Here is a 56,357-nt window from a genome sequence, read left to right on the forward strand (position 1 = left end):
ATCCGCAGGCACGTTCCGACTACTCGCCAACACCCGTAACTCAGCGACCTGTTCCACGGAGAGCTCCATGCCAGTACCAACGAGACACACGAGATTAAGTAACGCCAACGGGATCACGAGACACTAGTGCTTGGCTGACGCGGGCCTCCTCCACGGTCAGCGGCTCGAAGCGGCGCGGCCTGGGGGTGCCCATGCGGACGTTGCGGGCGACGTTGCGCGGTATCTCCTCTTCCCGGACGGCGTGCTCCAGGGCGGACTTGAGCACGGAGTGGACGTAGGCCATGGTTAGCGGTGAGAGGCGCTTGCGGCAGCAGGTGCCGGCGGCGCAGCACTGGGGTTGGGCGCCGGCGGTGTCGAGGCCGCGTGTGCAGCACTGGCAGTGGTGCGGAGTTGGTCGAGCCAGGTGCGGACGTCCTTGGCGGTGAGCTTGGCGAGCTTCTTCTTGCCCAGGCCGGGGATGACGTAGAGGCGCACGCAGGCGGTGTAGCGGGTGTGGGTGTTCTCGCGCAGCCGGTGAACGACGACGCTCTCCAGCCAGTAGGTCAGGAACACGCCGACGCTGCCCTGCGCATTGGGGGCCGGGACGCCGCGGTTGCTGGTGGCGATCTTCTCGGTGAGCTTGGCCAGGGCCTCCTTGCACGTTGCCCCGTAGACGCGGACGCGCCTGCGGGTGCCGCCTGCCGCGAGGACGTATCCGGCGGCTTCCCAGCCGCCGTCCTTGCGCTGGTAGACGGTGCCGTCTCCGTTGGCGCGGGCGCGGCGGGAGCTGGGGTTCGGGGTGGTCATCAGCTGGCCTCTTCAAGGTGGTGGTGGACAAGGGCGTTCAGGGCGTGGGCGGGGATGCGGCGGGAGCGGCCGATGGTGATGGAGGCGAGTTGCCGGGTGCGGATGAGGTCGTAGACGGTGGAGCGGCCGACCTTAACCGGGCCATGACCCCGGGGACGGTGAGGAGCTCGTCGGCAGCCACGCGCCGCCCCCGAGGTCCCTTGGTTACCTGGTGGTGGGGCCAGGGCGGAGTCGAGGCGGGCGAGTTCGGGGGTGAGTCCGATGCCGGAGAAGGCCCAGTGGGCGAGGATCAGTGTCGAGTCCTGGTCCGGTCCCGTCGTCGGCGTGCTGGCCTGGGCGCGTTGCCAGGCGGCGCGGGCGTCTCGTAGGACGGCCAGGGTGGTGGAGTACTGGCGGGTCTTGGTGGAGAAGTGGCCTCGGAAGCCGAGCATGTGTGCCCAGGTCCGTAGCTTGAGGTTGGCTAGTTCGGGGCGGGCTCCCAGGTTCCAGGCGGTGCGGACCATGCGTTCGGCGTGCGGGGGTATGTCGAACGCGTGGAGTTCGCCGATAGGGCGGAGTCGCCGGTCCAGGGTGCGGTCGACCCTTCGGCTCGCTTGGTGGCGTACTTGGCGATGTAGGCGGCCACGGCGCGTTCGGTGACGGGGGTTCCGGCTTCGAAGTCGCCGCCGCGGATGGGGCGGACGTCGAGCTGGGTGCCGAAGGCGAAGGCGGTCTGCTGGCCGTCGAGTGTCGGCCTGTCGATGCGGGTGCGGGTGGCGGCGGCGTGGATGGCGTCGGTCAGCATGCTGGTGCTGGCCCAGGCGGGTGGCGGGGTGCGGTGGCCGTCGGGTCCGTCAAGGCGGATGACGGCGTGGAAGTGGACCAGGCCGCGCCGCTGGTACTCGGCGACCTTGGCGTAGGAGACCTTGACGGCGGCGGACGTGTGCCGCTGGGTGAGTCCGGCCGCCTTGGCGATCTCGCGGCGCAGGTGGAGCATGAAGCGGGACCACAGGGCCGGGGCATGGGCGTTCCACAGGACCGATACCGGGTAGTCGTAGCGGTCGGGCGCCAGGGGTGAGCCGAGTTGCGGGTCGTCCTGGTCGTGGGTGCGTCCGCAGCGGCACCGGCCAGTCTGCTTGGCATCGGCGGTGGGTCGGTTGTGGACGGGGCCGAAGGAGGGGGCGGTGAAGGTCGCGAAGACGCGGGGGTGTGCGGTGATGGTGTCGGGGACGGTTTTGCCGCCGCGCAGTCCGGCGGCGCTCTCTACAAGGCAGCAGGGCAGAAGCTTCTGACGCTCACTGACATGGGCTACATCGGTGCCGGCATTGGCATCCGCACCCCGGTCAAGCGCCGCCCCGGCAACCAACTCGTCGAGCAACATCTCTCGTATCAACGCCGTCCAGACCGCCCTGCGAGCGATCGGTGAACGTGGAAACTCCCTGCTCAAGACCACTTTCAAGGCTCTGCGCCACGTCAGCCTGGACCCCAGCCGCATCGGCGACATCACGGCAGCAGCCCTCGTCATCCTGCACCTCAAAGATAACCGGACCACCTGAACCAATACCGTACGTAATCTCTGGTTACCGAGAAGGGCTCAGTAGGGCCGCCCTCGGCCAGTACGTCGATCCTTCCTCGACGAGATCCGCACTCACCGGATCCCCCTCGGCCGGCTTCAGCAGCCACAAGTTCCACCGATGGGTGGAGATTGGTGTTCCTCCTCATGCTGTGCATCCCAGCGTGCGACGCACAGCTCAACAAGGAAACCCCTATATCTCCAGCTCAACCGGTGAAACTACTGCAGTCGTGTTGACGGGCGCCGCCGCTCAGCTTTCGTCGGGGGCGAGGCGCAGGGAGATGCTGTTGATGCAGTAGCGCTGGTCGGTGGGGGTGCCGTAACCCTCGCCCTTGAAGAGGTGGCCGAGGTGAGAACCGCAAGTGGCGCAGCGGACCTCGGTGCGGGTCGTGCCCATGGAATGGTCTTCCAGAAGTTCTACGGCGTCTGAGTTGCGTGCATCCCAGAAGCTAGGCCAGCCGCAGTGGGACTCGAACTTCGTGTCCGAGCGGAAGAGCTCGGCGTCGCAGGCGCGGCAGGAGTAGACACCGGTGGTCTTGGTGTCGGTGTACTCGCCGACGAAGGGACGCTCGGTGCCGGCCTCGCGCAGGACGGCGTACTCCTGGGGGGACAGCTCCTCGCGCCACTGCTCGTCGGGCTTCTCGACTTCGTACGGCATGCCGTTGCTCCTCAGTTCTGGCTCTCCAGGCGGGACAGGATGAGCGGACCGAGGTCGGTCACGTCGCCCGCGCCCATAGTGAGAACAAGGTCCCCCGGCTTGGCCATTCCTGCGATCACGTCCGGGATCGCGTCCTTGTCGTGCTCGGCCGTCACATCGGCGCCCGCCGTGGTGGCCGCGTCGATGATCAGGGTGCTGGTGATGCCCGGGATCGGGTCCTCGCGGGCGGGGTAGATGTCGAGGACCACGGAGGCGTCGGCCAGGGCCAGCGCCTGCCCCATCTCCACGCCGAGCTCGCGGGTGCGGCTGAACAGGTGCGGCTGGAAGACCACCAGCACGCGGGCGGCACCGGCGGCGCCCCGGATGGCCTCCAGATCGGCGGTCATCTCGGTGGGGTGGTGGGCGTAGGAGTCGATCACCTGCACCCCGGCCGCCTCGCCCTTGAGCTGCAGGCGGCGCCGGACACCGGTGTACTTGGCGAGCGCCGAGGCGAGATTGCGCGCGGGCGTGCCGAGCGCGATGCCGGCGGCGAGCGCGGCCACCGCGTTGTGCGCGTAGTGGCGGCCGGGGACGGACACGGCGAAGGTGAGCATCCGCCCTTCGAGGACGACGGTGACCTCGCTGGTCAGACCCCGCTGGTTGATCTTGGTGATGCGCAGGTCGGCACCCTCGGACTCGCCGACGGTGACGATGTTCAGCTCGCCGATGTCACGGACCCGCGAGGTCAGCTCGCGGGCGCCCGCCTGGTCGGCGGAGACGATGAGCGTGCCGCCGGGACGGACCCGGCCGACGAACGTCTCGAAGGAGTCGTAGATCTCGTCCATCGAGGCGTAGTTCGCGTGATGGTCCAGCTCGACGTTGAGGATGATCGCGACTTCGGGGGCGTACTTGTGGAAGCTGCGGTCGCTTTCATCCGCCTCCGCTACGAAGATCTCGCCGCCGCCGTGGTGGGCGTTGGAGCCGGGCGCGTCGAGGTCGCCGCCGATGGCGTACGAGGGGTCGAGGCCGAGCGCGGTGAGGCTGACCGCGAGCATCGAGGTGGTGGTGGTCTTGCCGTGGGTGCCGGCCACCGCGATCGGGCGCTTGCCGTCCATGAGCGCGGCGAGCGCGTCGGAGCGGTGCACGACCGGGAGGCCGCGCTCGGCGGCGGCCACCAGCTCGGGGTTCTCCGCGCGGATGGCGCTGGAGACGACCACGCAGGTGGCGTCGGAGGCCAGGTGCCGGGCGTCATGGCCGATGCGCACCGCGACCCCGAGGGCGCGCAGCGCCTCGGCCGTCTCGGAGTCCTTCGCGTCGCTGCCCGCGACTTTGGCGCCGCGCTGCGCGAGGATCTTGGCGATCCCCGACATTCCGGCTCCGCCGATGCCGATGAAGTGCGGTCGGTCCATCGTGGAGGGAATGGTGGGGCTCATACGCGGGTCTCCCGGACGTCTCGAACGGTTTGCCTGACGGCTCCGATTCTCGCACCTTCCCGTAGACGTCCTGCGCCGCGCTGTCTGCCCGCGCAAGCGCACTTTTTTGGATCATGGTCGGTGCGCGGCCCTCACGAGGACCGGATCAGGCCGCTGCTGAGGCCCGCCGCGATGGCGCCCGTCCGGCTGTCCACGTCGAGCTTGCCGTAGATGTGCACGAGGTGGGTCTTGACGGTCGCCTCGCTGATGAACAGCCGTCGGGAGATCTGCTTGTTGGCGAGTCCCTCGGCGAGGAGCCGCAGGATCTCGGCCTCGCGCGGCGACAGGGTGGGCCGCCCGGACCTGACCCGTCCCAGCAGCCGGGCGGCGACCGGCGGGGCCAGTACGGTCTCGCCGCGCGCGGCGGCGCGGACGGCGGCGGCGACCTCCTCCGGAGGCGCGTCCTTGAGCAGATAGCCGGTGGCTCCGGCCTCGACGGCGGCCAGGATGTCGGCGTCGGTGCTGTAGGTGGTGAGGATGAGGACGGCGGGCGGGTCGGGCAGTGCGGTGATCCGCCGGGTCGCCTCGACACCGTGCATGCCGTCACCCATCTGGAGGTCCATGAGGATCACTTCGGGACGGGCCACGGTCCCGTCGGCCAGCAGGCGCAAGGCCTCGGCGCCGTCGGCGGCCTCGCCGACGGCTTCCAGTTCCGGCAGGTCGTCGACCATGGCGCGCAGGCCGCGCCGTACGACGGGGTGGTCGTCGACGATCAGGATCCGGATCACCGCTCCACGCTGACCACGGGCGTCGCGGCTGCTGCCGCTTCCGGCCGCCCCTGGCGCGGCACCGGCACCACCGCACGCACAGGCACGGGCTCGGACACCGGCTCGGGCAGCGGCGCCGACACCGGCCCCGACACCGGCCCCGACAGCGGCACCGGCAGCGCCGCCGCGACCGCCGTGCCCTCGCCCGGGGCGGACTCGACCGTCAGGGTGCCGCCGAGTTCGGCGATGCGCTCGCGCATGCCGTGCAGGCCGAAGGTGGCGCGCTCGCCGGCCGCGAGCGGGGCCTGCGGTGCCTTCGGGTCCTGCGGGGTGAAGCCGACCCCGTCGTCGTAGACGTCCAGCGTCACCTGTCCGTCGAGGAAGACGAGCGTCACGGCGGCGTTGCGGGCCCGCGCGTGCCGGGCGACGTTGGCCAGCGCCTCCTGGGTGAGCCGCAGCAGCGCGACCTCGGCCTCGATGGGCAGCGGGTAGGGGTCGCCGTCCAGGCGGAAGGCGACCTTCGGAGCGGTGTACGGGGCGGTCTGCGGGCCGGAGCCGAAACCGGCCGTGACGCGGCGCAGCGCCTCCGGCAGCGCGGCGTCCTCCAGGGCGGACGGGGTGAGGTCCTGTACGAAGCGGCGGGCCTCGGCGAGGTTCTCGGACGCGGTGCGCCCGGCTTCCTGGATCCGGGCCCTGGCCGTTTCGGTGCCCGCGCCTGCGGCCGGCAGTGCGCTGTCGGCGGCACGGGTCAGCAGCACGATGCTGGACAGTCCCTGGGCCAGGGTGTCGTGGATCTCCCGGGCGAGCCGCTGCCGCTCGGCGAGCCGGCCCGCCTCGCGCTGGGCCGCCGCCAGCTCGTCGCGCGTCGTCACCAGGTCGTCGATGAGCCGCCGGCGCTGCCGGCTCTCGCGGTACAGCGCCGCGTACCCGTAGGCGGTGAGTACGGCGACGGCCGCGCCGGCGGTCGGGCCGATGACCTTCGCGGCGGTGAACCCGTCGGGACCGTGGGACTGCACGACGACGATCAGCGCGGTCGCGGCGCCGACGGACGGCAGCGACCAGCGCGGCGGCAGTACGTGCAGATGGAGGAAGAACAGCGGGAAGACGACGTAGCTGAAGTCCCGGTCGGCGAGCAGCAGTCCGACCCACAGCGCGGTGACGACGGCCAGCCAGCCCCGGACCCAGGCCTGCGACGGCTCCCGGCGTTCGCGCAGCGCTCCGGCACCGTAGACCAGCCCGAGCGCGATGCCCGGCACGAGCAGCAACGCGGACTCGGTGCCGACCGCTGCGGGGCCGAGCGCCACCGCGAGCAGCACGAAGAACGTGCCGTGCAGGGCGGCGCGCATCAAGCGCAGTGCGGGGGTGTCCTCGGGTGTGCGACGGCCCGTAGGCAGGGATATGCCGGAGTTGCTCACCTCTCCGAGGGTACGGGGGCGGGGCAGCCGCGATGGGGCCGTGCCATCAACCTTTCGATGGATTCCGGTACCGCTCCTCTCCCTGATGGCAGCGGCGGCCGGGCCGGACAGCCTTGAGGGACAGCTGGAGAATGTCCGACCCAGGAGGGTCCAGAAGGTGTTCGTCGCACTCCGTGACATCAGATTCGCCAAGGGGCGGTTCGCCCTGATGGGCGCGGTCGTCACGCTCATCACCACGCTCGTCGTGTTCCTGTACGGCCTGACGGGCGGGCTCGGACGCGACGCCTCGTCGGCCATCGCCGAGCTGCCCGCGAACGACATCGTGTTCGGCGCCCCGGCCGGCGCCTCCGCCGGGGTGTCGTTCAGCAACAGCACCATCAGCGACCGCCAGGCCGCGGCCTGGGCCGCCACCGCCGGGGTGACCTCCGCCGAGCCGCTGGGGGTTGCGATGACCCGAGCCACCGGCGCCGCGGCCGCGGGCTCGGTGAGCCTGTTCGGCGGCTCCGCGAAGCTGCTGCCGCCGCTGGTCTCCGGCAGCGCGCCGAAGGACGGCCAGGTGGCCGTGAGCCAGTCCGTCGCGGACACGTACCAGCTGGTCCCGGGCAGCACGCTCGGGCTCGGTACCGAGCGGGTGACCGTGTCGGGGATCACCGCCACCCGCTCGTACGGGCACGCCGCGAGCGTGTGGACCACGCTGTCCACCTGGCAGCGGATCAGCGGGCAGCGGCAGGCCACCGCGCTCGCCGTCGGCCAGTCGGGGGCCGACCTCGGGGCGGCCGACGCCACGCAGGGCACCAGGGCCGTCGCGCGCGGCGACGCGCTCGCGGGGATCGACGGTTACCAGGCCGAGCACCTGAGCCTGCAGATGATCCAGGTGTTCCTGTTCGCGGTGAGCGCCCTGGTGACCGGCGCGTTCTTCACGGTGTGGACGGTGCAGCGCAAGCCGGACGTGGCGGTGCTCAAGGCCGTCGGCGCGAGCAGCGGCTACCTGGTGCGTGACGCGCTCGCGCAGGCGCTGGCCGTACTCGCCGGGGGAGCGCTGCTCGGCGGTGCGATCGGGGCCGGGGGAGGCGCGATCGCCTCGTCGGTGGTGCCGTTCGCGGTAGGCCCGGCCACCGTCGCCGTGCCGGTCGCCGTCATGGTGCTGCTCGGCCTGGCGGGTTCGGCCTTCGCGATCGCCCGCATCACCTCCGTCGACCCGCTGACCGCGCTGGGAGCCAACCGATGACCGCCCTGTCCCTTGCTTCCGTCCGTCTCACCTATCCGGACGGGGACGGCCGGCTCACCGCCCTCGACGACATCTCCCTGGAGGTCGGGGCAGGTGAGCTGCTGGCGGTGGCCGGGCCGTCGGGCTCCGGCAAGTCCAGCCTGCTGGCGGTGGCCGCGACACTGCTGCGGCCCGACGCCGGAAAGGTCGTCGTGGCCGGTCAGGACACCACCCGGCTGCGCGACAAGGAGCGCACCGCGCTGCGCCGCGAGCACATCGGCATCGTCTTCCAGCAGCCGAATCTGCTCGCCGCGCTGACCGCGGTGGAGCAGCTGCTCGCCGTCGAGCACCTGCGCGGCGGAAAGGTGCGCGCGGCTCGGGAGCGGGCCGAGGAACTGCTCGACTCGGTCGGTCTCGACGCCGCCCAGCGCGCCCGCCGTCCGCACCAGCTGTCCGGCGGGGAGCGCCAGCGGGTGAACATCGCCCGCGCGCTCTTCGGCCGCCCGGCCGTCCTGCTCGTCGATGAACCGACGTCCGCACTCGACCACGACCGCGGCGCGCGGATCGTGGAACTGCTGGCCCGCGTGACCCGCGAGCACGGCACGGCGACGGTCATGGTCACCCACGACCGCGGCCTCATGGACCACGCCGACCGCCTCCTGGAGATGACCGACGGTCGGCTGGATGGAGCTCCGACGGCAGCCGCCCTCCCATTGCCGGACCAGGCGGGTTGAACGGAAGGGGGACGGGGCCGCAGGGGTAGGGGTCCGAAATGCTGCCGTGTATTTGTGGGCCGCCAGGCCCGTACATATACGATTTCGGACCCCTGCCCTGGAGGCCCCGGCCCCCGACTCCCAGCGGACAGGCTCAGTCGTGCTGCGCGAAGAGCTTGAGCACTGGAACGCCGACCCTGTGGCGGGCGCGTGACGTCCAGTCGCGGTGGAAGAACTCCTCCACGAAGTGCGGAGCGGTCAGCACGATCACCTCGTCGGCATGGGTCTGCTCAACCACCGACTTGAGCAGGTCGAGCGGATGGTCCTCGACCACTTCGCCGACCGCTTCGGCGCCGGTGGCGCGCAGCGAGGCGAGTGAGTGGCTCAGGGCTCGTTCGGCCGGAAGAGTGGCCTCCTGGCCTTCGGGTTCCGCGCGCTCGTGGGCGGCGTCGTCCAGATAGCCGAGGGCCACGTCGTCCACGGCCCGCAGTAGCCGGTCCTGGTCGCCGCGTGGCTGCATGAGTACGACGAAGGAGACGGGCTCGTCGCCGTGCAGTGTGGTGACGAGCTCCACATCGGCGGGGGCGAGCGGCTTCTCGATCATGAGTACGGTCGTGAACACGGACGCGTCCTTCTTTCTCGTGGGCCACCGGGCCGGCACAGAATCCATCCTGCCCCGACTCCGTACAGGGCACGCGGTGTAAGTGTTCCCTCGCGGAGGCAAACGGAACGACATATTCCGCAGATTGTCAGCCGCGGGAGTAACGGGTGAACAGGAAGCCGTCCTCCTCCAGGATCGAGGTCGGGGAGAATCGTTTCGGCACGGCGATTCCGGGACCGTTCATGATCCGCGAGGCATCCCCCGCGGTGATCAGTGGAGCGATGGTCAGGCACAGTTCATCCACTACCCCGGCAACGGCGAACTGCGCCAGGACCTTCGGGCCGCCCTCGTGCAGCAGTCGCGTCAGCCCGAGGTCCGCCAGTGCGCGGACGGTCCGGGCCGGGTCGGCGCCGGCTCCGTCGCCCGCCACCACGACCCGCGCTCCGGCCTTCGTGGCGGCCGCCACCCGGTCGGCGGGCGCGGTCGCGCCGGTCACCACCAGCGTCTGCGTCACCGGCTCGGTGAACAGCGGCAGGGAGAAGTCCAGGTCAAGGCTTGCGCTGAGTACGGCGATCACCGGCGCGGGCGGCTGGCCGGCGGCCGCCCGCCGGTCGGCGAACGCCTCGCGCGCCTTCGCCGGCCGGTAACCCTCCTGACGAACCGTTTCCGCACCGACGACCACCACGTCCGCCAGTGCCCGCAGCACTCCGAACACCCGCAGATCGGCGGCCGACGACAACCCCTGCGACCGCCCCTCATGCCGGGCGGCCCCGTCCAGGGACGCGACCATGTTCGCCCGCAGCCACGGTCCGCGGGCCCGGTCCGGATACGCGTACGCGTCCGCCAGCCCGTCGAGGGAGTCCAGGGAGCCGGCGGATCCCGGGGAGTCGAGGGGATGCGCGGAACCGGCGGAATCGAACGCGGCGGCGGTCTCATCGGCACTGGGCACGGGATACAGGCGGCGCATGCCTCGCAGTCTGGCATGCGCCCCCTCTTCCGGGCGACGATCAGCGCGCCCGGTGTTCGACGTCCGGAGCCCGGCCCGCACCCCGCACGAGCCCGGCCCGCACCCCGCTCAAGGGCCGGGCGGAGTGGGGTCCACCACACTCCCGCGGCACTCCGTGCCGGAGGGACTAGGCTGAATGGTCGTGTCAACCCCTGTCTCCTCCCTCGCCCAGGCCACCGGTTCCCGCCCCACCGCCGGGGGTCCCGCGGCCCTCTGCGGCCGAATGCCGCAGGTGCCCGCCGACCGGCTGGTCGCCGAGATGGTGCCGCCGCCGCGCTTCGACACCGTGCGGTTCGACACCTACCTCCCGGACCCCGATGAGGCCAGCCAGACCGACGCGGTGAAGGCGCTCAGCGGCTTCGCGTCGACCCTGGGCGGGGCGACGGCGGTCAACGGCGGCCGGAAGCGCTGGTTCCGGCGCGAGCCCCAGGCCCCCGCGGGACCCGGCGGGGTCTACCTCGACGGCGGCTACGGCGTCGGCAAGACCCATCTGCTCGCCTCGCTGTGGCACGCGGTTCCGGCGCCGCGCGAACAGAAGGCGTTCGGCACCTTCGTGGAGCTGACCAACCTCGTCGGGGCGCTCGGATTCCAGCAGGCGGTCCAGGCCCTGAGCGGCCACCGGCTGGTCTGCATCGATGAGTTCGAGCTGGACGACCCGGGCGACACGGTGCTGGTGTCCTCGCTGCTCGGCAAGCTCGCCGACGCGGGCGTGAAGCTCGCCGCCACGTCGAACACGCTGCCCGGCAAGCTCGGCGAGGGCCGGTTCGCCGCCTCCGACTTCATGCGGGAGATCCAGGGGCTGTCCGCGCGTTTCCTGCCGCTGCGCATCGACGGCCAGGACTACCGGCACCGCGGACTGCCCGAGGCCCCGGCGCCGTACACCGACCGGCAGGTCAGCGAGACCGCGGAGCGCACGCAGGGAGCTTCGCTCGACGACTTCGGCCCGCTGCTGGACCATCTGGCGCGGGTCCACCCCAGCCGGTACGGCGCGCTGTGCGACGGCGTCGACGCCGTCTTCCTGCAGGACGTATGGCCGGTGACCGATCAGGCCACAGCGCTGCGGCTGGTGGTACTCGCCGACCGGCTGTACGACCGCGAGGTGCCGGTGATGGCCTCGGGCACACCGTTCGACCAGATATTCAGCGCGGAGATGCTCGCCGGTGGATACCGCAAGAAGTACTTCCGGGCCATCTCGAGGCTGACGGCGCTCGCGCGTGACGCCGAGCGGCTCCCGGGAGCTGGCGCCTCCGCCTGATCCGTCGCAGGATCGGGGCATGGCGAAGGACGACAAGAGCGGGAAGAACGACCAGAGCGACACGAGTGGGAAGAAGCAGGGCGGCGGGAAGAGCGGCGAGGACGAGTCGGCCGCCGACGTACGCACCCTGCTGCGCGTTCCGCCGGGCGGCGGTCCGGTCAAGCTCAAGACGTACGACACCTCCGGCACCCCCGGCGGCCCGCAGGACAAGAAGCGGGCACTCGCCGAGACCGCCGCGATGGGCCTGCGGCTCGCCGAGCTCCAGGAGAAGCTCTTCGCGCAGAGCAGCGCGGGCGACCCGCGCGCGATGCTGTTCGTGCTGCAGGGCATGGACACCTCCGGTAAGGGCGGCACCGTCAAACACGTGGTCGGGCAGTTCAACCCGGCCGGGCTGCGGATGCGCGCCTTCAAGGCGCCGACGGACGAGGAGAAGCAGAACCCGTTCCTGTGGCGGATCCGCAAGGCGCTGCCGGAGCCCGGCGAGATCGGCATCTTCGACCGCTCGCACTATGAGGACGTGCTGATCGTCCGGGTCAGGAACCTGGTGCCGCGCGCCACCTGGTCCAAGCGGTACAGCGTCATCAACCGGTTCGAGCAGTCGCTCGCGGACGACGGCGTCAGCATCGTCAAGGTCTTCCTGCACGTCGGCTACGACGAGCAGCGCGACCGGCTGCTCGCACGGCTCGACAACCCGGACAAGCACTGGAAGTTCAATGCCGGCGATATCGCGGAGCGGGCCCTGTGGCCCGCCTACCAGGAGGCCTACGAGGCTGCTCTGGAGCGCTGCTCGACCGACGCCGCGCCCTGGTACCTCGTCCCCGCCGACCGCAAGTGGTACCGCAACTGGGCGATCAGCAAGCTGCTGCTGGAACACCTGGAGCTGATGGACCCGGCCTATCCGAAGGGCGACTTCGACGTGGAGGAGAGCCGGGCGCAGCTGCTCAAGACCTGAGCGGCCTCAAGACCTGACCGGCCTCACATCTTCTGATGAGCGCTAACCCGAGCAGGCCGTGCGCTGCGCTTCCTGCCATTCGCAGACAGGGCACATGGTCAGGCCTGGCTGCGTGGCCGGGTATTCGGTGGGCTTGCCGCACAGCACGCAGTCGGCGCGCGGCTCGCCCGCCGCCAGGGGCGCGGAGGGAGCGGCGGGGGCCGGCTCGGGATCGCCGGGGTCGGCGTAGCACTCGGTCACCCGTCCACCGTACTGCGCAGGATCGCGGCCGAGCGCGCGGGCAGGTGCAGCACGCCGGCCGGACCCGGCGGCTCGCAGGGGAGCCAGGCCGCGGCGATCTCGGCGCGCGCAGCGTACCCGCGATCGAGCGGGACGGCGGCCGGCGCGTCGGAGAAGTTCACGGCGGTGAGGAATCGGCCCCGGCGGACGGTGAGCAGGGTCCCGGTGGCGGTGACGCCGGGCGCCGCCGGGCCGCCGCCGGACAGCTCCGGCTCGGCGTGCCGCAGGGCGATCAGTTCGCGGTACCAGCTGAGCAGCCGAGCGTGCGGGTCGCGGAAGGACTCGTCCCAGTCGAGGCAGGAACGCAGCCGGGTGGCGGGGTCCTGGGGGTCGGGGATGTCCTCGGCGGCCCAGCCGTGTCCGGCGAACTCCCGGCGGCGGCCCCGGGTGATGGCCGCGGCGAGTTCCGGGTCTTCGTGGTCGGTGAAGAACTGCCAGGGCGTGCCCGCGCCCCACTCCTCGCCCATGAACAGCATGGGGGTGAACGGCGAGGTGAGGACGATCGCGGCGGCGAGGGCGAGCTGCCCGGGGGCGAGCCGGTCGCCGGTGGCGCGGTTGCCGATCTGGTCGTGGGTCTGGGAGTAGCCGAGGAAGCGGTGCGCCGGGGTCGTCGCGCGGTCCACCGGCCGGCCGTGGCGGCGACCGCGGAAGGACGAGTAGGTGCCGTCGTGGAAGAAGACGCGGGTCAGCGTCTTGGCGAGCGCGCCGAGCGGTTCCCGGGCGAAGTCGGCGTAGTAGCCCTGTGATTCACCGGTCAGTGCGGTGTGCAGGGCGTGGTGGAGGTCGTCGTTCCACTGGGCGGTCAGGCCCAGGCCGCCGGCCTCGCGCGGGGTGGTGGTGCGAGGGTCGTTGAGGTCGGACTCGGCGATCAGGAAGAGCGGGCGGCCGAGCGAGGCCGCCAGCGTGTCGACCGCCGCCGACAGCTCCTCCAGGAATTGCAGCGCTCGGGTGTCGACGAGCGCGTGGACGGCGTCCAGCCGCAGCCCGTCGAGGCGGTAGTCGCGCAGCCAGGCCAGCGCGCTGCCGATCAGATACGCGCGCACCTCGTCGGAGCCGGGGGCGTCCAGATTGACGGCGTCGCCCCACGGCGTGTGGTGCCGGTCGGTGAAGTACGGGCCGAACGCCGGGAGGTGGTTGCCGGACGGCCCGAGGTGGTTGTGGACCACGTCCAGGACGACGCCGAGGCCGTGCGCGTGAGCCGCGTCCACGAAACGTTTGAGGCCGTCGGGACCCCCGTAGGGCTCGTGAACGGCCCACAGGGACACGCCCTCGTAGCCCCAGCCGTGGGTGCCGGGGAACGGGCAGACCGGCATCAGCTCCACATGGGTGACGCCCAGTCCGGCTAGATGGGGGAGACGGCCGATCGCGGCCTCGAAGGTGCCCTCGCGGGTGAACGTGCCGATGTGCAGCTCGTAGAGCACCGCGCCCGGCAGCGGACGGCCGTTCCAGGGCCGCGTCCAGTCGAAGGCGGCGTGGTCGAGTACGGCGCTCGCTCCGTCGGGGCCGTCCGGCTGGCAGCGCGAACGCGGGTCGGGGAGCGGCGGTCCGCCGTCGAGTACGTAGGCGTACCGGGCACCGGGTGCGGCCGGGGCCTCGGCGCGCCACCAGCCCTCGCGGTCCGGATCCGGCTCCAGGGGATGGGTACGGCCTTCGGTCACGACCTCGGCGCGCGCCGCGTCCGGCGCCCACACCTCGAACTGCACTGGCGGCTCCTCTGAGCGGTCCGGCACGGACGTGTCCCGGCCTTCGCAGGCCTTCGCGGACCTTCCGCACCCTAGCGCCGGGACCGCACGGCTCACCGGGTTACGCGTCCTTCGGCCGCGCTGTCCTCGTCCTCACCTGCCGGGCGGGCTGAATTTCAGCCCACCAGGCGGCGCGGGCGACGACGATGCCGTCCCGCAGGGCGATCCAGGTCCATTCGGGCCGGTACTCGCCGCCGTCGGCGACCATGGTGTATGTGCCGCCGCTGATGGCGCGGCCGACGAGGCCGGAGTCGGCGAGGGAGTTGAAGAGAGGTGTTTCGCCGCGACGAGCGGACGGATGACCAGGTCAGTCATGAAGATCCTTCGGGAGAGTGACGCGCTCCCGGTCAGATCTGGGACGCCCGGTGGACAGGACGGGAGCGCGGACGGTTCGTTGTGAACATCGCGCTCGCCTCCTTCCATGTTGATCAAGGGCGTTCGAACACCGTAGCCGGGTCTCGACGCGCCTGTCCAGGCACTATTTTGGCGGCATGATCCACAGCCAGGAAGTACCCGTCGTCCGGCATGCGACCCGGTCCGACCTGCCGCGCGTCGCGGAACTCGCCATCGCCCATGCCGCCTACGAGCAGGCCGACCCGCCGGCCGCCGGCTTCGCCGAGCGGCTCGCCGACGCGCTCTTCGACCGCGCCGAGCCCCGGCTGATCTGCCTCGTGGCGCAGCTGCCGGGCGGCGACCTGGCCGGATACGCCACCTGCACACCCGAGTTCGCGACCTGGTCCGGGCATGAGTATCTGCACATGGACTGTCTGTTCCTCGACGGCGAGCACCGCGGCCTGGGCCTGGGCCGGATGCTGATCGACGCGGTCGCGGCCGAGGCGGTGGCCCTCGGTCTGGAGGAGGTCCAGTGGAACACCCCGGTCTGGAACAAGGGCGCCATCCGCTTCTACGACCGCCTCGGCGCCACCTCGCGCGAGAAGCGGCGCTACGCCTGGCGGGTGCCGGGCGCCTGCGGCTAGAGCCTGTCCGGGGTGACCGCATGGGTTCGCCGGGTCCGCCCGGCAGCCGGTTCGTCCTCAATCGCCGGACGGGCTGACTTCAGCCCGTCCGGCGATTGAGGCGTGCCGGTTACCGCACGCGGCGGCGCAGTCCGGCGAGGACCAGGGCCGAGCCGGCCAGGACGATCACCGCGTCGAGGAGGAGGGCGGTGTGGACGCCGCTCAGGACGGAGCCGGTGGCGGCGGTGCTGGCGGTGGCGACGGCGCTGAGGACCGGGATGCCCATCGTGACGCCGACCTGCTGGGTCATCGAGGCGAGTCCGGTGGCCAGACCCTGTTCGTCGTCGGGGAGGCCCGAGGTCGCGGTGACCATGTAGCCGACGATCGCCGAGATATGGCCGAAGGCGCCCGCCGCGGAGGCGGCGATGAGCAGAGTGAGGGCGCTGCCGCCGCCGGTGCCCAGCCAGAAGAAGGCGGCGGTGGACAGGGCCTGGACGAGCAGGCCGCCGGACAGGACCGTACGGGTGCCGTAGCGGCCGATGAGACGCGGGGCGGCCAGCCCTCCGGCGAAGGCGGCGAGGCCGATCCCGCAGAAGGCCAGGCCGGTCTGGAGCGGCGAGTAGTCGAGCACCTGCTGCATATAGAGGGTCAGCAGGAAGATGACCGAGCTCTCCATGGTGAAGGTGATCAGGCCGCCGAAGTTGCCCCACTTGACGGTGGGCCGGGTCAGCACTCCCAGCGGGGCGAGCGGTGCCTCGGCGCGCAGCTCGATGCGCCAGAAGGCGAGGAGCAGCAGAGCGGCGGCGGCGAGGCAGCCGAGCGCGGTGGGGTCGGTCCAGCCGTGCTGGCCGGCCATGGTGACGCCGTAGACGAGGGTGAGCAGCCCGCCGGTGACGGTGATCGCGCCGGGGATGTCGAGCTTGGAGCGGGCGCCGCGGCTCTCCTCGATCACGGCGGGGGCGGCGCAGAGGATGAACAGCGCGACGGGCACGTTGAGGAAGAAGGCCCAGCGCCAGCTCAGCAGGTCGGTGAGGACACCGCCGAAGATCGCGCCGATGGTGAATCCGGCCGACAGGAGGGTGCCGTTGAGGCCCAGCGCCTTGTCCCGCAGCGGCCCTTCGGGCAGCGAGGTGGTGAGCAGCGAGAGCGCGGCGGGGGTTGCCAGCGCGGATGCCAGGCCCTGGGCGACGCGGGCGCAGAGCAGCATCTCGGGGCTGGTCGCCAGACCGCCGGCCAGTGAGCCGGCGGCGAGCAGGCCCATGCCGGTCAGCAGCATCCGGCGGCGTCCCGCGAGGTCGGCGAGCCGGCCGAAGAGCAGGGTGAATCCGGCGGCCGGCAGCATCATCGCGGTGGCGATCCACTGCAGATTCGCCATCGAGAATCCGAGGCCGTGGCCGATGTCGGGAAGTGCAACGTTGAGGATGGAGAAGTCGACGGCGAGCATGAACTGCGAGCCGAGCAGGAGCAGGAGGACGAGGCGCTGGCGGGAGGTCATCCGGGAGGCACCGGCGTCACCGGCCGGGCCGGCGAAGGCCCCGTCCTCGGTGGCGGGCGACTGCGTGAGGGTGGTCATCACTACTGTCCGATCGTGAGTACGGCGTTACCGGTGATCCGCCGGTCGCGGAGGTCGTTGAGGGTTGCGGCGGTGTCCTGCCAGCCGCACAGGCGCCCGATCTCGGGGTGCAGCCGGTCGTTGGCCACCAGCCGGACGAGGGCGGCCAGGTCGGGGGCGAACGCCTCGTCGAAGTGCTCGTAGTGGAAGTGCCGGACGGTGCCGGAGCGGGGGCCCTTGAAGAACTCGAAGAAGCTGAGTTCAGCGGGTTCGCGGGACGCCTGGCCGAACCAGATCAGCGTGCCGCGCGGCCGCAGGAGCGACAGCGCCCGCGCCGTGGACGCGCCGCCCACCGACTCCAGCACCGTGTGGAACGGCCCGCGGGCGTCGGCCAGGTCGTGGACGACGGTCGCTCCGAACTCGGCGAGCCGCTTGCCGCGTTCGGGCGTCGCGGTGACGGCGGTGACCTCGGCGCCCGCCCCGATGGCCAGTTCGGTGAGGTAGTGGCCGACGCCGCCGGACGCGCCGGTCAGCAGCAGCGGATGCCCGGACACACAGCCGGTGGTGCGCAGCAGCCGCAGCGCCGTCAGCCCGGCCAGCGGCAGGGCGGCGGCCCGGATCGAGGAGACCCCGTCCGGCAGGACGGCGAGCGCGTCGGTGCCCACGGCCGCGTATTCGGCCCAGCCGCCGCCCGGCGGATGGCCGACGACCCGCTGCCCGGCCCGCGGTCCCGAGCCGTCCGCGGCAGCCTGGACGACCAGGCCCGCGATGTCCTTGCCGGGCCGCCAGTCGGGCCGCGGCCCGGGCTGTGGGCTGTACAGCCGGAAGACCTCGCCCCGGTTGACGGAGAACGCCTCGACCTTGACGAGCGCCTCGTCGGACGCGGGCCGGGGTTCCTCCGTGTCGCCCAGGACGACCATGTCGTCGGGACGCCCGGTGGGCAGCAGTGCCTTCACGTCAGTTCCTCGATCCGGTCCGGTGCGGGTGTGCCGCGCTGGGATCAAGGAAAGCCGCAGGTCAGAGGGTGCGTCCAACAGCCTTTTGGAGGGGTCGACAACCGGTGGTTGTCAGCGCACTACAGGGGGCCGGACAGCGGCCCGCTCGATGGTCCAGCTGGTGAGCAGAGCCAGCCGTTCGGCCGTCGCGGAGCCCGGGACCGCGGCGCAGGCGACCAGGATCTGGTCCGGATCGCCGGGCAGCTCGGGGGTATGTACAAGGCGATCGGCACGCTGTCGGCCGATGAGATCGCCGACATCATCGGCTTTGTCGCCAGCCGGCCCGCGCACGTTAGTCTGCGCCAGGTGATCGTGCTGCCGACTCGGCAGGCATGACCCGGAGGTGAGCGGGGGAACGGCAGCGGTGGATCTCGATCTCGCACCGGTGCGGGCCTTCGTCGTCACGGCGCAGCGGTTGCACTTCGGCCGGGCCGCCGCCGAACTGTTCCTCAGCCAGCAGGCGCTGTCCAAGCGCATCGCCCGCCTCGAGGACGCGCTCGGCGTACGGCTCTTCGACCGCACCGGACACAGCGTCGGCCTCACCCCGGCGGGGCAGCGCTTCCTCGGGCCCGCCCAGGACGTCGTACGGGCCGGGGAGGCGGCGGTGGCGGCCGCCCGGCACAGCGAACGCCCGCTGCGGGTGAGCGTCTGGGGCCATATGTTCATCCCGCTGCGGACGATCCGGACGGTCGTCGAGCAGGAGCCCGGCCTGGACATCGAGCTGAGCCTGCGGCCCGGTTTCCTGGCGGCGCTGTCGGGACTGCGGGGCGAAGAGATCGACTTCGCCCTCGGCCGCACCCACGGCCTCGACGAACCGTGGCCGGCGACCCTCACCCGCCGGCTGGTGTGCCTGGACCCGGTCAAGGCCGTCCTGAGCGAGAAGAGCCCGCTCGCCGGAGCTTCCGCGCTGCGCCCGGACGACCTGCGGACGAGCCGGCTGTGGTTCCCGGCCGCGATGGAGAAGCTCGAATTCCTCCGGAGCTTCGTGGAACGCTTCGGCATACCGGGGGACTTCGGCGGGATCAACCTCGGCCTCGAACCCTTCCTCGACCACCTCCGCGGCCGTCCTGAGCACTTCTCCCTGCTGCCCACCGATGTCGAGATCCCCCCGGGCACGGGCCTGGTGGAGCTCCCCGTGGTCGACCCCACGCCCCTCTACGCCTGGCATGTCGTCTGGCGCGCCGGTGAACGCCACCAGGCGCTCGGCCCCCTCCTCGACGCCTTCGCCCGCGCCGCGAGCACCCACGACTGGCTGGCCTACGACCCCGCCAGACACTGGCTCCCGGACACCGACCGGGGCGTCCTCTGACGGCGTCCGGTGGCCGGGGAGCCCGCTGACCGCTCATGCCTGATCGCTACGACGTGAGCAGCGCCACCGGGTGCGCCGCGAAGAGGTCCGCGACGGCCACGGTGCCGCGGTGGTGCACGCCGGTCAGCCGGTCGGCCCAGTCGCCCGGCGGCAGGGTGAGCTCGGTGCCGCGCCAGCCGCCCGCCTGCTCCAGCCCGTGCGGGAGACGGGTGACGGCGGTGAGCGACCGGCCGGTGCGGATGAAGGCGACGCAGTGCCCGGAGGCCGGGCCGGCCGCGTACAGGGGCTCGTACGTGGCGTCGGCTCCGAACCAGCCTGGGTGCTCGCGGCGCAGCCGCAGCGCCGTGGTGGTCACCAGCTCCTTCGGACCGTCCAGCCGGCCGGCGGGCCGATAGGGGCGGCGGTTGTCGGGATCGACGAGGAGCAGCTGGGGGTGCTCGTCGCCCTGGTAGACATCGGGCACGCCGGGCATGGTGAGGTGCAGCAGGGTGGCGCCGAGCCGGTTGACCAGCGACGGGCTCTCGATCGCGCGGGCGATGTCGGCGGTCGCGTAGTAGGTGGGGCCGGTGATCAGCTCACGGGTGAAGGTGTCGAGCCGCTTCTCGTAAGCCGGGTCCTGTTCCGTCCAGCTGGTGCGCAGGCCCGCCTCGCGCTCGGACTTGAGCATGGTGGCGGCGACCACGTCCTCGGCGCCGTAGCTGCAGTAGACCACCGCGTACTGCCAGGCCAGGTACTCGGTGTGTCGGTCGACGAGCGGAATGCCGGCGCGGGTGAAGTACGCGCGCAGGTGGTCCGATTCGCGGCGCAGCCAGGCGCGCCACAGGGCCGGCTGCTCCGAGACCGCGGCGAGCCGGGCCCGGACGTCTGCGCTGCGCTTGGTGTCGTGGGTGGACAGGGCGGTGCCGGTGGTGGGCCAGTCGCGCTGGAGGCGGGTGCAGAAGGCGTGGAACGCGTCCGGAGCGGTGGTGGGGTGGCCGGGGTCGCGGCCGACCTCGTTGAGCGGCAGCAGCGGGTACCAGCGGTAGAAGGCGGTGTCCTCGACGGACTTGGCGTGCAGCGCGGAGGCGACCTGGGCGAAGCGGACCGCGAAGCCGGCGTCCGCGCCCAGCGCGAGATCGCGGATCTCCTCCGCGCCCGGGACCGCCGCCTCACGGGCCGCGGTCCCCAGCATGGCGACGGCCTCGGCGGGCGCGCTCTCGCCGGGGACGACGTAGGGGCGGTAGACCGGCAGCCGGACCAGCAGTTCGCGGATGGCCTGGCGCAGCACGGCCGGATCGTGGCCGGGGAGCGCGCGGGCGGCGGTGCGCCCGAGCCGGCTCACCTCGGCGGCCAGGTCCTGCGTCACGATCTTGTACGAGGCGCGGCGGGCGGTCGGCGCCCACGCGCCGCCCCGGTCGGCGTCCTGGCCGGTGAAGTCGGCGTAGCAGGCGGTGATCCGCTCCACCCCGCCCGGATCGGTGAACAGCCCGTCGACGCGGTCCAGGGCGTCGTATCCGGTGGTGCCCGCGCAGGCCCAGCCGGCGGGCAGCTGCTCGTCGTGACCGAGGATCTTCTCCACGACGGTCCAGCGGCCGCCGGTCGCGGCGGCGAGCCGGCGCAGATATCCGGCGGGGTCGGCGAGGCCGTCGGGATGGTCGATGCGCAAGCCGTCCGCGACCCCGTCGCGCAGCAGCTCCAGGAGCTTGGCGTGGGTGGCGTCGAACACCTCCGGGTCCTCGACCCGGATCGCGATCAGGTCGGAAATGGTGAAGAAGCGCCGGTAGTTGAGGTCGGTGCGCGCTTCGCGCCAGTGGGCGAGCCGGTACCACTGGGCGTCGAGCAGTTCGCGCAGCGGGAGCGACTCGGTGCCGGGGCGCAGCGGGAAGGCGTGATCGTAGTAGCGCAGTACCGGTTCGCCGAGCGTCTTGTCGTCCTCGACGCGCAGCTCGCCGAGCACCTCACCGAGCGGGCCGCCCAGGACCGGCATGAGGAGCTTCCCGTCCAGCGCCTGCCAGTCGATGTCGAACCAGCGGGCGTAGCGGGAGCCGGTCCCTTCGCGGAGCACGGACCACAGCGGTCGGCTGAGGTGTTCGGGGGCGGGTACCGCCATGTGGTTGGGCACGGTGTCGAGTACGAGGCCGAGTCCGTGCGCGCGAGCGGTGCGGGACAGGGCCCTCAGCCCCGCCTCGCCGCCGAGTTCCTCGCTGATCCGGGTGTGGTCGACCACGTCGTACCCGTGGGTGGAGCCGGGGGCGGCTTGGAGCACCGGGGACAGGTGCAGATGGGAGACACCGAGCGCGGCGAGGTGCGGCACCACACCCTCGGCGTCGGCGAAGGTGAAGTCCGGTTGCAGCTGCAGCCGGTAGGTGGCTGTCGGCACAAGGGCTGTCGGCACGGCGGCCGTCGGCGGGGTCATGCAGGAGTGCGTACCCCGCCGCGCGGTCCTACCATCACATCGGCCCGGTGATTACGCCGGGCGTTGCAGCACCGTCAGGCTCCGGTCGGCGAGCCGGAGCCGGTCACCGGCCCTGACCTTCTGCCCGCTGCCCGGCTCCACCCCCTCGGGCCGGCCGGTGTCCACCACCAGCTGCCACTCCTTGCCGTGGTTGACCGGCACCACGAACTCCAGCTCCTCGGCCTGCGCGTTGAACATCAGCAGGAAGGAGTCGTCGGAGACGCGCTCGCCGCGCGCGCCCGGCTCGGAGATCGCGCTGCCGTTGAGGAAGACCACCAGCGACTTGGCGTTCGCGGCCTGCCAGTCCCGCTGGGCCATCTCCTCGCCCTCAGGGGTGAACCAGGCGATGTCGGAGAGCTCGTCATGGGTGCCTTCCACGGGCCGGCCGTGGAAGAAGCGCCGGCGGCGGAAGACCGGATGGTCGCGGCGCAGCCAGACCATGGTGCGGATGAACTCGTGCAGCTGCTGCGCCCCGGGCTCGTCCTCCTTCGGCCAGCGCACCCAGGCCAGCTCGTTGTCCTGGCAGTACGCGTTGTTGTTGCCGCGCTGGGTGCGGCCGAACTCGTCGCCGTGGGAGAGCATCGGCACGCCCTGGGAGAGCATCAGGGTGGCGATGAAGTTGCGCACCTGGCGGCCGCGCAGAGCCAGGATGTCCGGATCGTCGGTCGGGCCCTCCTCACCGCAGTTCCACGAGCGGTTGTGGCTCTCGCCGTCGCGGTTGTCCTCGCCGTTGGCCTCGTTGTGCTTGTCGTTGTACGAGACCAGGTCGTTGAGGGTGAAGCCGTCGTGGCAGGTCACAAAGTTGATGGAGGCCAGCGGGCGGCGGCCGTCGTCCTGGTAGAGGTCGGAGGAGCCGGTGAGCCGGGAGGCGAACTCCGCGAGGGTGGCGTTCTCACCGCGCCACAGATCCCGGACGGTGTCGCGGAACTTGCCGTTCCATTCGGCCCACAGCGGCGGGAAGTTGCCGACCTGGTAGCCGCCCTCGCCGACGTCCCACGGCTCGGCGATCAGCTTGACCTGGCTGACCACCGGGTCCTGCTGCACCAGGTCGAAGAAGGACGACAGCCGGTCCACCTCGTGGAACTGCCGGGCCAGCGTCGCCGCGAGGTCGAAGCGGAACCCGTCCACGTGCATCTCGGTGACCCAGTAGCGCAGCGAGTCCATAATCATTTGAAGGACGTGCGGGCTGCGCATCAGCAGCGAATTGCCGGTGCCGGTGGTGTCCGTGTAGTAGCGCTGGTCGTCGCCCAGCCGGTAGTACGAGGCGTTGTCGAGGCCGCGGAAGGACAGCGTCGGCCCCAGATGGCTGCCCTCGGCGGTGTGGTTGTAGACCACGTCCAGGATCACCTCGATGCCGGCCGCGTGCAGCGCGCGCACCGCCGTCTTGAACTCCAGGACCTGCTGCCCCCGGTCGCCCAGCGAGGAGTACGTGTTGTGCGGGGCGAAGAAGCCGATCGTGTTGTAGCCCCAGTAGTTGTTGAGCCCCGCGTCCGCCAGCCGGTGGTCCAGCACGAACTGGTGCACCGGCATCAGTTCCAGCGTGGTGACGCCCAGCTCCACCAGATGGCCGATGACCGCCGGGTGGGCGAGCGCCGCGTAGGTGCCGCGGATCTCCTCGGGCAGCTCGGGGTGGAGCATCGTCAGGCCCTTGACATGGGCCTCGTAGATCACCATGCGGTGGTAGTCGATCCGTGGCGGCCGGTCGTTGGACCAGTCGAAGTACGGGTTCACCACCACCGAGGTCATGGTGTGCGGCGCCGAGTCCAGATCATTGCGGGACTCCGGCTGGCCGAAGCGGTAGCCGTACACCGCCTCGTCCCAGTCGATCGACCCGCTCACCGCCTTCGCGTACGGGTCCATCAGCAGCTTCGACGAGTTGCAGCGGTGGCCGCGGTTCGGCTCGTACGGGCCGTGGACCCGGAAGCCGTACCGCTGGCCCGGCATCACACCCGGCAGATACGCGTGCCGGACGAAGGCGTCGGCCTCCCGCAGCTCCACGGCCGTCTCGGAACCGTCGTCGTGCAGCAGGCACAATTCGATCCGTTCGGCGACTTCGGAGAACAGTGCGAAGTTGGTGCCCGCGCCGTCGTACGTGGCGCCGAGGGGATATGCCGAACCCGGCCAGACTTGCATGTGGTGACTCTTCCACTCCGGGACCGGATGACGGTAGGTCGCTCGCCCGGTCACATCGTTGTCAAGAGTGCATCCTCGCGTAGATGTGTGGGCAAAAGTGCCAATTGCGAAGATCTTCCCCCGGGAAAGGTGCGGTACGTCACCCCGGAAGTCACCCCGCGTCCCAACGTCCGGCAACCGTAAGGGTGATGACGCGGTGAGGTTGTAGTCAAGTAGGGTCGATAGGGCTGCGGTGCCACCCGGTGGGCAGTAGCCTTCCTTGATCGTGGACGGGGGAGGGAGGCGGTGGCGTGGTGACGTCGGGAGGCCTGGTGCTCCCCAATGGCGGTGATCAGGGCGACCAGAGCGGCGCCACTGCCGATGGGACGCCTGGTGCGGTCACCCTCGCGCAGCCGCTGGAGATCGGAGCGGAACTGGACTGGGGCGCCGACGCCTGGGCCGAGGTGCGCACCCGCGCCAGCCGCGCCGGGCGGGCATACGTCTGGCTCAACCTCGTCGAGCAGCGTCTGCGCGCCGTCGTGAACGCCGTGCTGCGCCCGATCTACGAGCCCGTGCACGGCGAGGAGTGGGTGGTCGCCGCAGCGGGGCCGGCCGGCCATGAGTGGGTGCAGCGCGCCGCCGCCGTCCGCGAGGTCAGCCGTCGCAAGGGCTTCCTGCTCGACCCCGCCGACGACAACATCCTCAGCTTCCTCACCCTCCCGCAGCTGCGGGAACTCGTCGTCCAGCACTGGCCCTGCTTCGAGCCCTACTTCGACGAGCGCCGCGACCTGGAACTCGCCCTCGACGAGCTCGAGGTCGCCCGGCACGTCGTCTCCCGCAACCGCGCGCTGTCCCGCACCGTCCTCGCCCAGGCCGAGCGGGCCGCCGCCCGGCTGCTGGACATACTCGGCTCAGGATCCGGCTACGCCGCCGCCGACCGGCTCCCGGTCGACGTCGTCGAGGAGCTGGTCGCCGACCGGTACGCCGATGTCGTCGGCGTGTACTCCGACCGGGTCCGCCTCCAGCGCCAGCTGCCCGCCGAGGACCTCTTCGGGGCCGCGCACCGGCTGGACGCGATAGGCATCGGTCTGAACCTCCTCGTGCAGAACTACTCGGGCCGCCGGCTGATGCGCCTCGCGGAGTCCGGCTGCCGCATCCGGCTGCTCTTCCTCAACCCCGCCAGCAGCGCGGTCCGGCGGCGCGAACGCGAGCTGGGGCTCGGGCGCGGCGAGCTGAGCCGCTCCGTCGAGATGAACATCATGCACATGCGCCGGGTCCGGGCCCGGCTCCGCGACCCCGCCGCCTTCGAGATCCGGGTCTTCGACGAGACCCCGCGCTTCACCGCGTACCTCGTCGACGGCGACAGCGCCGACGGCCTCGCGGTCGTCCAGTCCTATCTGCGCAAGGCCCGCGGTATGGAGGTCCCGGTGATGGTGCTGCGCGGTCCCTCGCGCCGGGTCGTCAAGGACGACCGGCGCGGCGACCACAGCGGGCTCTTCGACGTCTACCGCGAGGAGTTCGAAGGCGTCTGGGCCGACTCCCGCCCGGTCTCCTGACGTTCCGCCCGGCACCCCCGCCCCACTGCTGACCGGCCCGCGTCCGGCCCGCGTCCGGTCCGCGTCCGGTCCGCGTCCGGGTCCGTGCGCCCGGACCCGGGGGGCCCACTGTCAGTGGTGCACGAGAGGATGGCAGGGCACACGGGGGACCAGTGGGAGGTAGGCGCATGGCATGGCATGGGGAGCTGCTGGTCGGCTTCGACCTGGAGACGACGGGGACGGACCCGCACGAGGCGCGGATCGTCACGGCCGCTGTCACCGAGGTCAAGGGCGGTGAGCCGGTACGGCACCGGGAGTGGCTCGTCGATCCCGGCATGCCCATTCCCGAGGGCGCGACCGCGATCCACGGCATAACGACCGAACGGGCCGTGGCCGAGGGCCGCCCCGCCCGGGCGGCCGTCGCCGAGATCGCCCGCGCGCTGCGTGAGTACTGGGCGGCCGGCGTGCCGGTCGTCGTCTACAACGCCCCCTTCGACCTGAGCCTGCTCGCCGCCGAACTGCTGCGCCATGAGCTGCCCGTCCTGGGCGCAGCCCCCGGCCCGGCCGTGGGACCGGTCCTTGACCCGCTGGTCATGGACCGGGCGCTGGACAAGTACCGCAAGGGCAAGCGCAATCTGGAGGCCGCCTGCGCGGTGTACGGAGTCGTGCTCGACGACGCGCACGAGGCGGGAGCCGACGCCCTGGCCGCCGTCCGGGTCGCCTGTGCGCTGGGCGCGCGGTACGCCGAGGCGGGTGAAGCCGACCTCTGGGATCTGCACCGCTCACAGATCCGCTGGTACACCGACTGGGCCACCGGCTACCAGAAGTGGCTCCGCCGCGACCGCGACCCGGCGGCCGTCGTGGACGCGTCGTGGCCGCTGCGGCTGGACGGACTGCTCCCCCGTCAGCGCAGTGCGCCGTGACCGGCGGTTCACGGGGGTACGCGTCCTCCGGCCGCGCCGTCCTCAAGCGCTGGACGGGCTGAAATCAGCCCGTCCAGCGCTTGAGGACAACGCGCCGCCGGGGGCGCCGCCGCTCAGAACGGGTACCAGCGCACCGTTGGATCGCCGTCCCGCAGGGACGCCACGCGGCGGCGGAACTCCGCGAGGGCCGCCGGGTTCGCGGGCGCGTGCTGGGCGACCCAGGCGCAGCTCGCCGTCTCCCGCGCGCCGCGCAGCACGGCGCAGCCGTCCCACTCGCGGACGTCCCAGCCGTACGCCGCCGTGAAGGCGTCATAGGCGGCCGGGTCGGGCCCGTAGCGGTCCCGGCTGAGCGCCATCACCACCAGGTCGTGCTCGCGCAGATCGGTGGAGAAGGTCTCCAGGTCCACCAGCACCGGTCCGTCCGGACCGACCTGGACATTGCGGGGCAGCGCGTCGCCGTGGATCGGACCGCGCGGCAGCCGCGGCGTCAGCTCGGCCGCGGCCGAGGCGAAGCCGTCCCGCCGGCCGCGCAGATACGCGGCGTCCGCCGGATCGATCGCCCCGCCCGCCAGCCGCAGCCAGCGCTCCACCCCGCCCAGCAGGTCGCGCGGCGGCAGCGTAAAATCCGGCGGCTCCGGCAGGGCGTGCACGAGCCGCAGCAGTGCGGCGAGGTCGGCGGGCCCGGCGGGGCGTACCGGCTCGGGCAGTTGATCCCAGTACGTGACGGGATGTCCGTCGACCAGCCGCGCCCGCGGCTCGGCCGCCCGGACGGCCGGCACACCGTGCTCCGCCAGCCAGCCGGCGATCAGCACCTCGAGCCCGGCGCGCTCCAGCAGTTCGGCACTGCGGCCGATCTTGACGACCAGGCCGCCCACGGCGAACACCGCGTTCTCGCCCAGCGCCAGCAACCGCGCCCCGCCGGCGGCGTCCGTGGCCGCCGCGAGGATCGTGCGTGCCCGCTCCTCCGTGAACGCCGCGCCGACCGCACCCGCCGTACCGGCCGTGCCTGAGTTCCCCACGACTGCCCTCCGCCGTTCCCCGTTCGAGTGATCACCGACAGTCTCCCACCTGCCCGGAAACGGTCTCGTCGGCGTTGCGGTCGGTGCGGGGGCTGAGCGGGGACAACGCGGTTCAGGACTGGGCGGGTCTGGCGGGGGACGCGTACCGGGAGCAGTTCGGTGATCTGCCCAATGAACTGAGCAAGTTGGAGAAGTCCTACCGGCTGGCCCCGGGGGCCAGGAGACAAACAATGGACCTGACGTCCACGGTGTCCGCGCTCCCGGGCGCCACCCCGATCGAAGGGCTCCCGGACGCCTGGCACTGGTCGCGAGCGGTCTCAACGACGACATGAGCTGCCTGATCGAGTACCGCGAGGGCGGGCCGCACGCCCACTTCCAGGCCCGGGTACCTGCCCCGTTCGCGATGTACGGCCACGACCTCGCGGCCGAGGTCGTCAAGAGCTGGGCCCGAGAGGACGGCTACTGGTGCGATGCCCTGCCGTGGACACCGTATCCACCCGGCAAGGCGTAATGCGGCGGCGCCCCGTCGTGGATCTGTCGCAGGCCAGTCTGACGGCGGGTCTGACGCGGAACGTCCCCGAACTGTTGCGGAGCAAGCTTTCGGCCCATCGCGCCGATGTCCGGCACGGTGACCGGTTCCTGCCCGGCGGCGGTGTGCAGTTCGCCTTCCTCGGCGGGAACAGCCTGGGGACATCACCGATCTGAGGGAGCACCAGGCGTTCATCGCGTCGCTGGCGGCGGCCCTGGCCCCCGGCGGTGTGCTGGTCTTCGACTACGTCGGCGACCGCTACCTCAGGGGCGCGGACGATGCCCCCACCGAGTGGCCGGAGATCTACCACGCCGATGACGGGGACATCTCGGTGATCGACTGGAGAACCCAGAGGGACAGTCCCGTACCCGGCACCGAGATGTCGGTCCTCCGGTTCACCGCGGAGGTGTGCGACGCGCGAACCGGCGAGGTGGTCGTCGAGGCCCACGCCTACAGCAAGCTGATCGTGCCCGACGCGCTCCGGGTCCAGCAGTTCGCCGACGCCGGGCTGGAGCTCACCAATGTCGGCAGCGCGGCCGACCTCTCGCCCTACCACCGGTCCAGGATCGCCGAGAGAGGCGATCTGGGGATGCTGGGCGAGCCCGACTGCTTCTACCGAGCCGTCAAAGGGTGAGCCCGACCGGCTCTGCCTTCCGTGTCCTGGACGAACGGTCTCCCATGGACGGAGCAGCCGCGATCGCCCTGGGCTACGGCAGCCTGTACAACCACTCCGCCCTGCCCCGGGCGCGGTACCACAAGAACTTCCCCGCGGGCGTCGTCGAATTCGTCGCCGCCCACGACATCGCAGCAGGGTGCGAGATCACCGTCGACTACACCGACGGCGGCACGAACGAGCTGTGGTTCCCGCAGTGACAGCCCCGGACTCCACTCCCGACCCGCGCCGACCGCGCCGCCGGGGCAACTCCGACGGATCACGCGGCTGCCTCACGATGATCCGCCGGACCGGCCCTAGCGGGTCACCACGTTGAACACCGGGTAGATCTTCGGCGTCACGTCCGCGACGCCGATCTCTCGCAGGATCGGAATGATGATCTCGCCGAACTTCTGGAATGCCTCCTCGGACTCCCAGACGTCGGCGACGAACCAGCCGTTGGGAGTGGGGGCGGACGTGTGCGAGATGAGACCGGGCACCGGCCAGTCGGCGAGGCTCTTGGCCGGGCCACGCCCGCCGGTCACCTTGTCCGCGGACTGCTCGTACTGGGCCTGGGTCATCCCCGGCATTTCGAAAATCGCGACGATCGCCATGCTGAGCTCCTTTGCAGGAAGGTACAGGGTCCGGCCCAGTCGACCATCGTGGAGGGCCGTCCGCGCGGTGGCCTGAGCCGGTGGGGTGACGGCATGCGTCGGCCCGGTCTCCCCCCGTGAGAGACCGGGCCGACTGCTGGTGGGAGCCGGTCAGACGCGGGCCGCGTCCGACGCCTCGGCGGGGCGGGTGGCCTCGACGGGTGCCGCGGGCGGGGCCAGTACGGCCTCGTCGTGGGTCATGTCCGGGAGCCAGCCGAGCCACTTGGGCAGGTACCAGTTGCGCTCGCCGAGCAGTGCCATGACGGCGGGGAGCAGTACCCCACGGATGACGGTCGCGTCGATGAGGACGGCCACCGCCAGGCCGACGCCCATCTGCTTCATGCTCTGCATGGAGAGCGTTCCGAAGATGGCGAACACCGCGACCATGATGACTGCCGCGCTGGTGACGACGCCTGCCGTGGTGGTGATGCCCTGCTGGATGGCGTTCTGGGTGCTGAGGCCGCGCATCTTGGCCTCACGGATCCGGGAGACCACGAACACGTGGTAGTCCATGCTCAGCCCGAAGAGGATCACGAAGAGGAAGAGCGGCAGCCAGGCGACGACCGCGCCGGTGCCCGTCGCCCCCACCAGTCCCGCGCCCCAGCCGTGCTGGAAGACGGCGGAGAGGACACCGTAGGCCGCGCCCACCGACAGCAGGTTGAGGACGATGGAGGTGGCCGCGATGGTGAGGGAGCGGAAGGAGAGCAGCATCAGGACGAAGGCGAAGACGATCACGAAGGCGAAGACCGGCGGGACGCTGCTCGTGATCTTGTTGGTGAAGTCCATCGAGCCGGCCGTCTGACCGGTGATCGGCGCTTCGAGCCCTTCGACCTTGCCGAGCGTGTCGGGGCGTACCTCGTCACGCAGTTGGACGAGCCCGGCTTCGGCCTTGGCCTTGTCCGTGCCGCCCGCCAGCGGGACGTTGATCTGCGCGATGTTCTCCTTGGCGTGGACGGTCACGGTGACCGGTCCCTTGCTGGCGCCCTTGGCGACGGCCTCGGCGCGGAAGTCCTCGATCGCCTGCTTGACGGGCGCGGCGTTGATGTCGGCGGCCTTGACGACCACATGGGCCGGGTCGGGGCCGCCGGGGAACGCCTCGTTGATGCGGTCGTAGGTCTGGATGATCGGCAGACCGTTGCCGAGCTCCTGGTTCATGGTGAGGTTCGCGGTGTGCATCCCGAGCGCCGGGGAGGCGATGAGGACGAGCGCGCCGCCCGCGATGATGGTTGCGGTCTTCGGGTTGCGCAGCACCGGGGTGAGGACGGTGGTCCAGAAGCGGCTGTCGCTGTTGCCGCCGCGCTTGGCGGTGTTCTTCGCGGCCCGGTTGAGGAAGGGTATACGGCCCTTCTCGACACGGTGGCCGAGCAGCGAGAGCAGGGCGGGAAGGACGGTCACCGAGCCGAACATGGCGACCGCGACGACCATCATGGTGGCCACGCCCATCGCCTTGAAGTCCGCGATGCCGGTGAAGAGCATGCCGGCCATGGCGACGATCACGGTGATGCCGGAGATCAGGATCGCGCGGCCGGACGTCGCCGAGGCGATCTTGATGGCGGTCTGCGCGTCGTGTCCCGCCGCCCGCTCCTCACGCTCGCGGCGCAGGTAGAACAGGCAGTAGTCGACGCCGACGGCCAGACCGACCAGCAGCATGACCGAGTTGGCGGTGTCGCTCATGGGCACCAGGTGGCTGATGACGGCGACCAGGCCGGTGGTCGCCACGAAGGCGGTCACGGCGAGGAGGACCGGCAGCAGGGCCGCGACCAGCGCGCCGAAGGCGATCAGCAGGATGCCGAGGGCGACCGGGACCGCGGAGAGCTCGGCGGTCTTGAAGTCGTTGCCGAAGGCGTCACCGAGGACCTTCTGGGAGCTCGCGTCGCCGAACTCCTCGATCCGCAGGTCCTGGTGCTTGGACTGGATTCCCGACACCGCGTCGGTGACGGGCGTGACACGGTCCTTGGCGGTCTTGATGTCACCGGTCATCTCGAACCGCACCAGCGCCGAACGCTGGTCGGGGGAGATCGCCTTGGTGTCGTAGGGCGACATGATGTTCTGGGTCTGGCCGCTGCCCTTGACCGCCGCTATGACGTTGTCCACGGCGGTGTGGAACGCGGGGTCCGCGACCGTGCCGCCCGGGGTCTTGACCTGGATGAGCACCATCTCGCCCGCGGCGCCCTTGAGGCCCGCGTCGTCGATGATCCCCGCTGCCTGGCTAACCTCGCCCGGGAGCCCCTGCTCCTGGGTGGAGTCCACGCGCCCGGCCATCTGTCCGACGGCCAGCGCGAGGACGACGAACACCAGCCAGCCGATCACCGCCGTCCATCGGTGACGGGCGCTCCAGCCCCCCATTGCCGCAGCGATTCCCATCTTGCTGCCGTGTGCGCGTACGCGACTCACGGTTCCCCCTCGTCATTGCAGCGGTACGGCACCGCTTGCTTCGCCTATGACGCTATGGGTCGCGGGCACGTCAACCCATCAGGCTTCCAGGTGACTTGATGGTGGGGGCTCTCCCCCCTTGGGGTGAGGCCAGCCCCACCCCCGGAGGATTCCGGTCCCTTACACGTATAAAGATCGCCTAAGGAAACGATCTGCCAGTGGTCCGATGAATCAGCCGATTTTGGCGCGCCGGGGCGCCGTTTCCGGGGAATTCCTTGACCGTGTCATGCCAGTGGTCGTATGTTTCCGGCACCTACGAGGCTGATCCCACGGGAGGGAACATGCCCGCACCCCTGAGGCCCGTCCGCCGCCGAGCCGCGGCCGTACTCGCCGTACTGGCCGCGACCGCGACCGCTCTCACCACCACCGGCATTCCGGCGGCAGGAGCCGCCGGAGCCACCGGATTATTCGGAGCCGAACACCGTGCCGCGTCGAGCGCCGCGTCCAGTGCCGCCGATGTCTATCTCTCCCCGGATGGTGACGACCACGCCTCCGGCACCGCCGAGCAACCGGTCCGCACCCTTGAACACGCCCGCGACCTCGTCCGCGCCCGGACGGGACACCTCACCGCCGACCTCACCGTCCATCTGGCCCCCGGCACCTACCGGCAGTCCGAGCCCCTCGTGCTCGACGCCCGCGACTCCGGCGGCAACGGTCACCGGGTCGTCTGGGACGGCGCCGGCTCCGCCGTCGTCAGCGGCGGCCGTCAGGTGACCGGCTGGCAGCAGGTCGCCGCCCGCCCCGGCCTGTGGGCCGCGCCCGCGCCCAGTGGGCTGGCCGACACCCGGCAGCTGTACGTCGACGGGGTGCGCGCGCAGCGTGCCCGCGGCGAGGTTCCGGTGGATCTCACCGTCACCTCCACCGGATACACGGCCTCCGCGGGCACCCTCGCCACCTGGCGGAACATCGGCGACGCCGAGTTCGTCTACACCAGCGGCGAGACGCTGTGGAACATCGCCCGCAACGGCCTCGGCCAGTGGACCGAGCCGCGTTGCCCCATCGCCTCCGCCACCGGCACCACGATCACCATGGCCCAGCCCTGCAGGGACAATTCCAACAAGCGGGTGGAATTCCCCGACATCCCCGGCCGTACCGTCAGCATGGTCGGCCCGGGCAAGCTCACCAACAGCGGGCACGCCTCCTATGTCGAGAACGCCTACGAACTGCTCGACCAGCCCGGCGAGTGGTATTTCGACCGGTCCGCCCACACCGTCTACTACCTGCCGCGCCCGGGTGAGGACCTGCGGAACGCCGACGTCGAGGCGCCGGTCGCGCAGAAGCTCATCGACGGCGGCGGCACGGCCGCCGCGCCGCTGCACGATGTCACCTTCCGCGGCCTGCAGTTCAGCTACGCGACCTGGCTGACCCCCTCGTCACCCGGGGGCTTCTCCGAGATCCAGGCCGGTTACACCATCACCGGGCCGACCGGCTGGGCCACCCAGGGCCTGTGCCACTTCGTCGCGGGCGGCACCTGCCCGTTCGCCAGCTGGACGAAGATGCCGGGCAACGTCTCGCTCGCGCACAGCCGGAGCATCGACTTCACCAGCGACGTCTTCGCGCATCTCGGCGCCGCCGGACTGGAGTTGGGCACCGGTACGAAGGACGCCCGGGTCAGCGGCGGCATCTTCACCGACATCTCCGGCAACGGCATGGAGATCGGCGGCGTCGACGGCACCGAGCCGGCCAGTGGCGTACAGGTCACCGACAACCATCTCTACGCGCTGCCCCGCGAATTCCACGGCGGCGTCGCCATCGTCAACGGCTACACCCAGCACAACACGATCGCCCACAACCAGATCGACCACGTCGGCTACTCCGCGATCTCGATGGGCTGGGGCGGCTGGCCCGACAAGATCGGCTCGCCCGCGACGCCCAACCCCAGCCACGACAACGCCGTACGCGACAACCTCATCTTCGACTACATGCAGATGCTGGACGACGGCGGCGGCATCTACACCCAGGGCCTGACCGGCACGTCGATGGCCGACGGCGAGAAGGTCACCGGCAACGTCATCCACGGGCAGTGGGGCCTCGGCAAGAGCGTCTACACCGACAACGGCTGCACCTACGAGACCGTCCAGGGCAACGTCCTGTACGGCGCCGCCTACGCCAATGTCGCCAGCCGCCACACCGACTACCGCGATGCGCTCGGCAACAGCGACCCCACCCTCGTCAAGGACAACTGGTGGGAGGAGGGCAGCGGCGACAGCGACAACAAGGGCCTCGTCACCACCGGCAACCACATCATCGCCGCCCCGTCCGACGCGCCCGCGGCGATCCTCGGCAACGCGGGCCTCGAACCCGCCTACCGCGGGCTGCTGGACCGGCGGATCGGTGCGCTCGCCGTCCCCGAGGCGCCGTCACGCGTCGGCACCGCCACGGCCGGCGCCGGGGCGCTCCAGGTCACCTTCAACCCGACGTTCGCGGACGGCGGTTCGCCGCTGCTGTCCTACACCGCCCATGTCCTCGACGCGGCCGGGCACCAGGTCACGACCGCGGACATCTCCGCCGCGGACTTCACCGACCGCGCCCATCTGCGGATCGCGGGACTGGACGCCGGCCAGGCGTACACGGTGACCGTCACGGCCACCAACGCGCAGGGCGCCGGCGCGCCGTCCCTCACCTCCGCACCAGTGAAGCCCGGGCCCGCCACCGTCCTGCCCGCCGCCCCCAGCGGCGCCAAACTCCGTACCAGTGCCCACGCGGCCACCGTCGCCTGGACCCCGCCCACGGCCATCGGCGACTCCGCCGTCGTCGGTTACCGGATCACCGTCTCCGACGGCCGCACGATCGACGTCACCGGCCGGGACGCTCTGGTCACCCAGCCGTCCGGCAAGGGCATGTTCCGCGTCATCGGCGGTCTCGCACCGGGCACCGCCTACACCGTCACCATCGCGGCCGTCACCGGCGCCGGCACCGGCCCGGAGGTGAAGGTCACCGCCACCACGCCGGCGGCCTGAGCCCCATGAACGACCACCGGCCTGTGCCTCGGAGGCACAGGCCGGTGCGCACGACGTGAGTCCGTCGGCACGGTCAGGCCGAGAGCAGTGCCCCGCGGGGGACCAGTGCCCCGGCGTAGCGCTCCAGCAGCAGCTGGACGAGCTCCGGGGCCGCGCCCAGCACCGGGGCCAGCACGTCGGCGCCCGCCTCGCGGGCGCCGCGGGCGATGCGGTCCGGGAGGAAGCCGGGCGCGATGACGTACGGGGCGACGGCGATACGCCGCACGCCCTCGGCGCGGAGCTGCCGGACGGCGTCCTCGGTCCGGGGAAGGGATGCGGAGGCGAACGCAGGCCGCACGGCGCACCAACCGGTGTACCGCCACTCCCGCGCGATTTCAGCGATCACTGCGATCGCCTCCGGGTCGGTGGAGCCCGCCGAGGCCAGTACGACCCCGGTCGAGCGGTCGCCGGGCGTGACCCCGGCCTCGTACAGCCGCCGCTCCAGGGCGGCGGTCAGCAGCGGCGAAGGGCCGAGGACATCGGCCACCGCGACCCTCAGCCGGGGGTGCGCGGCCGTCGACTCGCGCAGCACGGCGGGGATGTCGGCCTTCGCGTGGAAGGCGCGGGTGAGGAGCAGCGGAAGGGCGACGATCTCGCGGACGCCCTCCGCCGCGAGACGGTCGACGACCTGCGCCACGGTCGGCGCGCAGAAGTCGAGAAATCCGGTGACGACGCGGAGCCCCGGCCGGGCGGCCCGTACCTGCTCGGTCAGCGCATGGACGGTCGCGGCATGGCGCTGATCGCGGCTGCCGTGGGCGATGACGAGAAGGACCGGGCCGGTCATCACTGGCTCCGGGACGACAGGCCGCGGCTGCGCAGCACGCGGCGCTCCAGCGGGCTGAAGATCAGCAGGTCGATGGCGATACCGACGACGAGGATGAGGATGATGCCGAGGAAGATGCCCGGCATGTCGGAACCCTCGCGCATGTTCTCCAGGTAACGCCCCAGGCCGGTACCGAGATCGGGGGAGGAGGCGATGAGTTCTGCGGCCATCAGGGAGCGCCAGGAGAAGGCCCAGCCCTGCTTGAGACCTGAGAGGTAGCCGGGCAGGGCGGCCGGCAGCAGGATGTGCCGGGCGCCGCGCAGACCGGTGGCGCCGAGCGTACGGCCGGCGCGCAGATAGAGCGGCGGGACCTGGTCGATACCGGAGATCAGGCCGTTCGCGATGGAGGGCACCGCGCCGAGCAGGATGACGGCGTACATCGCCGAGTCGGTGATGCCCAGCCAGATGACCGCGGCCGGCACCCAGGCCACCGACGGCAGCGACTGCAGACCCGACAGGATCGGCCCGAGGGCGGCACGGACGAACGGGACGCGCGCGACGACCAGCCCGACCGGGGTGCCGATGGCGACCGCGGCGACGAAGCCCAGCAGACCGCGCGAGACGCTCGTCCAGACGATGTCGAAGAGCTGGCCCTCGTTCCACAGGGTCATGAAGCTGCTGCCCACCGCCCGGGGGCCGGGCAGCTTGGTCTCGGGGGCGAGCCCGGCCCAGACGGCGAGCTGCCACACGACGAGCACCAGGGCGACCGCCGCGACCGGCGGCAGCACCTTCTTGAGCAGGACCTGGGTGACCGGGGTACGCCGGATCTGGACCGCGTCCAGGGCGTCGAGCCCGGCCTCCAGGCCCTCGAGGTCCTGAGAGACGGTGCTGCCCGCCTTGCCCGCCCGGCCGGCGGGAACGGTGTCAGTGCTGGCCATGTCGGCGGATCTCCCCACGCAGTTCTTCGGTGATCTCGATGGACAGCTCGGCGACGGCGGCGTCCTCGATGCGGCGCGGCTGCGGGATGTCCACGGACCACTCGCGGGCGACCCGGCCCGGCCGGGACGTCAGCAGCACCACGCGCTCGGCGAGCCGGACGGCCTCCCGGACGTTGTGGGTGACGAAGACGACGGAGACGCCCGTCTCGGCCCAGATACGGGTGAGCTCGCCGTGCAGGACGTCGCGGGTGATGGCGTCCAGCGCCGCGAACGGCTCGTCCATCAGCAGCACGTCGGAGTCCTGGGCGAGCGCGCGGGCCAGCGCGACGCGCTGCCGCATGCCGCCGGACAGCTCGTGGACGCGCTTGCCGTAGGAGCCGTCCAGCCGCACCAGGCTGAGCAGCCGCTCGGCCTCGGGGCGTCGCTCGGCGCGCGGAACACCGCGCAGCCGCAGTGCCAGTTCGATGTTCCGGCCGGCGGTGAGCCAGGGGAAGAGCGCGTGCTCCTGGAACATCAGCGCCGGGCGGCCGCCCGGCACGGTGATGGTGCCGGCGGTCGGCTGGTCGAGGCCCGCGACCAGGTTGAGCAGGGTCGACTTGCCGCAGCCCGAGGCCCCCAGGAGGCAGACGAATTCACCCGGACGGACATCGAGGGTGATGTCGTCGAGCACGGCCTGGGCCGAGCCCGGACGGCCGAAGACCTTGTGGACGTGGTCGATCCGTACGGCGGGCGCGCCGTCTGCGACGGCGGTGGCCGCGCTGTGCTGCTCGGTGGTCGTCAGTGCCGTGGCCATCCGGTCACCTCCTGGTACGTGGGCGGGCGGTGCGTGCTGTGGGCCGCCGGTGTCCGGCCCGCTGGGGGGCCCGACACCGGCTTCGTGCTGCCGTATCGTGGTCCGGCTACTGCTTGCCGAGCCCCGCCGCGGCCGCCGCGGGCTTGCCCGCGGCCTTGAGGACCTTGTTGAGCAGCGTCAGGTCGAAGATCCCGGCGAGGTCGGGCTTCTTCAGCAGACCGGCCTTGACGGCGTGGTCGGCCTCGGACGACAGCGACGCGGCGAGCGGGTCGTCGAGGACCTGGATGCCCGCCCACGCCGGGTCGAGCACATTGGCCGGCAGCGCCTTCTGGGTGTCCTTCTTGAGCTGGTCGTTGGCGGCGGCCTTCGCCTTGTCCGGGTTCGCCGTGATCCAGGCGTTGGTGTTCACCGAACCGCGCAGCACCGCTTCGACGACATCCGGGTGCGCCGCGAGGAACTTCTGCGACACGATCACATTGGTGATCACGAACTTCTTGTCCGGCCACAGGTCCTTCTCGTCGAGCAGCACCTTGGCGCCCTCGGCGACGAGCTTGGACGCGGTCGGCTCCGGCACCCACGCGCCGTCGATCGAACCGGACTTGTAGGCGTCGGGCGTGACCTTGTTGTCGGTGCGGAAGACGGAGACATCGCCCTTGCCGCTCTGCGCGTCGACCGTCCAGCCCTTTTCGGCGATCCAGTTGAGGAAGGCCACGTCCTGGGTGTTGCCCAGCTGCGGGGTCGCGATCCTCTTGCCCTTGACGTCGTCCAGGGTCTTGATCTTCGCGGGGTTGACGACCAGCTTCACGCCGCCCGAGGCGGAGCCGGAGATGATCCGCAGGCTGGTGCTCTTGGACTTGGTGTAGCCGTTGATCGACGGCGAGGGGCCGATCCAGCCGATGTCGATGGAGCCGGCGTTCAGCGCCTCGATCTCGGACGGGCCCGCGTTGAAGGTCTGGGTCTTGACGGTGGTGCCGCCCAGCTCCTTCGCGAACAGGCCCTGGTTGAGGCCCACGAGCGCGGTGGCGTGGGTGAGGTTCGGGAAGTAGCCGATCTTCACCTCGTCGGCGGAGAGCTTCTTCGCTCCCGCCGCGGCGGGAGCGGGATCGCTGTTCTTGGCGGCCTTCGAGCCGTATCCGCACGCGGCCAGGGCGCCGAAGAGCAGCGGGAGTGTTACGGCAGCCGCCAGGACGCGCCGGCGGCGGGGAACGGCTGGGCTCCGTACGGCGTGGTGCTCGGCAGACACGGGAGGTGTCCTCTCGTAGGCCCGGCCGTGGGCGCCTCTTAGGGCGCGGCCGGGAAAGCGGCAGGTCTTCGGTGGTGGTGATACGGCGTGCGCGAGGCACTGCGGCGGCGGCCCAAGGCCCGCGGAGCGGGCCACTGAGGGCGCCAACCGCGGAATCGCGCCGTAGGCGGAGGCGTCAGCGCACACATCGCGCCACCCCGCCCGTACCCGCACCGAGGAGGCCGCTGCCGACGCGGCCGCCCTCCTTCGCGAAGCCCGAGTAGGCCTCAGTGACCATCAGAAGTCCCACCCCTCTGGTTCGTTGCCCGTGCCGGACGTGCCGGACGTGCCGGGCGCGGACGGTGCGGCGGGTTCGGCGAACGCCTCGCCCGCCATGCCGGCGGTCAGCGTCGTGCCGTCCGCCGGGTCGATCAGCAGGAAGGAGCCGGTCAGCCGCGAGTCCGCGTAGGCGTCCAGCGGCAGCGGCTCGGCGGTGCGCAGCACGACGGAGCCGATGTCGTTGACGTCCAGCTGCGACGGCCCGGACTCGTGCGCGAGCCCCGCCGTGAGGTCGATGCGGTACGGGAGCGCCTTGACGACGGCCTTCACCGTGCGCGTCGCGTGCTTGAGGAGCACCCGGGAGCCGACCTTGAGCGGCCGCTCGTGCAGATGGCAGACGGTCGCCTCGACGTCCTGCGTGGTCGCCGGCGCCGAGCGGGTCGGCGCTATCAGATCGCCGCGCGAGACGTCCAGGTCGTCGGCGAGCAGCACGGTCACGGACTGCGGCGCCCAGGCCACGTCCACCGTCTCCCCGAGCGCGTCGATACCGGTGATGGTGCTGGTCGCGCCGGACGGCAGAACCGTCACCTCGTCGCCGACCCGCAGTACGCCGGAGGCGATCTGTCCCGCGTAGCCCCGGTAGTCGGGGTGCTCGGCGGTCTGCGGCCGGATCACGTACTGGACCGGGAAGCGGGCCGGGGCGTCCGTCTGGTCGGTGCCGACCGGCACCGTCTCCAGGTGTTCCAGGACGGTGGGGCCGCCGTACCAGTCCATGTTGGCTGACGCGGTCACGACGTTGTCCCCGGCGAGCGCAGAGATCGGGATCGCGGTGATGTCCGGGACGCCGAGCGACGCCGCGTACGCCGTGAACTCCTTGGCGATGGCGGCGAAGACGGGCTCCGCGTAGTCCACCAGGTCCATCTTGTTGACGGCCAGCACCACATGCGGGACGCGCAGCAGCGCGGCCACCGCGGCATGGCGCCGGGTCTGCTCCACGACACCGTTGCGGGCGTCGACGAGCACCACGGCCAGCTCGGCGGTCGAGGCGCCGGTGACCATGTTGCGGGTGTACTGCACATGGCCGGGCGTGTCGGCGAGGATGAACCGGCGCCGTGTGGTGGCGAAGTACCGGTACGCCACGTCGATCGTGATGCCCTGCTCGCGTTCGGCCCGCAGGCCGTCGGTGAGCAGCGCCAGGTCCGGGGCCTCCTGGCCGCGGCGGCGCGAGGCGTGCTCGACGGCCTCCAGCTGGTCGGTCAGTACCGACTTCGAGTCGTGCAGCAGCCGCCCGACGAGGGTGGACTTGCCGTCGTCGACGGAGCCGGCGGTGGCGAAGCGCAGCTGCGAGGTGGCCGCGATCTGCTCTGCGGTGGCGATGCTGGTCATTTAGAAGTACCCCTCGCGCTTACGGTCTTCCATCGCGGCCTCGGACATCTTGTCGTCGGCGCGGGTCGCGCCCCGCTCGGTGAGACGGGACGCGGCGATCTCCACGATGACCTGCTCGATCGTGGCGGCGTCCGAGTCCACGGCGCCGGTGCAGGACATGTCACCGACCGTGCGGTAGCGGATGAGCCGCTTCTCGACGGTCTCCCCGGACTTCGGGCCGCCCCACTCGCCCGCCGTCAGCCACATGCCGCTGCGGGAGAACACATCCCGCTCGTGCGCGTAGTAGATCTCGGGCAGGTCGATGCCCTCGCGGGCGATGTACTGCCACACGTCCAGCTCGGTCCAGTTGGACAGCGGGAACACCCGGACATGCTCGCCGGCCGCGTGCTTGCCGTTGTAGAGCTGCCACAGCTCGGGGCGCTGACGGCGCGGGTCCCAGGCGCCGAACTCGTCGCGCAGCGAGAAGACCCGCTCCTTGGCGCGGGCCTTCTCCTCGTCGCGGCGGCCGCCGCCGAAGACCGCGTCGTACTTGCCCTCGGCGATCCCGTCGAGCAGCGGCACCGTCTGCAGCGGATTGCGGGTGCCGTCGGGGCGCTCGCGCAGCCGGCCGTCGTCGATGTAGTCCTGCACATGCGCCACCTGCAGGCGCAGGCCGTGCTCGGCCACCGTACGGTCCCGGTACTCCAGTACCTCGGGGAAGTTGTGCCCGGTGTCCACATGCAGCAGCGAGAACGGCACCGCGGCGGGCGCGAACGCCTTCAGCGCCAGGTGCAGCATGACGATCGAGTCCTTGCCGCCGGAGAAGAGGATCACCGGCCGTTCGAACTCACCCGCCACCTCGCGGAAGATGTGCACGGCCTCGGACTCGAGCGCGTCCAAGTGGCTGAGCGCGTACGGGTTCTCGATGGAATCAGTGGGTGCGGCGACGGTGGTCATGCGGCCAGTCCCCTCTCGACGAGCAGCGCGCGGAGCGCCACGGCGGAGTCCTCGACGGTGCGCCCTTGCGTCTCGATGCGCAGATCGGGTGCCATGGGCGCCTCGTACGGGTCGTCGACCCCGGTGAGACCGGTAATCTCGCCCGCGGCCTGCTTGGCGTACAGCCCCTTCACATCGCGCTCGGAGCACACCTCGACCGGAGTCGCCACGTGCACCTCCAAGTACGCGGTGCCCTGCTTCTGGTGGCGCCCGCGGACCGCCTCGCGGCTGTCCGCGTAGGGAGCGATGACGGGGACGAGGACCTTGACGCCGTTGGAGGCGAGCAGCTCGGCCACGAAGCCGATGCGCTGCACGTTGGTGTGCCGGTCCTCGCGGGTGAAGCCCAGCCCCGCGGAGAGGAACTCGCGGATCTCGTCGCCGTCCAGCACCTCCACCTGGTGGCCGTCGGCGCGCAGCCGGTCCGCCAGCGCGAAGGCGATCGTGGTCTTGCCCGCGCTCGGCAGACCGGTGAGCCACACCGTGGCGCCCGTGTCCGTCCCGCTCATCGCTCGCTCCTGGGGTACCTGGGACAGCTGGTCTGCCCGGCATATCTGAGTGGTCATCAGCCGTGCAGCCCGCACTCGGTCTTGCCACGGCCCGCCCAGCGGCCGGCGCGGGCGTCCTCGCCCTCCAGCACCCGGCGGGTGCACGGCGCGCAGCCGACCGACGCGTAGCCGTCCATCAGCAGCGGGTTGGCCAGCACCCCGTGCTCGGTGATGTACGCGTCCACGTCCTCCTGCGTCCAGCGGGCGATCGGGGAGACCTTGACCTTGCGCCGCTTCTCGTCCCATCCGACGACGGGCGTGTTGGCGCGGGTCGGGGACTCGTCGCGGCGCAGACCGGTGGCCCAGGCGTCGTAGCCGGTCAGACCGTCCTCCAACGGCTTGACCTTGCGGAGCGCGCAGCACAGGTCCGGGTCGCGGTCGTGCAGTTTCGGCCCGTACTCGGCGTCCTGCTCGGCCACCGTCTGGCGCGGGGTGAGCGTGATGACGTTCACGTCCATCACGGCCTCGACCGCGTCGCGGGTGCCGATGGTCTCGGGGAAGTGGTAGCCGGTGTCGAGGAAGACCACGTCCACGCCGGGGAAGGCGCGGGACGCGAGATGCGCCACGACGGCGTCCTCCATCGAGGAGGTGACGCAGAAGCGCGGGCCGAACGTCTCGGCGGCCCAGCGCAGGATCTCGAGCGGCGCGGCCTCTTCGAGGTCACGGCCCGCTTGCTCTGCCAGGTGCCGCAAGTCCTCGGCGGTGTGCTGTGCGGTGGTCACGACTCGCCTCCAGTCGGGGAGCTGTTCTCAAGTCCCTTGGCCAGCAGACCGAGGAACTTCAACTGGAAGGCCCGGTTGCATGCCCGGCATTCCCAGGCGGCGCCCGATCCGTGGGGGACCTTCTCCTCGGAAGGGCGCAGATCCTCGTCCCCGCAGTACGGGCAGTAGAACGGTGCGGCGCGCTCGGTCATGACAGCGCCTCCTCGGAGGCGCGGGCGGCCCAGGTGGCGAAGCGCTCGTCACCCTCGCGCTCGGCCTCGAAGCGCCGCAGCACCCGCTCGACGTAGTCGGGCAGCCCGGCGGAGGTCACCTTCAGACCGCGTACCTTGCGGCCGAAGCCGGGCTCCAGGCCGAGGCTGCCGCCCAGGTGCACCTGGAAGCCCTCGACCTGCTCGCCGTTCTCGTCGGTGACCAGCTGGCCCTTGAGACCGATGTCCGCCACCTGGATACGGGCGCAGGAGTTCGGGCAGCCGTTGACGTTGATGGTCAGGGGCTGGTCGAACTCCGGCAGCCGGCGCTCCAGCTCGTCGATGAGGGAGGCGCCGCGCGCCTTGGTCTCGACGATGGCGAGCTTGCAGAACTCGATGCCGGTGCAGGCCATGGTGCCGCGCCGGAACGGGGAGGGCTTCACCTGGAAGCCCAGCGCCTCGAGACCGGCCACCAGCGACTCGACCCGGGACTCCTCGATGTCGAGCACGATCATCTTCTGCTCGACGGTGGTGCGCAGCCGGCCCGAGCCGTGCTCGGCGGCCAGTTCGGCGATCTTCGTGAGTGTCGAGCCGTCGATCCGGCCGACGCGCGGCGCGAAGCCGACGTAGAAGCGGCCGTCCTGCTGGCGGTGCACACCGACGTGGTCGCGCCACTGCTGCACGGGGTACTCGGGGGCGGGACCGTCGATGAGCTTGCGGTGGAGGTACTCGTCCTCCAGGATCTGCCGGAACTTCTCGCTGCCCCAGTCGGCGATCAGGAACTTCAGCCGGGCGCGGGTACGCAGCCGCCGGTAGCCGTAGTCGCGGAAGATGCCGATGACGCCGGCCCACACGTCGGAGACCTCGTCCAGCGGGACCCAGGCGCCGAGCCGCACCCCGAGCTTGGGGTTGGTGGACAGTCCGCCGCCGACCCACAGGTCGAAGCCGGGACCGTGCTCGGGGTGGCGCACGCCGACGAACGCGATGTCGTTGATCTCGTGCGCCACGTCCAGCAGCGGGGATCCGGAGATCGCCGTCTTGAACTTGCGCGGGAGGTTGGAGAACTCCTTGGTGCCGATGAAGCGGTCGTGGATCTCGTCGATCGCGGAGCTGCCGTCGATGATCTCGTCGGCCGCGATACCCGCCACCGGCGAGCCGAGGATGGTACGCGGGGTGTCGCCGCATGCCTCGGTGGTGGACAGGCCCACGGCCTCCAGCCGACGCCAGATCTCCGGGACGTCCTCGATCCGGATCCAGTGGTACTGGACGTTCTGCCGGTCGGTCAGGTCGGCGGTGCCGCGCGCGAACTCCTGCGAGACCTCGCCGATCACCCGGAGCTGGTCGGTGGTGAGCCGGCCGCCGTCGATGCGGACCCGCAGCATGAAGTACTCGTCGTCGAGCTCGTGCGGCTCCAGGATCGCGGTCTTGCCGCCGTCGATCCCGGGCCGGCGCTGGGTGTAGAGCCCCCACCAGCGCATGCGGCCGCGCAGATCATTGGGGTCGATCGAGTCGAAACCGCGCTTGGAGTAGATCGTCTCAATGCGTGTCCGCACGTTGAGACCGTCGTCGTCCTTCTTCGTCTGCTCGTTGCCGTTGAGCGGAGTGAAGTGGCCCATGGCCCACTGGCCCTCACCACGGTGACGCCCGGCCTTGCGGCGGGCCGTGGTGGCGGCTGGCTGGTCAGGTGTGGGGGCCATGGCGATGCGTCCTTCGGGCAGGGGCGAATACGTCGGTGGTAGCGCGGGTGCACCTTATGGCCTGCGGAAACCTGAAAATGATCAGGGCAGTCGGCCTCGGCGGGGTGCGTGCGCATCCACGGCACAAGAGGTCGGCGGGAGTGCCGGTACCAACCGGCGCGGCGCGGTCAGCTCGCCGGACAGATGGCGCTGGACACGCGGCAGAAGTCGACGTGCGGCCGACCTACCAAGGCGATTCCAGTGCGGGACATGTCGGAAGCGTGGCATGGGGGTCTTGGAGGAGTCCACCGTAGTCCACCATGTGGACCAGATAATCCCATCTAGCGAGACGATGTGTTCTGCGTCACCGCTCAGCGGGCCACGGGCCCGCCGGGACGGCCTGGTCCGCTTCCTCTTCCGTCCTGGTGTCGAAGAGCCGGAACCCGCGCCGCTCGTAGTTCGCCATCGCATGCGGCCCGTCCAGGCTGCAGGTGTGCACCCACACCCGCTTCGTCGCGTCCCGCCCCCGCCACCGGCCGGCCAGGTCCCAGGCGCGGGCGGTCCCGTACGAGAGCAGATGCCCGCCGATCCCGCGGCCACGGAAGGCCGGCAGCAGCCCGAAGTAGATGATCTCCACGACTCCGTCGTCCTGCGGGTCGAGCTCGACGAATCCGGCCGGGGTGCCGTGGTCGTACGCGACCCAGGTCTCGGAGCCCGGCCGGTCCAGGTGCGCCTGCCACTGCCCGTACGTCCACCCCAGCCGGTCCGTCCACCGGCAGTCCGCGCCGACCGACGCGTACAGGAAGCGGCTGAAGTCGGGCGACGGCACCTCGGCGGCCACGATCCGGATCCCCGCGTCCGGGGCGGGGGCGCCGGAGGCCCGCAGATCGGCCGGGGAGGTCTGTTCGAGGGACCAGGTGGTCACGCTGATGCTCATGCCGCCACCTTACGATCGGCGCCGGATGCCTGGGGCGGGAGGCTCGGGGCTCTGCGCTCGGGGCTTGGCGCTCTGCGCTCGGGGCTGCGCACGGCGCTCAGCGCCGCCCGGTTCCGCGCACCGCGCTCAGCCGGGCGAAGACGACCACGTTCCCGCTGTACCCGGACTCCTGCGTGTAGCCGCCGCCGCAGGTGATGATCCGCAGCTCGGGCCCGCCCATGTCGCCGTACACGCGCTTCGCAGGGAAGGCCTTCTTGTCGAAGACCTCGATGCCGTAGACGTCGAAGACCGCGGTATGGCCGTCCCGGCGGGTCACCTCGATGCGGCCGCCCTTCTTCAGGGCGCCGAGGTTGTAGAAGACGGCGGGACCCGCCATGTTGTCCACGTGCCCGTCGATGACCGAGGTGCCCTCGGCGCCCGGGGCGGGGGAGTCCTGGAACCAGCCGGCCAGATTCTTGTTCGCCGGCGGCGGCGAGCCCACCCAGCCGCCCGCGTCGAGGCCGACATTCATCAGTGGGGCGTCCACGCCGATCGACGGGATCATGACCCGGACCGGCGGCGAGGCTTGCAGCGGCTCGGGCGGCGCGGCCTGCCGGGCCTTGGTGGGCAGGGCGGCGGGAAGCAGGTCGACGGCGGCGGCCGGGGCGGGCTGCGGGGGGAGGGTCCGCTCCTCGGATCCGCTGCGTATCAGGCTCACCCCGAGGACCGAGGTCACGGCTATGACGACCGGGAGCGCGAGGCTCCGGAGCCCGGGCCGCAAGGTGTTGAGGCCGGGCCGCAGGCTCTTGAGCCCGGGCCGCAGGTTCTTGAAGCTCGTCCGCGCCCGCGTCCGCTCCTGCTCGCGCGTCCGCTCCTGCTCCTGCCCCACCTCCCGCTCCCGCATCCGCGCCTGCTGCCGGGCCCGCTGCCGCGCTCGCTGCTGCTGCCTCGTGGCCATCGCCGTCCTCCCGCTCGAGCCGTCCCCCGAAACGCTAGGTGCGGGGCGGGCGGGCGGCGACAGCTGACCGGCGATCGGGTGGCCGGGGCGCCGGGGGCGGTTTCCGTACGCCCTGCCGCCCTGCCGCCCCGCCCTCGTACGCTGTGGCGCATGAGTCCGACCCGCCCCGTCATCGTCCTCGGCGAATGTGTCGCCGACGCCTTCGCCGTCCCCCGGTCAGGGGACGCGGCCGCCGGGCTCGAACTGAACGTCGTACCGGGCGGCGGCCCGGCCAACACGGCGGTCGCGCTGGCCCGCCTCGGTACTCCCGCGCGGTTCCTCGGGCGGCTGTCGGGCGATGTCTTCGGCAGGCTCTTCCGTGAGCATCTCGCCGGCTCCGGCGTCGACCTGTCCGGCTGCCCCGACGCCGCCGAGTCCAGCACGCTCGCCGTCGCGGACCTCGACGCGGCCGGCCGCGCCTCCTACAGCTTCCACGCCGAAGGCACCGCCGACTGGCAGTGGACGGCGGCCGAACTCACGGCCGGGCTGCCCGCCGACCCCGGCTGTCTGCACACCGGATCGCTCGCCCTCGTGCGCGACCCGGGAGCCGACCGCGTCGAGGAACTCCTCGACGACCTCCGCCCCCGCGCCACCATCAGCATCGACCCCAACGTCCGGCCGCGGCTCGTGCACCCCGACCGGTACCGCGAGCGGCTGCCACGCTGGTGCGCGGCCGCCGACATCCTCCGTCTCAGCGACGACGACCTCGCCCTCCTCCACCCCGGCACCCCGCCGGAACGGGCGTGCGACGACTGGCACGCGCTCGGCGTCCCGCTCGTCGTGATCACGCTGGGCCCCAAGGGAGCCCTCGCCTCCCTCAACGGCGAACGCGTCCAGGTACCGGCCCAGCCGTCCCACGTCGTCGACACCGTCGGCGCCGGCGATGCCTTCATGGCCGGCCTCCTCCATCACCTCCACTCCACCGGTCAGCTCGGCGCCCGCCTCACCGCCCTCACCCCCACCGACGTCCACGCCGCCCTCACCCTCGCCACCACGGTGGCCGCCGCCACGTGCGCTGCCCGCGGCGCCAACCCGCCGTGGGCGGACCAGCTCCCGGCCTTCCGATAGCCCTCAAACACCGGGCGGGCTGGAAGCTTGCCGCTTCGGTTGCGGGGGGTGTGGGGCCGTACCGCGGCCCGTCCGGTGCGTGAGGCCGCGCTTCGGCCGGCCCAGAGGGTGCACGCCGCTCTCAGCCCGGCCGGCGTTTGAGGCCATCGGGTGCACGAGCCGATGGCTGGGATCAAGACGGCAGCCACCCCCGGGGAGCGGTTCAGGCGCGGGCCGCCCGGACGGCTGGGGCCTGGGAGTGGGGGAGGAGGTCGGCGGGGTGGTGGGGGCGGATGAGTTCGACGTCGACGCCGTCGGCGAAGCGGTAGGGCCGGTGGGCGAGGACGCCCGCGAGGTTGCGGCGGAGCCGCGAGAGCTCGGCGCGGACCGTCACCGTGCGGCCGGCGTCACCGAACAGGTCGTGGGCCAGCTCGGCGGCGCTGCGGCCGCCGCGGTGCACGGCGAGGACGAAGAGCAGCTCGGCATGGCGCGGGCTGAGCTGCTGGGCCCAGCAGCCGGCCGCACCGGAGACCGTGACGGCCCAGGCGCGCGGCAGGCTGACGTCGAGGACGACGCGGCTCGCGGCCGACGGCCGCTGCCGGTCGCCGACCCGGATCAGCCAGCCGCCGGGCAGCGGTTCCAGGGAGCACATGCCGAGGCTGGGCAGCCACACCTCGCCGGACCGCACGGACAGCGGCAGGGCCACCCGGTCCGGCGGCGCCATGGCGGTGACCGCGGCGGTCCAGCCGTTGCGGTCCACGGCCACGGCCTTGCCCTCGATACGCGCCAGCAGGGGCGCGGCGATCGCTCGCAACCGTTCGATGGAGGCCCAGTGCCGGAGCCGCAGCTCGCCCTCGGCGACCCGGGTCACGGCGGTCACCAGGGACAGCGTCGCCGGGTGGAGGGTGGCCGCGGGGCCGCTGATGTCCACGACGCCCAGCAGCCGCCCGTCGCGCGGGTCGTGCAGCGGGGCGGCGGCGCAGGTCCATGCGTGGTGGGTGCGTACGAAGTGCTCGGCGGAGTGCACCTGCACGGGCGCGCGGGTCACCAGCGCGGTGCCGATCGCGTTGGTGCCGACCACGTCCTCGGCCCAGGACGCGCCCTCGGCGAAACCGAGCCGGTCCGCGCTCTTGCGCACCGCGAGGCTGCCGTCCCGCCACAGCACCCGGCCGTCGGCGTCCGTGACCACCATGATGTGCGAGGCGATGTCGGCCACCGACACCAGTCCCTCGCGCAGCAGCGGCATGACGTCGCCCAGGGGCGAGGACTGCCGGCGGTGTTCGATCTCCTCGGTGGACAGCAGGGTGGAGTGCCGGCCGATGTCCGGATCCACACCGTGGTTGAGCACCCTGAGCCAGGATTCGCCGATGACCGTCCGCAGCGCCGCGGGCGGGGCGTCACCGGCCAGTGCGGCCTCGCGCACACTGGCGAGCAGCCGCGCCGAATCGCGGACGCCCATCGGCCCGAGGCGGCCGGGACCGGTCGGTGGGTGTGTCACTTCGCCACTGGATCGCATGCTTCTCAATGCTGCACTCCATGGTGCCGCCGCGGGATGCGTCATGCGGCGGCAACCGGCATATCCAGTGCAACGGCTGCAACCGTTGCGAGTGCCCGGCGGCCGGGCGGACAGTGACGCGGCATCACCGCAAGTGCGGTCGCCGGCACATACTCCGTCGTCCGACCGCACCACAAGGGGGGAATTCCGCCATGTCGCGCACCTCCCCCGGTGGTCGCAGGACCGGGGGTGGTGCCGAGTCGGCGCGGCGCCACCCTCTGCCGGCGCGGTAGCGGACCGTTCCTCTCCGATACCCCTCGGAGGGTGCGGGCCCGCTACCGCGCCCACCTCCTCGTCGACCGAGTCCTCGACCGAGTCCTCGGCCGGCGTCCTCGGCCGGCGTCCTCAGTCGGCGTCCGGCCGGGCGCGGTCCACGATCGAGGCCAGGTCGAGGGTGTGCGGCAGGGTGCCGAAGGTGGCTCCCCAGTCGCCGCCGAGCCGCGAGGCGCAGAACGCGTCGGCCACGGAGGAGGGCGCGAAGCGCACGAGCAGCGAGCCCTGGAGGATCAGGGCCATGCGTTCGACGATGCGGCGGGCCCTGGCCTCCACACCGTCCAGGTCGGCGAGTTCGGTGAGCAGCCCCTTGATGGCGCCGTCGAGTCGGTGGTCCGCGCCACGGGCCAGGCCGATCTCGCTGAGGAAGGCGTTCAGGGCCGGAGGATCACGGCGCAGTACCCGCAGGACATCCAGCGCCTGGACGTTGCCCGAGCCCTCCCAGACCGAGTTCAGCGGGGACTCCCGGAACAGCCGGGGCATGCCCGACTCCTCCACGTATCCGTTGCCGCCGAGGCATTCCAGGGCCTCCACCGCGACCGCCGGGCAGCGCTTCGTCACCCAGTACTTGGTGACGGCCACCGCCAGCCGCCGGAAATGCCGCTCCTGCTCGCCGCCGGAATCGTAGGAGGCGGCCAGCCGCAGCGCGGTGGTGGTGGCGGCCTCGGACTCCAGGGCGAGGTCCGCCAGCACGTTGCGCATCAGCGGCTTGTCGATCAGCGGGCCCCCGAATGCGCTGCGGTGCGCGGCATGGTGCACCGCCTGAGCGACCGACTGCCGCATGATCGCCGCGGAACCGACGGCGCAGTCCAGCCGGGTCGCTGCGACCATCTCGATGATGGTCGCGACCCCGCGGCCCTCCTCGCCGACCCGGCGCGCCCACGTCCCGTCGAACTCCACCTCCGACGAGGCGTTGGAACGATTGCCGAGCTTGTCCTTCAGCCGCTGGATCGCGAAGACGTTACGTGTCCCGTCCGGCAGCACCCGCGGCAGCAGAAAGCAGCTGAGCCCGTCCGGAGCCTGCGCCAGCACCAGGAAGCCGTCCGACATCGGCGCGGAGCAGAACCACTTGTGGCCGGTCAGGGCGTACGTGCCGTCCTCGGCGAGCGGCTGGGCGCGGGTGGTGTTGGCCCGTACGTCCGATCCGCCCTGCTTCTCCGTCATTCCCATTCCGAACAGCGCGCCCGGCTTCCGGTCCGCCGGGGCGAGCTTCGGATCGTAGATCCGCGAGCGGAGTCGCGGCTCCCATTCGGCGGCCAGCGCCGGATCGGCACGCAGGGCGGGCACCGCCGCGTGGGTCATCGACACCGGGCAGCCGTGCCCGGCCTCGGCCTGCGACCACACCAGGAACCCGGCCGCACGGCGCAGATGGCCGTCGGGACGGGACCAGGCGTCGGTCAGGCCGGCCGACACCGCGCGGCCCAGCAGCCGGTGCCAGGACGGGTGGAACTCGACTTCGTCGATCCGGGTGCCGTATCTGTCGTGCGTACGCAGCACCGGGGGATGGGTGTTCGCCTGGTCCCCCCAGCGCTGTACCTGCGCCGAGCCCGCCGCCCGGCCCAGCTCGCCCAGTTCGGAGTGGATCTCCGCCAGCCGTTCCGGAGCGGCATGGCGTTCCACGGCCTCGACGAGCGCGGCGTCGGAGGCGTAGACGTCATGGCCGACCAGCGGCGGAGGCTGGTTGGTCACCATATGCGTAGGGGGACTCATGGCAGCAACCGTAGGCGCCCGCGCACACCGGGCGGAAGGAGCCGCCCCGCCGCCGCGGGTCGCGGACCGGTGGCCCGAAGGGAGTGGGACCGGCTCTGCCCGGGGCGGCTACCGTAGGCGGGTGCACGCAGCGGATGGAAGAAGAGAGCGGTCCCCCGGCCGCTGGGGCAGAGCTCGGGTCCTGTACCGGAATGTGTCGAAGCGCAGGGTCGGCTGGCTGCTGCTGAAGGACACCGTCAACTCCTCCATCGAGTACCGGGTCACCGGACTCGCCGCGGAGGCCGCCTTCTTCGTCCTGCTGTCCCTGCCGCCGCTGCTGCTCGGTCTCGTCGGCGCGCTCGGCTACGTGGACTCGGTCATCCGCACCGACACCATCGCCCACCTCCGCGAGAACATCCTCACCGCGTCTGCGACCGTCCTGTCGGACAAGGGCGTGAACCAGCTGGTGCGGCCGCTGGTCGACAGCGTCTTCCACGGGCGGCGGCCCGATCTCATCTCGCTCGGCTTCGTGATCGCGCTCTGGTCGGGTTCCCGCGCCCTCAATGTCTTCGTCGACACCATCACGATCATGTACGGCCTGGAAGGGCACCGCGGGATCGTCAGGACCCGGCTGCTCGCCCTTGTGCTGTACATCGTCGCGCTCATCGTGGGCGCGGTCGTGCTGCCCCTCATGGTGGCCGGGCCCGACGCGTTCGTCTCGCTGCTGCCGCGCAGCCAGGGCACGATCCACATCCTCTACTGGCCGGTCGTCCTGCTGGTGTCGATCGCCTTCCTCACCACGCTCTATCACGTGTCCGTGCCGGTGCGGTCGCCCTGGTACGAGGACGTGCCGGGGGCGCTCATCGCCCTGATGATGTGGGTCCTGGGCAGCTTCCTCCTGCGGATCTACCTGACGCACACCGTCGAGGGCCCGACGATCTACGGGTCGCTGGCCGCGCCCGTCGCGGTGCTGCTGTGGATCGGCATCTCCGCCTTCGCGGTCCTGGTCGGCGCAGCCGTCAACGCGGCCGTGGACCGCATTTGGCCGTCCCTCGCGACCGCCGCCGCCCGTGAGGAGAACGCCCGCGCCCTCGAGGCCGTGGCCGTCCGGGTGGTCGCCGACGCCGCCAAACGACGTGCGGAGCACGCCGCCGAGGACGGCCGCGACGACGATGACGGCGACCCCGGCCCCGACGACCCTCCCGCCGAATTCCCCGAGCGCTGGGCGGGCTTCCTCCCCCCGGCGGACGTCCGCTCCCGCCTCCGCCGCCGCGACTGAACCGGGACCCGAGTCCGCGACCTGGAGTCCGGGACCTGGAGTCCGGTCGCCGGGCGCCGGAACCCGGGCCCCGCGGGGCACAATGGGGGTGTGTACCGGGAGAGGTCGTCGCGGGTCGCGGGCGCGGTGCTCTGGACCAGGACCGTCGGGGCCGGGGACGGCGGCCCCTACCGGGTGCTGCCCGACGGGTGCATGGACGTGATCTGGTCGGACGGGCAACTGATCGTCACCGGTCCCGACACCCGCGCCCATGTCGCGGAGACTCCCGCCGGCGCGCGCTTCGCCGGACTGCGGTTCGCGCCCGGCACGGGGCCGGGGGTGCTGGGCGTCCCGGCGTACGAACTGCGGGACCTGCGCGTCCCGCTGGACGCGCTGTGGCCGGGCGGCACCGCGCGGCGGATCGCGGAGCGGATCGATGACGCCGCAGACCCGGGGACCGCGCTGGAGGAGGCGGTGGCCGGGAACGGGCTCGGGTACGGGTACGGGTACGGGCAGGGCCGCGAGGCCGGGACCGCGGATCCGCTGCCGGCCGCGACGGCGGCGCGGCTGGCCTCCGGCGGGAGCGTGGCATCCGTCGCGAAAGCCGCCGGGCTGGGCGAACGGCAGCTGCACCGGCGCTGCCTGGCGGCGTTCGGCTACGGCCCGAAGATGCTGGCGCGGGTACTGCGGCTGCAGCGGGCACTGGAACTGGCCCGGCGCGGCACCCCGTTCGCCGAGGTCGCGGTGGTCGCGGGCTACGCCGACCAGGCTCACCTCGCGCGCGAGGTGAAGGCGCTGGCCGGGGTGCCGCTGGGCGAGCTCATTCGCTAGCGGGCAGCACCGCCAGCAGGTCGACGTGGTTGCCGTCGGCGTCCAGGACGGTGGCGTAACGCTGCCCCCAGAAGGCGTCGAACGGCGCGAGGTGTCCCGTGTACCCGGCGTCCACGAGGCCGGCGTAGACCTTGTCCACCTCGGCGGGGCCGTCACAGGCGAAGGCCAGTCCGACCCGCCCGGAGCCCTGCGGGGGCTGCCATCCCGGGGTGAAGGAGCGGATGACCTCCTCGGTGTCCCATACGAGGAGCGGGCCGCCGGGAAGGGCGGCCTCGACGTGCGGCTGGGCGTCGGCCTCCGCCGGGATGTCCAGACCGAGCCGGCGGTAGAAGGCGAGCGACGCGGCCATGTCGGAGGCGACCAGACCGATGAACGAGAAACGAGGAGTCATACGGCTCACGTTAGGCGGGCCCGGACTCCGGAGTCTTGAACGAATCGGACATCGGAACCGGCACTGGCATCGGCACTGGCATCGGCACTGGCATCGGAACCGGCATCGGAACCGGCATCGGAACCGGACATCAGGAGAGGTCGGCGGGCCGCGCAAAAAGGGGTGGACAGCGATCTGAGCCGTGTCGTAACTTCCTCAGGAGCGCAGCGGTGGAAGACCGCGGCCCGCACACATACGTGGAGGTGTTTTTCGATGACTGTCATTGCGCAGGGCTCTGCCCGCATTCCGATGCACGTCCTCCTCACCTCCGCGGTCGCCGGCTGACCTCTTCCGAACCCTCAGCTCCGGGACCGCCCTTTCGAAGGGCATTCCGTTGATCAACGGATCTGCTTCCCACCCGCTCACCTCGTACGGCTGGGACTCCATTCTCGACACCGAATTCACCCCGTACGCCGCGCAGGGCCTGTTGCCCGGCCGGATCGTGCGGGTCGACCGCGGGCTGTGCGACGTCGTCACCCCTGATGGCACGCTGCGCGCGGACACCACCCCGGTCCATTCCTCCGACCCCATGAAGATGGCCTGCACCGGCGACTGGGTGGCCGTCGACCCGGTCGCCGCGACCGGTCCCGCCGTCCGCGCGGTGCTGCCACGCCGTACCGCCTTCGTCCGCTCGACCTCGTCCACCCGGTCCGAGGGCCAGGTGCTGGCGGCCAACATCGATCACGCCGTGATCGCGGTGTCGCTCGCCGCCGAACTCGACCTGGGCCGCCTGGAGCGGTTCCTGTCGCTGGCCTGGGAGAGCGGCGCGCAGCCGCTCGTCGTCCTCACCAAGGCGGATCTGGCGGGCGACACGACCCATCTGCTCGCCGACGCCGAGAGCGCTGCTCCCGGCGTCCAGGTGCTGGTGGTGAGCGCCACGACCGGGGAAGGCATCGATGTGCTCGGGGCGGTGCTGGCGGGCACCACCTCGGTGCTGCTCGGCCAGTCCGGCGCGGGCAAGTCCACGCTGACCAACGCCCTGTTGGGCCGGGAGGTGCAGGAGGTGCAGGCCATCCGTGACGCCGACGGCAAGGGCCGGCACACCACCACCACGCGTGACCTGCTGCCGCTGCCGTCCGGCGGGGTGCTCATCGACACCCCCGGGCTGCGGGGTGTCGGGCTGTGGGACGCCGAGTCCGGTCTCTCGCAGGCCTTCTCGGAGATCGATGCGCTCTCCGCCGACTGCCGGTTCCACGACTGCTCGCATGTCGCGGAGCCCGGCTGCGCGGTGCTCGCCGCCCTGGAGGACGGCTCGCTGCCGCACCGCCGGCTGGAGAGCTACCGCAAGCTGCTGCGGGAGAACGCGTGGATCGCCTCCCGCACCGACCAGCGGCTCCGCGCCGAGATGCGCCGTGACTGGAAGATGAAGTCGGCGGCGGGGCGGGCGATGTACGAGGCGAAGCGCGGTGGCGGCCACCGCAGGGAGGCCTGAGGCGGCCCCCGCGTCCGGGGCCGGACCCTCCGGCGAGGCCGCCAACGAGGCGGCCGCGCCGGTGGGTTCAGCCGGCGCCGTTGTGACGGTGACGGCGCCGGACCGCGATCGGACTTCCCTCGCTCCAGAAGGTGGCCACGACGCTCGCGATGCCGAGGGCCACAATCACAATGCCGAGGATGATCGTGTAGACCATGAGCGTCCTCCTGTTGGCGGGGGTGCGCACCATCACCGCACCTTCACAATCGCTGTCAGTCCGTGACCTTCCCGTTGCCTTCCGTTCCCAACCGTCCCGGACCCCCCGGACCTTGGCGCCCGGGGCGGCCGGCTGTCACGGCGTCAGGCGGAGCGCCGCCTGACCAGGTGGGTGGGGGTGATCACCGAGGACAGCGGCAGGGCGCCGGGAACGTCCCGCCTCGGGTCGAGGCCGCTCAGCAGCAGCCGGGCCATCAGCCGGACCGTCGTCAGCGGGGGATCGGTCCACTGCGCGACCTGGACCATGTCGTCGAAGCCGACCACCGCGACATCGTCGGGCACGCGCAGCCCGCGCTGCCGCAGCACGCGCAGCGCCCCCGACGCCATCAGGTCGGAGGCGGCGAAGACCGCGTCGAGGTCCGGGCAGCGGTCCAGCAGCCGGGCCATCGCGCGCTCGCCGCCGTCCGGTGTGAAGTCGCCTTCGGCGATCAGCATCGGGTCGCAGTCCGGCAGAACGTCGCGGAATCCGTCCAGCCGGTCGACGGACGCGGTCTGGTCGAGCGGTCCGCTGATGTGCGCGATACGGCGGCGCCCGAGGCTCGTCAGCAGGCGTACGGCCGTACGCGCCCCGCCGCGGTTGTCGCAGTCCACGTACAGCGCGCTGCGGTCCCGCTCGGTCTCCGCCCAGCCGGGACGTCCGCCGAAGACCGTGGGAACGCCCGCCTTGCGGGCGAGTTCGGGCAGCGGGTCGTGGGCGTGCAGGGAGAAGATCAGCGCGCCGTCGACATGGCCACCCGCGAGGTAACGGCCGACCCGGTCGTAGTCGGCCGTGCCCTCGACCAGCAGCAGCACCAGCTGGTTGTCGTGCGCGGTCAGTTCCTTGCTGATGCCGCGCACCTGCTGGGCGAAGAACGGGTCGGAGAAGAACCGGGTCTCCGGCTCGGCGACCACCACGGCCACCGCGTCGTTGCGGCGGGTGACCAGGGTCCTGGCCGCCTGGTTCGGTACGTAGCCGAGTTCGTCGACCGCCTGCCGCACCCGGTCGGCCAGCGGCGCGCGCACCCCCGCCCCGCCGTTGACCACGCGCGACGCGGTGGCCCGCGACACCCCGGCCCGCTCGGCGACGGCCTCCAGGGTGGGGCGGGACGGGAAGGTCTGCTCGGACACTGAACGCTCCTCTGCGAGCTGGATGCGGACAGGGTATCTCCTGGCAAGACGCTGTGAGAGCGCTCTCACAAGCTGCGCCGCCCCGCTGATCGCCATGTCTGATTTCCGCCAGTCGATTCCCGCCCGATGCCGCAGACTGGAGAACATGATTGACGAAGAGACCGGATATGCGGCGGTACGCGGCCGCGATGCCCGTTTCGACGGCGTCTTCTTCTTCGCCGTCGCGACGACAGGCATCTACTGCCGCCCCAGCTGCCCAGCCGTGACGCCTAAACAGCGGAACGTGCGCTACTATCCCACGGCCGCCGCCGCCCAGAGCGGCGGCTTCCGCGCCTGCCGGCGCTGCCGCCCCGATGCCGTCCCCGGCTCCCCGGAGTGGAACATCCGTGCCGACGTCGTCGGCCGCGCCATGCGGCTGATCGGCGACGGCGTGGTCGACCGCGAGGGCGTCGCGGGCCTCGCCGACCGGCTCGGCTACAGCTCCCGCCAGGTCCACCGGCAGCTCACCGCCGAAGTCGGCGCAGGGCCCGTGGCGCTGGCCCGCGCTCAGCGCGCCCTGGCCGCACGGGTCCTGCTGCAGACCACCACGCTGTCCGTGACCGACACGGCGTTCGCGGCCGGTTTCGCCAGCGTCCGCCAGTTCAACGACACGATT

53 protein-coding genes and 3 pseudogenes (1 of these 56 running past the window's edge) are annotated in these 56,357 nt (G+C 71.6%); 20 read left to right on the forward strand and 36 right to left on the reverse strand.

Annotation, left to right across the window (positions count from 1 at the left end; all coding sequences use genetic code 11):
- Nucleotides 1-139: 139 nt before the first annotated feature.
- From QMK24_RS03790 to QMK24_RS03815, 6 genes and pseudogenes are all read right to left on the reverse strand, one after another.
- Nucleotides 140-786, reverse strand: a pseudogene (locus QMK24_RS03790) (tyrosine-type recombinase/integrase); the annotation flags it as partial.
- A 197-nt stretch (nt 787-983) separates the two neighbouring features.
- A pseudogene (locus QMK24_RS03795) lies at nt 984-2,020 on the reverse strand (replication initiator); the annotation flags it as partial.
- Between the two features lie 568 nt (nt 2,021-2,588).
- The gene (gene msrB, locus QMK24_RS03800) at nt 2,589-2,996 is read right to left on the reverse strand and encodes a peptide-methionine (R)-S-oxide reductase MsrB (RefSeq protein ID WP_283463648.1); all 408 of its coding nucleotides are present in this window, start codon (nt 2,994-2,996) and stop codon (nt 2,589-2,591) included.
- An 11-nt stretch (nt 2,997-3,007) separates the two neighbouring features.
- Complete coding sequence (gene murC, locus QMK24_RS03805) at nt 3,008-4,408, reverse strand: UDP-N-acetylmuramate--L-alanine ligase (protein WP_283463649.1); 1,401 nt, start codon at nt 4,406-4,408, stop codon at nt 3,008-3,010.
- Nucleotides 4,409-4,539: 131 nt separating this feature from the next.
- Nucleotides 4,540-5,175, reverse strand: a complete 636-nt coding sequence (locus QMK24_RS03810) for a response regulator (RefSeq protein ID WP_283463650.1) — start codon at nt 5,173-5,175, stop codon at nt 4,540-4,542.
- Nucleotides 5,172-6,569: a sensor histidine kinase gene (locus QMK24_RS03815; protein WP_283463651.1), complete on the reverse strand. Its 1,398-nt coding sequence runs from the start codon at nt 6,567-6,569 to the stop codon at nt 5,172-5,174. Before QMK24_RS03815 ends, QMK24_RS03810 begins: the two co-directional genes overlap by 4 nt.
- A gap of 157 nt (nt 6,570-6,726) precedes the next feature.
- Between QMK24_RS03815 and QMK24_RS03820 the strand changes: the two genes are divergently transcribed.
- Together QMK24_RS03820 and QMK24_RS03825 are read left to right on the forward strand one after the other, a co-directional pair.
- Entirely contained in the window at nt 6,727-7,797 is a 1,071-nt protein-coding gene (locus tag QMK24_RS03820; RefSeq protein ID WP_283463652.1) for an FtsX-like permease family protein, read from the forward strand.
- Nucleotides 7,794-8,510, forward strand: coding sequence for an ABC transporter ATP-binding protein (locus QMK24_RS03825; protein WP_283463654.1), 717 nt, complete (start codon nt 7,794-7,796; stop codon nt 8,508-8,510). Before QMK24_RS03820 ends, QMK24_RS03825 begins: the two co-directional genes overlap by 4 nt.
- A gap of 133 nt (nt 8,511-8,643) precedes the next feature.
- Here QMK24_RS03825 and QMK24_RS03830 read toward each other — a convergent pair whose 3' ends face one another.
- Together QMK24_RS03830 and QMK24_RS03835 are read right to left on the reverse strand one after the other, a co-directional pair.
- Nucleotides 8,644-9,111: an indole-3-glycerol phosphate synthase gene (locus QMK24_RS03830; protein ID WP_283463655.1), complete on the reverse strand. Its 468-nt coding sequence runs from the start codon at nt 9,109-9,111 to the stop codon at nt 8,644-8,646.
- Nucleotides 9,112-9,238: 127 nt separating this feature from the next.
- Nucleotides 9,239-10,057, reverse strand: coding sequence for a pyrimidine reductase family protein (locus tag QMK24_RS03835; RefSeq protein ID WP_283463656.1), 819 nt, complete (start codon nt 10,055-10,057; stop codon nt 9,239-9,241).
- A 175-nt stretch (nt 10,058-10,232) separates the two neighbouring features.
- On the opposite strand from QMK24_RS03835, the gene zapE reads away from it, so the two are divergent.
- Together zapE and QMK24_RS03845 are read left to right on the forward strand one after the other, a co-directional pair.
- A complete protein-coding gene (zapE, locus tag QMK24_RS03840; RefSeq protein ID WP_502962570.1) occupies nt 10,233-11,351 on the forward strand; it encodes a cell division protein ZapE in 1,119 nt (372 codons plus the stop codon).
- Nucleotides 11,352-11,370: 19 nt separating this feature from the next.
- Nucleotides 11,371-12,303, forward strand: a complete 933-nt coding sequence (locus tag QMK24_RS03845; RefSeq protein ID WP_283463658.1) for a PPK2 family polyphosphate kinase — start codon at nt 11,371-11,373, stop codon at nt 12,301-12,303.
- A gap of 42 nt (nt 12,304-12,345) precedes the next feature.
- Here QMK24_RS03845 and QMK24_RS03850 read toward each other — a convergent pair whose 3' ends face one another.
- The 3 genes and pseudogenes from QMK24_RS03850 to QMK24_RS03860 form a co-directional block, all read right to left on the reverse strand.
- On the reverse strand, nt 12,346-12,543 hold the full coding sequence (locus tag QMK24_RS03850) for a hypothetical protein (protein WP_283463882.1): 198 nt from the start codon (nt 12,541-12,543) through the stop codon (nt 12,346-12,348).
- Entirely contained in the window at nt 12,540-14,285 is a 1,746-nt protein-coding gene (treZ, locus tag QMK24_RS03855; protein WP_283463659.1) for a malto-oligosyltrehalose trehalohydrolase, read from the reverse strand. The genes QMK24_RS03850 and treZ overlap by 4 nt, the downstream gene beginning before the upstream one ends.
- 160 nt (nt 14,286-14,445) lie before the next feature.
- A pseudogene (locus QMK24_RS03860) lies at nt 14,446-14,639 on the reverse strand (GNAT family N-acetyltransferase); the annotation flags it as partial.
- A gap of 176 nt (nt 14,640-14,815) precedes the next feature.
- Here QMK24_RS03860 and QMK24_RS03865 point away from each other — a divergent pair.
- Nucleotides 14,816-15,301 carry a GNAT family N-acetyltransferase gene (locus QMK24_RS03865; protein WP_283463660.1) on the forward strand — a complete coding sequence of 162 codons (486 nt, stop codon included), beginning with the start codon at nt 14,816-14,818 and terminating at the stop codon, nt 15,299-15,301.
- A 109-nt stretch (nt 15,302-15,410) separates the two neighbouring features.
- Here QMK24_RS03865 and QMK24_RS03870 read toward each other — a convergent pair whose 3' ends face one another.
- Both QMK24_RS03870 and QMK24_RS03875 read right to left on the reverse strand, forming a co-directional pair.
- Entirely contained in the window at nt 15,411-16,853 is a 1,443-nt protein-coding gene (locus QMK24_RS03870; RefSeq protein WP_502962569.1) for an MFS transporter, read from the reverse strand.
- Between the two features lie 2 nt (nt 16,854-16,855).
- Complete coding sequence (locus QMK24_RS03875) at nt 16,856-17,788, reverse strand: zinc-binding dehydrogenase (RefSeq protein WP_502962568.1); 933 nt, start codon at nt 17,786-17,788, stop codon at nt 16,856-16,858.
- A gap of 252 nt (nt 17,789-18,040) precedes the next feature.
- Here QMK24_RS03875 and QMK24_RS03880 point away from each other — a divergent pair, with 252 nt between their 5' ends.
- Entirely contained in the window at nt 18,041-18,163 is a 123-nt protein-coding gene (locus tag QMK24_RS03880) for a hypothetical protein (protein ID WP_283463661.1), read from the forward strand.
- A gap of 28 nt (nt 18,164-18,191) precedes the next feature.
- Entirely contained in the window at nt 18,192-19,136 is a 945-nt protein-coding gene (locus QMK24_RS03885; protein ID WP_283463662.1) for a LysR family transcriptional regulator, read from the forward strand.
- Between the two features lie 46 nt (nt 19,137-19,182).
- Here the strand turns inward: QMK24_RS03885 and treY are convergent, their stop codons facing one another.
- Both treY and glgX read right to left on the reverse strand, forming a co-directional pair.
- Nucleotides 19,183-21,531: a malto-oligosyltrehalose synthase gene (treY, locus tag QMK24_RS03890; RefSeq protein ID WP_283463663.1), complete on the reverse strand. Its 2,349-nt coding sequence runs from the start codon at nt 21,529-21,531 to the stop codon at nt 19,183-19,185.
- 51 nt (nt 21,532-21,582) lie between these two features.
- Nucleotides 21,583-23,703, reverse strand: coding sequence for a glycogen debranching protein GlgX (gene glgX / locus QMK24_RS03895; RefSeq protein WP_283463664.1), 2,121 nt, complete (start codon nt 23,701-23,703; stop codon nt 21,583-21,585).
- 293 nt (nt 23,704-23,996) lie between these two features.
- Here glgX and QMK24_RS03900 point away from each other — a divergent pair, with 293 nt between their 5' ends.
- Together QMK24_RS03900 and QMK24_RS03905 are read left to right on the forward strand one after the other, a co-directional pair.
- Complete coding sequence (locus QMK24_RS03900; protein ID WP_283463863.1) at nt 23,997-25,238, forward strand: SAV2148 family HEPN domain-containing protein; 1,242 nt, start codon at nt 23,997-23,999, stop codon at nt 25,236-25,238.
- 167 nt (nt 25,239-25,405) lie between these two features.
- Entirely contained in the window at nt 25,406-26,140 is a 735-nt protein-coding gene (locus QMK24_RS03905; protein ID WP_283463665.1) for a 3'-5' exonuclease, read from the forward strand.
- Between the two features lie 113 nt (nt 26,141-26,253).
- Here the strand turns inward: QMK24_RS03905 and QMK24_RS03910 are convergent, their stop codons facing one another.
- Entirely contained in the window at nt 26,254-27,159 is a 906-nt protein-coding gene (locus tag QMK24_RS03910) for a phosphotransferase enzyme family protein (RefSeq protein WP_283463666.1), read from the reverse strand.
- Nucleotides 27,160-27,242: 83 nt separating this feature from the next.
- Here QMK24_RS03910 and QMK24_RS03915 point away from each other — a divergent pair, with 83 nt between their 5' ends.
- From QMK24_RS03915 to QMK24_RS03935, 5 genes are read left to right on the forward strand one after another with little or no spacing between them, the layout of a single operon-like run.
- On the forward strand, nt 27,243-27,491 hold the full coding sequence (locus QMK24_RS03915; RefSeq protein WP_283463667.1) for a hypothetical protein: 249 nt from the start codon (nt 27,243-27,245) through the stop codon (nt 27,489-27,491).
- On the forward strand, nt 27,488-27,670 hold the full coding sequence (locus QMK24_RS03920; protein ID WP_283463668.1) for a hypothetical protein: 183 nt from the start codon (nt 27,488-27,490) through the stop codon (nt 27,668-27,670). Before QMK24_RS03915 ends, QMK24_RS03920 begins: the two co-directional genes overlap by 4 nt.
- The gene (locus QMK24_RS03925; RefSeq protein ID WP_283463669.1) at nt 27,640-27,864 is read left to right on the forward strand and encodes a hypothetical protein; all 225 of its coding nucleotides are present in this window, start codon (nt 27,640-27,642) and stop codon (nt 27,862-27,864) included. The genes QMK24_RS03920 and QMK24_RS03925 overlap by 31 nt, the downstream gene beginning before the upstream one ends.
- A gap of 53 nt (nt 27,865-27,917) precedes the next feature.
- Nucleotides 27,918-28,322 carry a hypothetical protein gene (locus QMK24_RS03930; protein WP_283463670.1) on the forward strand — a complete coding sequence of 135 codons (405 nt, stop codon included), beginning with the start codon at nt 27,918-27,920 and terminating at the stop codon, nt 28,320-28,322.
- Entirely contained in the window at nt 28,319-28,561 is a 243-nt protein-coding gene (locus QMK24_RS03935) for an SET domain-containing protein-lysine N-methyltransferase (RefSeq protein ID WP_349307878.1), read from the forward strand. The genes QMK24_RS03930 and QMK24_RS03935 overlap by 4 nt, the downstream gene beginning before the upstream one ends.
- A gap of 96 nt (nt 28,562-28,657) precedes the next feature.
- On the opposite strand, the gene QMK24_RS03940 is transcribed toward QMK24_RS03935, so the two are convergent.
- Together QMK24_RS03940 and QMK24_RS03945 are read right to left on the reverse strand one after the other, a co-directional pair.
- Nucleotides 28,658-28,954 carry a hypothetical protein gene (locus QMK24_RS03940; protein ID WP_283463673.1) on the reverse strand — a complete coding sequence of 99 codons (297 nt, stop codon included), beginning with the start codon at nt 28,952-28,954 and terminating at the stop codon, nt 28,658-28,660.
- 150 nt (nt 28,955-29,104) lie between these two features.
- Nucleotides 29,105-31,357 carry an MMPL family transporter gene (locus QMK24_RS03945; protein ID WP_283463865.1) on the reverse strand — a complete coding sequence of 751 codons (2,253 nt, stop codon included), beginning with the start codon at nt 31,355-31,357 and terminating at the stop codon, nt 29,105-29,107.
- A 350-nt stretch (nt 31,358-31,707) separates the two neighbouring features.
- Here QMK24_RS03945 and QMK24_RS03950 point away from each other — a divergent pair, with 350 nt between their 5' ends.
- Nucleotides 31,708-34,386 carry a fibronectin type III domain-containing protein gene (locus QMK24_RS03950; RefSeq protein ID WP_283463674.1) on the forward strand — a complete coding sequence of 893 codons (2,679 nt, stop codon included), beginning with the start codon at nt 31,708-31,710 and terminating at the stop codon, nt 34,384-34,386.
- A gap of 73 nt (nt 34,387-34,459) precedes the next feature.
- Here the strand turns inward: QMK24_RS03950 and QMK24_RS03955 are convergent, their stop codons facing one another.
- The 13 genes from QMK24_RS03955 to QMK24_RS04010 form a co-directional block, all read right to left on the reverse strand.
- Nucleotides 34,460-35,209 (reverse strand): sirohydrochlorin chelatase, encoded by a 750-nt coding sequence (locus QMK24_RS03955; protein ID WP_283463675.1) that lies wholly within the window; start codon nt 35,207-35,209, stop codon nt 34,460-34,462.
- On the reverse strand, nt 35,209-36,126 hold the full coding sequence (locus QMK24_RS03960; protein WP_283463676.1) for an ABC transporter permease: 918 nt from the start codon (nt 36,124-36,126) through the stop codon (nt 35,209-35,211). Before QMK24_RS03960 ends, QMK24_RS03955 begins: the two co-directional genes overlap by 1 nt.
- Complete coding sequence (locus QMK24_RS03965; protein WP_283463678.1) at nt 36,113-36,919, reverse strand: ABC transporter ATP-binding protein; 807 nt, start codon at nt 36,917-36,919, stop codon at nt 36,113-36,115. The genes QMK24_RS03960 and QMK24_RS03965 overlap by 14 nt, the downstream gene beginning before the upstream one ends.
- Before the next feature lie 106 nt (nt 36,920-37,025).
- Nucleotides 37,026-38,162, reverse strand: a complete 1,137-nt coding sequence (locus tag QMK24_RS03970; protein ID WP_283463679.1) for an aliphatic sulfonate ABC transporter substrate-binding protein — start codon at nt 38,160-38,162, stop codon at nt 37,026-37,028.
- Nucleotides 38,163-38,438: 276 nt separating this feature from the next.
- Nucleotides 38,439-39,806: a sulfate adenylyltransferase subunit 1 gene (locus QMK24_RS03975; protein ID WP_283463680.1), complete on the reverse strand. Its 1,368-nt coding sequence runs from the start codon at nt 39,804-39,806 to the stop codon at nt 38,439-38,441.
- On the reverse strand, nt 39,807-40,742 hold the full coding sequence (cysD, locus tag QMK24_RS03980; protein ID WP_283463681.1) for a sulfate adenylyltransferase subunit CysD: 936 nt from the start codon (nt 40,740-40,742) through the stop codon (nt 39,807-39,809).
- Entirely contained in the window at nt 40,739-41,287 is a 549-nt protein-coding gene (gene cysC / locus QMK24_RS03985; RefSeq protein WP_283463682.1) for an adenylyl-sulfate kinase, read from the reverse strand. The genes cysD and cysC overlap by 4 nt, the downstream gene beginning before the upstream one ends.
- 56 nt (nt 41,288-41,343) lie before the next feature.
- Nucleotides 41,344-42,048 carry a phosphoadenylyl-sulfate reductase gene (locus tag QMK24_RS03990; RefSeq protein ID WP_283463683.1) on the reverse strand — a complete coding sequence of 235 codons (705 nt, stop codon included), beginning with the start codon at nt 42,046-42,048 and terminating at the stop codon, nt 41,344-41,346.
- Complete coding sequence (locus QMK24_RS03995) at nt 42,045-42,239, reverse strand: hypothetical protein (protein ID WP_283463684.1); 195 nt, start codon at nt 42,237-42,239, stop codon at nt 42,045-42,047. The genes QMK24_RS03990 and QMK24_RS03995 overlap by 4 nt, the downstream gene beginning before the upstream one ends.
- Nucleotides 42,236-43,933, reverse strand: a complete 1,698-nt coding sequence (locus QMK24_RS04000) for a nitrite/sulfite reductase (protein ID WP_283463685.1) — start codon at nt 43,931-43,933, stop codon at nt 42,236-42,238. The genes QMK24_RS03995 and QMK24_RS04000 overlap by 4 nt, the downstream gene beginning before the upstream one ends.
- A 167-nt stretch (nt 43,934-44,100) precedes the next feature.
- Nucleotides 44,101-44,253: a putative leader peptide gene (locus tag QMK24_RS41420; protein ID WP_349361984.1), complete on the reverse strand. Its 153-nt coding sequence runs from the start codon at nt 44,251-44,253 to the stop codon at nt 44,101-44,103.
- Nucleotides 44,254-44,276: 23 nt separating this feature from the next.
- Nucleotides 44,277-44,849, reverse strand: a complete 573-nt coding sequence (locus QMK24_RS04005; RefSeq protein ID WP_283463686.1) for a GNAT family N-acetyltransferase — start codon at nt 44,847-44,849, stop codon at nt 44,277-44,279.
- 97 nt (nt 44,850-44,946) lie between these two features.
- Nucleotides 44,947-45,786, reverse strand: coding sequence for a class F sortase (locus QMK24_RS04010; RefSeq protein WP_283463687.1), 840 nt, complete (start codon nt 45,784-45,786; stop codon nt 44,947-44,949).
- 150 nt (nt 45,787-45,936) lie between these two features.
- Here QMK24_RS04010 and QMK24_RS04015 point away from each other — a divergent pair, with 150 nt between their 5' ends.
- Nucleotides 45,937-46,893 carry a carbohydrate kinase family protein gene (locus tag QMK24_RS04015; RefSeq protein WP_283463688.1) on the forward strand — a complete coding sequence of 319 codons (957 nt, stop codon included), beginning with the start codon at nt 45,937-45,939 and terminating at the stop codon, nt 46,891-46,893.
- A gap of 202 nt (nt 46,894-47,095) precedes the next feature.
- Here the strand turns inward: QMK24_RS04015 and QMK24_RS04020 are convergent, their stop codons facing one another.
- Together QMK24_RS04020 and QMK24_RS04025 are read right to left on the reverse strand one after the other, a co-directional pair.
- Complete coding sequence (locus QMK24_RS04020; RefSeq protein WP_283463866.1) at nt 47,096-48,331, reverse strand: GAF domain-containing protein; 1,236 nt, start codon at nt 48,329-48,331, stop codon at nt 47,096-47,098.
- Nucleotides 48,332-48,772: 441 nt separating this feature from the next.
- The gene (locus QMK24_RS04025; RefSeq protein WP_283463689.1) at nt 48,773-50,410 is read right to left on the reverse strand and encodes an acyl-CoA dehydrogenase family protein; all 1,638 of its coding nucleotides are present in this window, start codon (nt 50,408-50,410) and stop codon (nt 48,773-48,775) included.
- Between the two features lie 193 nt (nt 50,411-50,603).
- Between QMK24_RS04025 and QMK24_RS04030 the strand changes: the two genes are divergently transcribed.
- Both QMK24_RS04030 and QMK24_RS04035 read left to right on the forward strand, forming a co-directional pair.
- On the forward strand, nt 50,604-51,668 hold the full coding sequence (locus QMK24_RS04030; protein ID WP_502962567.1) for a YihY/virulence factor BrkB family protein: 1,065 nt from the start codon (nt 50,604-50,606) through the stop codon (nt 51,666-51,668).
- 90 nt (nt 51,669-51,758) lie between these two features.
- Nucleotides 51,759-52,478: a helix-turn-helix transcriptional regulator gene (locus QMK24_RS04035; RefSeq protein ID WP_283463691.1), complete on the forward strand. Its 720-nt coding sequence runs from the start codon at nt 51,759-51,761 to the stop codon at nt 52,476-52,478.
- Here QMK24_RS04035 and QMK24_RS04040 read toward each other — a convergent pair.
- On the reverse strand, nt 52,468-52,869 hold the full coding sequence (locus tag QMK24_RS04040; RefSeq protein ID WP_283463692.1) for a VOC family protein: 402 nt from the start codon (nt 52,867-52,869) through the stop codon (nt 52,468-52,470). The genes QMK24_RS04035 and QMK24_RS04040 overlap by 11 nt on opposite strands.
- Nucleotides 52,870-53,242: 373 nt before the next feature.
- Here QMK24_RS04040 and rsgA point away from each other — a divergent pair, with 373 nt between their 5' ends.
- Nucleotides 53,243-54,340, forward strand: a complete 1,098-nt coding sequence (gene rsgA / locus QMK24_RS04045; RefSeq protein WP_502962566.1) for a ribosome small subunit-dependent GTPase A — start codon at nt 53,243-53,245, stop codon at nt 54,338-54,340.
- Nucleotides 54,341-54,407: 67 nt separating this feature from the next.
- On the opposite strand, the gene QMK24_RS04050 is transcribed toward rsgA, so the two are convergent.
- Together QMK24_RS04050 and QMK24_RS04055 are read right to left on the reverse strand one after the other, a co-directional pair.
- Nucleotides 54,408-54,536, reverse strand: a complete 129-nt coding sequence (locus QMK24_RS04050) for a hypothetical protein (protein ID WP_283463693.1) — start codon at nt 54,534-54,536, stop codon at nt 54,408-54,410.
- A 143-nt stretch (nt 54,537-54,679) separates the two neighbouring features.
- The gene (locus QMK24_RS04055) at nt 54,680-55,702 is read right to left on the reverse strand and encodes a LacI family DNA-binding transcriptional regulator (protein ID WP_283463694.1); all 1,023 of its coding nucleotides are present in this window, start codon (nt 55,700-55,702) and stop codon (nt 54,680-54,682) included.
- 145 nt (nt 55,703-55,847) lie between these two features.
- Between QMK24_RS04055 and QMK24_RS04060 the strand changes: the two genes are divergently transcribed.
- A protein-coding gene (locus QMK24_RS04060; RefSeq protein ID WP_283463695.1) for a bifunctional transcriptional activator/DNA repair enzyme AdaA crosses the window boundary here: on the forward strand, nt 55,848-56,357 show its 5' end (the start). The gene runs 966 nt beyond the window's last position; only the first 510 of its 1,476 coding nucleotides appear in the window; the start codon lies at nt 55,848-55,850; its stop codon lies off the right edge, out of view.

This window comes from Streptomyces sp. PH10-H1 (assembly GCF_030063355.1).
Lineage (GTDB): Bacteria > Actinomycetota > Actinomycetes > Streptomycetales > Streptomycetaceae > Actinacidiphila.

Coding starts and splice junctions, on each gene's coding strand:
- QMK24_RS41420 (WP_349361984.1), bottom strand. CDS start 44,253: ATGGGATTATCTGGTCCACATGGTGGACTACGGTGGACTCCTCCAAGA.
- QMK24_RS03950 (WP_283463674.1), top strand. CDS start 31,708: ATGCCCGCACCCCTGAGGCCCGTCCGCCGCCGAGCCGCGGCCGTACTC.
- QMK24_RS04010 (WP_283463687.1), bottom strand. CDS start 45,786: ATGGCCACGAGGCAGCAGCAGCGAGCGCGGCAGCGGGCCCGGCAGCAG.
- QMK24_RS03845 (WP_283463658.1), top strand. CDS start 11,371: ATGGCGAAGGACGACAAGAGCGGGAAGAACGACCAGAGCGACACGAGT.
- QMK24_RS03965 (WP_283463678.1), bottom strand. CDS start 36,919: ATGGCCACGGCACTGACGACCACCGAGCAGCACAGCGCGGCCACCGCC.
- glgX (WP_283463664.1), bottom strand. CDS start 23,703: ATGCAAGTCTGGCCGGGTTCGGCATATCCCCTCGGCGCCACGTACGAC.
- QMK24_RS03960 (WP_283463676.1), bottom strand. CDS start 36,126: ATGGCCAGCACTGACACCGTTCCCGCCGGCCGGGCGGGCAAGGCGGGC.
- QMK24_RS04020 (WP_283463866.1), bottom strand. CDS start 48,331: ATGGGCGTCCGCGATTCGGCGCGGCTGCTCGCCAGTGTGCGCGAGGCC.
- QMK24_RS03945 (WP_283463865.1), bottom strand. CDS start 31,357: ATGGGAATCGCTGCGGCAATGGGGGGCTGGAGCGCCCGTCACCGATGG.
- cysC (WP_283463682.1), bottom strand. CDS start 41,287: ATGAGCGGGACGGACACGGGCGCCACGGTGTGGCTCACCGGTCTGCCG.
- QMK24_RS04015 (WP_283463688.1), top strand. CDS start 45,937: ATGAGTCCGACCCGCCCCGTCATCGTCCTCGGCGAATGTGTCGCCGAC.
- QMK24_RS03870 (WP_502962569.1), bottom strand. CDS start 16,853: ATGACCACCCTCACGCAGTCGCCCGCCACCGAGGACGGGGCCTTCGCC.
- QMK24_RS03865 (WP_283463660.1), top strand. CDS start 14,816: ATGATCCACAGCCAGGAAGTACCCGTCGTCCGGCATGCGACCCGGTCC.
- QMK24_RS03835 (WP_283463656.1), bottom strand. CDS start 10,057: ATGCGCCGCCTGTATCCCGTGCCCAGTGCCGATGAGACCGCCGCCGCG.
- QMK24_RS04025 (WP_283463689.1), bottom strand. CDS start 50,410: ATGAGTCCCCCTACGCATATGGTGACCAACCAGCCTCCGCCGCTGGTC.
- QMK24_RS03975 (WP_283463680.1), bottom strand. CDS start 39,806: ATGACCAGCATCGCCACCGCAGAGCAGATCGCGGCCACCTCGCAGCTG.
- cysD (WP_283463681.1), bottom strand. CDS start 40,742: ATGACCACCGTCGCCGCACCCACTGATTCCATCGAGAACCCGTACGCG.
- QMK24_RS04000 (WP_283463685.1), bottom strand. CDS start 43,933: ATGGCCCCCACACCTGACCAGCCAGCCGCCACCACGGCCCGCCGCAAG.
- QMK24_RS03825 (WP_283463654.1), top strand. CDS start 7,794: ATGACCGCCCTGTCCCTTGCTTCCGTCCGTCTCACCTATCCGGACGGG.
- treY (WP_283463663.1), bottom strand. CDS start 21,531: ATGACCCCGCCGACGGCCGCCGTGCCGACAGCCCTTGTGCCGACAGCC.
- QMK24_RS03905 (WP_283463665.1), top strand. CDS start 25,406: ATGGCATGGCATGGGGAGCTGCTGGTCGGCTTCGACCTGGAGACGACG.
- QMK24_RS04005 (WP_283463686.1), bottom strand. CDS start 44,849: ATGAGCATCAGCGTGACCACCTGGTCCCTCGAACAGACCTCCCCGGCC.
- QMK24_RS03940 (WP_283463673.1), bottom strand. CDS start 28,954: ATGGCGATCGTCGCGATTTTCGAAATGCCGGGGATGACCCAGGCCCAG.
- murC (WP_283463649.1), bottom strand. CDS start 4,408: ATGAGCCCCACCATTCCCTCCACGATGGACCGACCGCACTTCATCGGC.
- QMK24_RS04050 (WP_283463693.1), bottom strand. CDS start 54,536: ATGGTCTACACGATCATCCTCGGCATTGTGATTGTGGCCCTCGGCATC.
- QMK24_RS03995 (WP_283463684.1), bottom strand. CDS start 42,239: ATGACCGAGCGCGCCGCACCGTTCTACTGCCCGTACTGCGGGGACGAG.
- QMK24_RS03955 (WP_283463675.1), bottom strand. CDS start 35,209: ATGACCGGCCCGGTCCTTCTCGTCATCGCCCACGGCAGCCGCGATCAG.
- QMK24_RS03920 (WP_283463668.1), top strand. CDS start 27,488: ATGAGCTGCCTGATCGAGTACCGCGAGGGCGGGCCGCACGCCCACTTC.
- QMK24_RS04040 (WP_283463692.1), bottom strand. CDS start 52,869: ATGACTCCTCGTTTCTCGTTCATCGGTCTGGTCGCCTCCGACATGGCC.
- zapE (WP_502962570.1), top strand. CDS start 10,233: ATGGTCGTGTCAACCCCTGTCTCCTCCCTCGCCCAGGCCACCGGTTCC.
- msrB (WP_283463648.1), bottom strand. CDS start 2,996: ATGCCGTACGAAGTCGAGAAGCCCGACGAGCAGTGGCGCGAGGAGCTG.
- QMK24_RS03880 (WP_283463661.1), top strand. CDS start 18,041: ATGTACAAGGCGATCGGCACGCTGTCGGCCGATGAGATCGCCGACATC.